Here is a 45,783-nt window from a genome sequence, read left to right as displayed (position 1 = left end):
GAAAGAATACTGATTTCCGTGATTTCTTCCCGCAAAATAGCATTAGCATTCGCCAGAAGTTCAACTTTAAAGGTGTTTTCAGGGATATCCTGTGCGTGGAGTGGGGTTGCGAGGCCAATAAAAATTAGCTGCAAGGCTACTGAAATCTTGCGCATTTTGAATAAAAGGATTACTTAGAAACAGCAAGATAATAAAAATTTAACTAATTTTAACTTTTGTTTTTAGAATCCATTAAGATTGTTACCGGGCCATCATTAATCAATTCTACTTTCATATCAGCACCAAATTCACCACTTCCCACCGGTTTTCCTAAGCTTTCTTCAAGAGTTTTTATGAATTTTTCGTAAAGTGGAATAGCCACTTCAGGTTTTGCAGCCTGAATATAACTAGGCCTGTTTCCCTTTTTGGTACTCGCATATAGGGTAAACTGGCTTACCACAATGGCATCTCCATCTACATCGAGAAGAGATTCATTCATAACTCCCTCTTTATCATTAAAAATACGCATCTTAACGATCTTATTGCAAAGCCATTTAATGTCTTTCTCCGTATCGGCATTCTCTATCCCTAACAGGATAACCAAGCCATCTTTAATCACCGCATTAATTTCGCGGTGTGTGCTTACTGAGGCTTTTGAAACCCGCTGAAGTACAACTCTCATTCTTTTTTATAAATATCAGTTCTGTAATTATCATCTTCGCCTTCTAAAATCTGCAAATAACTTTTATACCGGCTCCAGGCTATCTCCCCTTCTTCCAGAGCCTCCTTAACAGCACATTGCGGTTCCTCGAGATGCATACAGTTATTAAATTTACAGTTTTGCTTTAACCTGAAAAACTCAGGAAAATAATTCCCCAGTTCCTCCCGCTCAATATCTACCACTCCAAAACCTTTAATCCCGGGAGTATCTATAATTCTGGCATCAAAACTCAGGTCAAACATTTCAGCAAAAGTAGTGGTGTGTTGCCCTTGTTTATGTTGGTCAGAAATCTCTGAAGTTTTTAAATTAAGACCTGGTTCTAAAGCATTTATCAAGGTGGACTTTCCCGTTCCACTATGCCCCGAAAACATACTGGTTTTCCCAAGCATCATCTCCTTTACTTTTTCTACATTTTTTCCGGTTTTTGCCGAAATTCCCAGGCACTCATAACCCACTTCCCGATACAGCGCCGCCAGGTACTTTATTTCCACCAATTCATCTTCATTATAAGTATCTATCTTATTGAACAAGAGTACAGCTTTTATGCGGTAAGCTTCCGCAGTAACCAGAAAGCGGTCAACAAAAGTTGTGAAGGTAGGTGGATTGTTTAAAGTAATAAGCAGAAATACCTGATCAATATTCGAAGCAATAATATGGGTCTGTTTCGATAGGTTAACCGACTTTCGGATGATGTAATTCTCACGCTCTTCAATCTTCTTGATAACCCCGAGTTCTTCTTCGGCTTTCTCCTCTACATCAAACTCCACCTTGTCTCCTACCGCTACAGGATTAGTGCTTTTAATTCCTTTTATTCGAAACTTCCCTTTAATACGACAATCGTAATTTTTGCCATCTTCCCCTTTTACAAGGTACCAACTACCAGTAGATTTATAAACAGTTCCTTTCATTCACATAGTGCTTTTGTAACCGCCTGGACCATGAAGCCCGGTCTGGTTTGCTAAAATAGCAATTACTGCAAGGTTTTTAGTCAAAATTCATTGAAAACCAAAGCCACTAAGCTTTCATAATCTTCTCTTGGTGATTGATAGATTCCTGGTGAACTGCTTTGAACAACCTAAGAATAAATTCCTCACTTAAACCGTACTGTTCGCCTTCAAGTACCATATTCCCAAGAATTTCATTCCATCTTTTAGTTTGAAGCACCGATACATTCTGGGCCTTTTTCACTTTTCCGATTTCATCTGAAATTTTCATTCTTCGTGAGAGCAACTCGATCAATTGGTTATCGGCTACGTCGATCTGAGCTCTCAGGTTGTTGAGTTTATGCTGAAACTCTTCACTCTCTGAAACCTCTTTTCTGATTTTCAGATCTTTCATTATCTGCACCAAAGTTGCAGGTGTAATTTGCTGTGCCGCATCACTCCAGGCCTCATCTGGCGTATGATGAGTTTCCACCATAAGACCGTCATAATTGAGATCCAAAGCGGTCTGGCAAAGATCAAAGATAATATCCCTTCTTCCCGCAATATGCGATGGATCAAGAATTAATGGTAGATCCGGGAATTTATTTTGAAGTTCGATAGCGATTTGCCATTCCGGATTATTTCTGTATTTGGTCTTTTCATAGGCTGAAAATCCACGATGAATCACGCCCAGGTTTTTAATATCAGCAGTGTGCAGTCTTTCTACTGCCCCCAACCATAGAGAAAGATCGGGATTAACCGGATTTTTTACCAAAACTGTTTTATCGGTACCCTTTAAGGCATCGGCAATCTCCTGTACAATAAAAGGAGAAACGGTAGTACGGGCTCCAATCCAAAGAATGTCTACATCATACTCTAAAGCCAGGTCTACGTGAGCAGGATTAGCAACCTCTGTGGTAGTAAGCATCCCGGTTTCTTCCTTGGCTTTCTTCAACCATTTCAATCCCAGGGAACCAACGCCCTCAAAATTACCAGGTCTGGTTCTCGGTTTCCAGATTCCAGCGCGAAGCACAGTCGCATCGGTATCTTTTAATTGATGTGCGATCTTTAAAACCTGTTCTTCAGTTTCGGCGCTGCAAGGCCCGGCGATTACCAATGGATGATCTAAGCCGAAATTATCCAGCCAATTTCTCATTTCCTTCTTATTTTCCATAATTGTAAAATTAATCTTTACGTATTAGTTTATTCCGTTTAAAATAGATTTAATATGATTGGTGCGTTGCATTTCCCGGTGCACCCCCTGAAAATCATCATCCTCTATAAGCTCCTTGAAGTGGTTAAGGTTAGTGATATATTCTTTTAAGGTCTCCAGTACATTTTCTTTGTTTTGTTGAAAAATTGGGGTCCACATTTCTGGTGAACTCTTTGCCAGTCTCACCGTGGAAGCAAACCCACTTCCGGCAAGGTCAAAAATATCCCGTTCGTTTTTTTCTTTTTCCAGAACTGTCTTGCCAAGCATAAAAGAGCTTATGTGCGATAGATGCGAAACATAGGCAATATGTTTATCGTGCGATTTAGGATCCATATATCTTATGCGCATCCCCAATCTTTGAAAAATTTCCAGGGCACGTTCCTGCAGTTTAAAGGCAGTTCTTTCCACCTCGCAAATAATATTGGTTTTATTCCTGTATAAATTAGGAATTGCTGCCTCGGGACCAGAAAATTCGGTCCCCGCTATAGGATGGGCTGCCAGGTAATTTCTTCTTCCCGGATGATTTGTCACAATTTTACAAATTCCTTCTTTGGTAGAACCAGCATCAAAAACGAGGGTGTCTTCATTTACAAGGTCCAGCACCTGTTTCAATACTTCGGGTGCAACATTTACCGGCACTGCAAGAATGACTACATCTACCTGCCGCACATTTTCCAGGTCGGCCTGGTGATCAATAATCCCCAGAGCTTTAGCTTTGGTTAAATGAGCATTATTAGTATCACATCCATACACTTCAGCCTCAGCAAAAGCCGCTTTTATATCCAGTGCAAATGATCCGCCTATGAGCCCTACTCCAATAATCTGTACTTTCATTCCATTACCCGTTTAATAGCCCTACCAATATTTTCTTCGGAAGCACATAACGAAAACCTCACATAAGCCTCCCCCATAGTTCCAAAGATGAAGCCAGGTGCAATAAAAATATTATGCTTCTGAAGCAGGAATTCAACAAAAGCTTCTGAAGTGGTGCCCTTGGGAACTCTGGCCCAAACAAACATCCCGGTTTGGTCTTTTTCCGGTTTACATTGCAAGACTTTTGCAAGTTCCAGCACTTTTTCTTTCCGGTTTTGATAAATTTCATTTTGGTCAGTAAACCACCCTCCATTCAATCGTAAAGCAACTGCTGCTCCGGCCTGAAGCGGATAAAACATCCCACTATCCATATTGGTCTTTACTTTTAAAATGGTATTTAAATTTTTCTCGCTTCCACAAACCATTCCTATTCGCCAACCGGCCATATTAAAAGATTTACTCAGGGAATTAAGTTCCAGGACCACTTCTTTGGCGTCTTCAGTTTGAAAAATGCTTTTAGGCTCCTTATTCAGAATAAAACTATAGGGATTATCATTTACAATAAGGATATTATGGGTTTTTCCAAATTCCACAAGATCCCTGAATACTTTATTTGTTGCCGAAGCCCCGGTGGGCATATGCGGGTAATTCACCCACATTAATTTAACCTTGCTTAAATCTCTTTTAGCCAGCTCATCCAGGTTCGGCAACCAGTCTCCTTCAGCATTTAAATCGTAAAACATCGCTTTAGCCCCAACAAGTTCGGTAACCGCAGCATAGGTTGGGTACCCCGGATTCGGAATCAACACCTCGTCGCCCTCATTTAAAAAAGCCATAGTAATATGGGTGATACCCTCTTTGCTACCCATTAAGGGCAAGATTTCTGTTTCGGCATCCAGGACAACATCATAATGATTCTGATAAAATTCGGCAATTGCCTTTCTAAAATCGGCCGTCCCTTTATAGGGTTGATATTGGTGCGCTGCTGAATTCACCAAAGCCCCGTTTAATGCCGTAATAACCTGTGGCGGCGGGGGCAGATCAGGACTACCTATTCCCAGGTTTATAATATCTTTTCCCGACTCCTGCATAGCACGTACCTCCTTTAGCTTAGAAGAGAAGTAGTACTCTTTTACGTGGTTTAGCCTGTTGGCTTGTGCTATCATATCAAGCTGTTTTTATAGGTTCCTAATATTTTTAGTTGTTCCGTCATCACTTCAAGAATACCAACTGCTTTTAAAAATTCATCATAGTTTTCAAAAGTAACATCGATAAAAAATGAATATTTCCACGGGCTTTCGATAATCGGCATACTTTGTATCTTACTCATATCCAGGTTAAAATCCCTCAAAATATTTAATACCGAAACCAGGCTCCCACGTTTGCTTTCCAATTCAAATTTTAGTGAAGCCTTATCTATTTTATCACCATTGGGTTCTTTCTTTTTTGTACTGAGGATTAAAAACCGGGTGGCATTGCTTTTTTTGGTATGAATACTTTCTGCGAGAATTTCCAGTCCAAAAATCTGCGCAGCTGCTTTGCTGGCTACAGCTGCAATTTTGTGTGATTCCTTTTCTTTAATTCTTCTGGCAACCTCAGCAGTATCTGCATCTTCAATGAGTTTTATATGCGGGTATTGTTTAAAGAATTCTTTACATTGCAATAAAGCCATTGGGTGTGAATACACTTTTTTAATATCCTCAAGCTTTTGCCCGGGCAGCACCATTAAATTCATATCTATAGGAATATAATGCTCTCCCACCACCTGTAATTTATTTTCATCAATAAGTGCGTAATTTGGGAGTATAGAGCCTGCGATGCTATTCTCTATAGCCATCACTCCTTCTGAGGCATCACCATTCACCAGACTTTTAGACAGCTCTCCAAAAGACATACATTCCAGCACCGCCACATCTTCCCGGTAATATTGCTGTGCCACCAAATGGTGAAATGACCCCTGAATGCCCTGTATTGCTATTTTTCTTTCCATTCAAATTTTGCATAAAAAAAAGTCCCGATTTCTATCGGGACTTTTTTTTATAATTTTCTTCACTTAATTACATAACATTCCCGTTCCTATCTCTGAAATAGAAATAAAAATAAAAGAATGTGTTCCAGCGAATTAAGCTAATCATTGTCTCTTTGTTATGTGGCTAAAGTAGAATATAAATTCAGAATGAAAAACATTTTCAGAAAATTTTTTATGCTTTTTATGGGGTTGTATTAATTTTACCGGATTTATCTTCAAATCATAAAAATCCAGCTAATCTCACCTATAGAAGTTCCGAATTATGCAATCCAGGCTCATACTTTTATGGAGATAAAATTCGTTTATAATTACCTATTTTTGAAAAAAGAAGAGCTATGTCTATTTCGGCAGAAGGTATTTCAAAGTTTTATGGGGAACAAAAAGCCCTGGACAAAGTTTCCTTTTCGGTCACACGAGGAGAGATTGTAGGTTTTTTAGGCCCAAACGGAGCGGGAAAATCTACCCTGATGAAAATCCTTACCGGGTATCTACCCCCTTCTGAAGGTGAAGCCTCGGTAAATGGCATTTCCCTGGAAGATAACCTCCACCAAATTCAGAAAAACATTGGTTATTTACCCGAGCACAATCCGCTTTATACCGAAATGTACGTTCGGGAATATTTGGAATTTAATGCCAAGATCTATAAAACCGATAAATCCCGGATTGAAGAAGTAATATCACTTACCGGACTTAAACCCGAAGCTAATAAAAAGATAGAACAGCTCTCCAAGGGTTACCGCCAACGTGTGGGGTTGGCTACAGCCTTACTCCACGACCCAGAAGTTTTGATTCTTGACGAACCCACTACCGGGCTGGACCCAAACCAGCTGGTTGAAATTCGAAGCTTAATTCGGAATATCGGCAGAGACAAAACTGTTTTCTTATCCACCCATATTATGCAGGAAGTCGAAGCTGTTTGCGACAGAGTGATTATTATTCATAAGGGAAAGATTGTTGCCGACAAAAAACTAAATGACCTAAGAGCAGAGAAAGAACAGCTGATCCACGTTGAATTTGATTACCTGATCGAACCGGTAGCCATCCAAAAAATACCGCATTTGGTATCTGCAAAGAATATTGGCGGATTTGCCTGGGAACTCAGTTTTGATACAAAAAAAGACATGAGACCCTCAGTCTTTGATTTCGCCCATGATAATGGTTTAAAAACTCTTCAGTTAAACCAAAAAACCAAGAATCTGGAAAGTTTATTTGCTGAACTTACTCAAAAATAAGTCGGCCGGTGTAATGCTCCTTTACTCTTACTTCCGGTGGCCGGTTTTTTGCGATCACATCCCCAAAACCATAAATATCTCCTTTTATCGATTCCTGTGGATTCACTATTAACTTATTGGTTCCACGATGCATCAGGTCAATATTTCCGGTCTCCAGATCACCTGCCTCTAGCCTGCCGTCTCCCGCCGCGAAGAAAAGGTCTAAGCTGCCCGCCTTTCCGGAGAGAAAATAATTGGAAACATTATCATTGGTGATACGTAGTGAATTCACTTCCAATTTCAGAATAAAATCTCCGTTGGTATAAATCTCAGGATTTCTTTCCTGGTTTAGGGATCTCAGCCAAAGTTCAGGAAAATTTAAAACTCCAATACTTTCAATGGGTTGATGACTGCTATTTTGCAACCAGCTCAATTTAGGCGTAGTGACTGTTACTTTTGTAAGTCCGTAGTCCCGAAGGTAATTACAGGGCTTATCATTTCTAATATGAAGCCGGCTGTCCAGAACCTCCACCGAAACGCCACTCAAAATATTTTTGCCGGTTTGTACTACTACTTTATGTTCTGCACCCTGTTTAATAAAAAGTTTCACATCGTCAAAAACGTTAATTTCCTCAAATGCTGTAACCTCTATCTCTTCAGAAACGATCTGCCCGGCGGTTTGGATACAACCCGGAGCATTTTCAGAATCACAACTGAAAAAGGCGAAAACCAGCATTAATATTAAAAAATATCTTTTCATAACCTGTAACCAATTGAAAATTCCACAGCTTCGGCATTGGCCCAATGTGAGCGAACGCTAACAGAGGCCCATAATTTTTCAGTAAGTTTTCGCTGAAGACCAATCCTGTTATAAAGCTGCCCAACATAATGTTCGTAAGGGAAATATACATAATATCCCAACTGAGTAATAACCGATAATTTATCAAAAACCAATTGGTGCCCTACAAAAACCCCAAGCCTTTTGGAATCTTCATCTCCACTTGTGTCCCCGGAAGGAAATGCGATAGATTGATACCTGATTCGTTCTGCCATCGCCTTAGAAAGGAATAATTCGGTTCCGGCCTGTAATGTGCTCTTATGATTAATTACCTTATCAGCAAGAGCAGAAAAAGTAAGAAAAGGATATTTTTTGGAGCCAATCACGCCCATTGTATTCACACCACTGCGAAGCACAAGATTTAGATGAATAGTCTCAGTATATTTTTCTCCCGGTAGCTTTGGAATATAGGCCGGTAGGTTTGTATGATCCAGCACGTAATTCATCCCTAGATTCAATCCGATAGTATTTGTACTGGTGTTGGGAGATTTAAAATCGGCATTGGAGTAATGAATAACCGAGAGCCCGGCTTGAAGCCCAAAACCTTTAATAATATTTTCCTTTTTGAGGTTAGCCATCAGATAAGTGGTACTCAACAACCGTGAACCGTAAGCATTATTCCTGAAGTTATCATCGGGATGATAGGGGTTCCCAGCGTAAGCCAGGCCTTGCCCTATTCTCAACATTAAACTGCGCTTAAGCAGATAATAATTCATATGAACATAGAGTCCATAATTCTCACCCAAAGCGGGTTCTTTCATATCCTGATAGGTAAAGGACACCCCTACATCGGGATAATTATACCGTTTTTCCCAATCTTTAAATCCGAAACTCTTTTTATTAAACCCGAGAATGAAAGCCTGGGGGTGCCCCGTGATTAAGTGGGCTATATCAGCATTGTGCTCGGCAATAGTTCCGTAAAAATAACTCGCATCAAAAGAATAATAATTCCTCCTGGAATTCTGAGCAACCAGGCTCAAACCTGCGAAAAGAAAAATAAGGGCAGAAATTTTCTTCATTACCGGCAAATGTAGCCCAATATTTTAAAAAACTGCCTTAGCTATTTTCTGAATATTTGTGCTTTTACCCATCGAGTAATAATGCAGCACCGGCACCCCGGCTGCGATAAGTTCCTTACTCTGATAAATTCCCCACTCTACTCCCACTTCTCTCACTTCTTTATTGTCCTTACATTTTTCAACCTCACGGATTAATTCTTCGGGCATATCTACGTGAAAGCGATGAGGGATAACGCTAAGCTGGCGTTTAGTTGCTATAGGTTTTAAACCAGGAATAATGGGAACAGTAATCCCGTGCACCTTACATTTTTCAACAAATTCGAAATATTTCTGGTTGTCGAAGAACATTTGGGTGACCACATATGCTGCACCGGCATCAACTTTTTCTTTAAGACGTTTAATATCCTTATCCAGACTAGGGGCTTCCATGTGTTTTTCGGGATAACCTGCTACGCCAACACAAAAATCGGTATTATGTCCTTTTTCCATTACCTCATCGAGGTATTTTCCCCGGTTCATACCTCCAATCTGTTCCACCAGATCTTTAGCAAAATGGTTTCCATCTTTTTCGGGAGTGAAGTAAATCTCGCTTTTTACCGCATCTCCTCTTAGAGCCATCACATTCTGAATTCCAAGAAAGTCAAGATCAATTAAAAAATTCTCGGTATCTTCTTTGTTAAAACCACCGCAAAGAATATGTGGCACCGCATCAACCCCATATTTGCTCTGAATAGCAGCGCAGATTCCTACCGTACCGGGCCTTTTCCGCACTATCTTCTTCTGTAATAACCCGTTTCCCTGATCATTAAACACATATTCCTCACGGTGATAGGTCACATCTATAAATGCTGGCCTGAACTCCATCAGAGGATCTATTCCATCATAGATAGACTGAATATTCTGGCCCTTCAAGGGTGGTAATATTTCAAAGGAAAACAAAGATCTTTCTTTCGCTTTTTTAATGTGTTCGGTTATTTTCATTGTACCTCTATGTTCGTCTGCAATTCCAATTTTAAATGGGATTTTAGGTTAAAAATATTTTCTATTCTGTTTTCCTAACTTTTGGGGAAGCAACTTTAATCCGCTATGTTCGGGTTTAGCCATTTTTTGGCTTTTTCTACTGAAATCCCTTTCCGCTTTGCATAATCTTCCACCTGATCTTCCCCGATTTTTCCAAGACCAAAATATCTTGCTTCAGGATTAGCAAAATAATATCCACTAACGCTGGCTGCAGGCCACATAGCCAGACTTTCAGTAAGTTTAACCCCAATTTTTTCTTCTACTTTTAAAACCTCCCAGATACTCAATTTTTCCAAATGATCAGGACAGGCTGGATAACCCGGAGCCGGTCTAATTCCTTTATAGCTTTCTTTTATAAGTTCCTCATTACTCAGTTTTTCTAATGGCTCGTAACCCCAATGCTTTGTCCTTACCTGTTTATGAAGATATTCGGCAAAAGCTTCTGCTAATCTATCAGCAAGGGCTTTAATCATTATCGAATTATAATCGTCATGATCTTTTTCAAATTTGTTTGCCATTTTCTGAGTTCCAAAACCGGTAGTGACACAAAAACAACCCAGAAAATCCTCTATCCCGGATTCTATTGGCGCTATAAAATCGGCCAGAGCTAAATTAGGCTGCTCCCCGTGCTTTTTTAATTGCTGCCGGAGTGTTCTGAAGAGCATCGTTTTTTCTTCTGAATCCTCTCTGTACCGAATTTCTATATCATCCTCATTTACAGTATTGGCTGGAAACAGACCAAAGACTGCTTTAGCTTTCAGCAGCTTTTCATCGAAGATTTTTTCCAGTAAATTCAAGGCATCAGAAAACAAAGCCCTCGCCTGCTCCCCTACTTTTTCATCATCCAGAATCTTCGGATATTTCCCGTGTAGGTCCCAGCTCCTGAAAAATGGACTCCAGTCTATGTAAGGCTCCAATTTTTTAAGATCAAAATCTTCAATAACCTGTATGCCTGGTTTTTTGGGTGTAGAAATTTCAGAGGATTCCCAGTCTATCTTAAACTTATTCTGCCTGGCTTCCTCTAAACTCAGAAAAGATTTCACCTTACTGCGTTTCTTGAAATTTTTTCTGAATTTATCGTATTCCGCCTTAAGATCGCTCATATATCTTAAACGGGTGCTATCCTTAAGCAAATCGCCCACCACCGTTACCGCACGGGAAGCATCGTTAACGTGAGCCACGGCATTCCCATATTGCGGATCGATTTTTACAGCCGTATGTGCCTTCGATGTTGTTGCACCACCAATGAGTAATGGCACCTGAAAATTCTGCCGTTGCATTTCTTTGGCCAGAAAAACCATCTCATCCAGAGAGGGAGTTATAAGTCCGCTAAGGCCTATCACATCCACATTTTCAGCCTTTGCCGTTTCGATAATCTTCTCCGACGGGACCATCACCCCCAGATCTATAATTTCATAATTATTGCAACCCAGCACCACGCTGACAATATTTTTACCAATATCGTGCACGTCACCTTTGACGGTAGCCATAAGAATTTTTCCGGCCGATTGGCGTTTGTTCGATGTATCAGCTTCAATATAAGGCAGTAAATAGGCCACAGCCTTTTTCATCACTCTGGCCGATTTTACCACTTGTGGAAGAAACATTTTCCCGCTACCAAAGAGATCGCCGACCACGTTCATTCCAATCATCAAATGGCCTTCGATCACTTCAATGGGTTGATTAGCCTGTTTCCTCGCCTCCTCAATATCCTCCAGGATATAGGTATCTATTCCCTTTACCAGGGCATGAGTAATTCTATCCTGAAGTGAATTTTCCCTCCAGGAGAGATCGATCCTGTTCTCTTTTTTAGAACCTACTACGCTTTCAGCAAAATTGAGCAAACGTTCGGTAGCATCGTCCCGCCGATCCAGGATCACATCTTCCACGTGTTCCAGCAAGTCCTTGGGAATTTCATCGTAAACTTCCAGAAGGGAGGGATTCACAATTCCCATATTCATCCCGGCCTTGATGGCATGATAAAGAAAAACCGAATGCATCGCCTCACGCACCGGATTATTGCCACGGAAGGAGAATGAAACATTGCTCACACCCCCGCTCAAACTCACATGTGGCAGGTTCTGCTTTACCCACCGCGTGGCTTCAATATAATCTATCGCATTCCTTTTGTGCTCCTCCATCCCTGTTCCTACGGGAAAAATATTAAGATCAAAAATGATATCTTCCAGAGGGAAATTCACTTTATCGACCAGAATATCATAAGAACGCCTGGCAATTTCAATTCGTCGATCATAATTATCGGCCTGGCCAACTTCATCAAAAGCCATCACGATTACGGCAGCGCCGTAACGTTTAATTCTTTTCGCGTGATCAATAAATGTGGCTTCCCCTTCTTTTAAACTAATGGAATTTACCACGCATTTTCCCTGTACCACCCGCAAACCGGCCTCTATAATTTCCCATTTCGAGCTGTCAATCATTATAGGTACCCGGGCAATATCGGGTTCAGCCACTATTAGGTTGAGGAATTTCACCATAGCCACTTTACCATCAATAAGGCCATCGTCCATATTGATATCGATAATTTGAGCTCCATTTTCAACCTGTTCCCGTGCAATTACAAGGGCCTCTTCAAATTTCTCTTCTTTAATTAACCTTAAAAATTTCTTCGATCCTGCCACATTGGTACGCTCCCCTACATTTATAAAATTACTTTCGGTAGTGATGGTTAAGGCTTCCAACCCGGATAAGCGTAATGCTCTTTTTTCTAACATAATTTATATGATTTCCGGATTTTTCAGGTTTTCTATAGGTCTGGGCTTGTAACCTTTGGCGATTTCAGCAATTTTCTTAATATGATCTGGCGTGGTTCCACAGCAACCTCCTAAAATATTTACAAGACCTTTTTCTAAATATTCTCTTATTTGATTGGCCATTTCTTCAGCGTCCTGATCATATTCCCCTAAAGCATTCGGTAAGCCGGCATTGGGATAAGCCGAAACCCCCGAATTTGTATAGCGGTTTAAAACTTCAAGGTGCGGGGTGAGTTGTTTTGCCCCCAAAGCACAATTAAACCCTATACTTAATAGGGGAATATGTGAAACAGAGATCAAGAAAGCCTCTGCCGTTTGGCCGGAAAGGGTTCTCCCGGAAGCATCGGTTATCGTACCGCTCACCATCACCGGGGTGTCTACAGCAAGCTCCTCTTTTAATTCATCTATGGCAAAAAGTGCCGCCTTGGCATTTAACGTATCAAAAACCGTTTCGATTAGCAAAATATCAACCCCTCCTTCAATTAAAGCTTTCGCTTGTTGCTTATAAGCTACCCGAAGTTCTTCAAAAGAAATAGCTCTGAACCCAGGATCATTAACATCTGGCGACATACTGGCGGTTTTGTTCGTAGGCCCCATTGCTCCGGCTACAAAACGCGGTTGCCCCGGTTGTTCCGCAGTCATTTGTTCTGCAACCTTTTTTGCAATTCCGGCTGATTCATAATTCATCTCATAGACCAGATCTTCCATTTGGTAATCGGCCATAGCTATGCTAGTACCAGAAAAAGTATTGGTTTCCACAATATCGGCACCGGCTTCAAAATATTTTCTGTGAATGGTGGCGATCGCTCCTGGCTGTGTTAAAGATAAAAGGTCATTATTACCCTGAAGTGATACCGGCCACTGGGCAAAACGATTTCCGCGGAAATCTTCTTCCGTGAATTTATATTCCTGAAGCATAGTGCCCATAGCACCATCCAGGATTAATATTTTACGTTTGAGTTGTTCTTCTAATTTTGACATAGCATGGTAATAAATCACTATCAAAAAAAGAAGCAGGAAAGAGTCTTTTGTTATCTATCTTCGCTTAAGCGAAGTAGAAGGTAGCACCTTCTCCCATTACAGGAGGGTTGCTAAGGTTTCATCGGGTCTATTCCCTCAACCTTTCTTGATAACGATGTAAATTAATGAACTTGAACCATCAAATATCGGTCATACTTAGTCTAATTCCAAAGAATTAAAATCTTTTTGAGCTTATTTTATTTTTTCTCCATTTAGGCTAACAGAATAGGTGATTTCAGCCGCTTTTTCCAGCATTTTTGAAACTGAGCAATATTTATCCATTGAAAGTTTTACCGCCCTGAGGGCCTTGGATGCAGGTGCCTCCCCCTGAAGGATAAAGTTAAGGTGAATCCCTTTAAAAACATTTGGAATAGCACCATCTTCCCTGAAACCTTCTACCTGCACTTCTATATCGTCAAGCTCTATCTTTTGTTTTTTAAGTATCATCACCACATCGATACTGCTGCAGCCGGCAAGACCACGCAGTAAAAGATCCATCGGGCTTGCCCCCTGCGGGTTTTCTACAGATTTATTATCGAGATAAACTACATCCCCGCGCTCGTTGGTAGTTTCAAAGAGGTATTCTTTGTTTATGCGTTTCAGATGAATTTTCATAGCAGATAATTTTTTGGTAAATGTAGAAAAAGCTCCTGAAATCAGGAGCTTTTAATTTTTGAAAATACCGGAGAAGGTAAAGTATATTAAAACTTAACTGGTTTTAATTAATTTCAGGCATGTAAACCACACTCGCGATTAGACAGCACCTTAGTGGGATCAAAATATTTAAATTCATTGGGTAAATTATGCTCTGCCAAATAAATATCAAGTTTCTCATCACTCCAATGATAAAACGGACTCACTTTTAAAATCCCATCCTTGCTGTAGCTCAAAATACCAATGCTGTCGCGAAAAGAGGTCTGTCCTTTTCGTAAATTAGTAAACCACAGGTCTGGATTTTGCTCTTTAATGGCACGTTGGAAAGGCTCAAGCTTCACCTGCTTGGTGAATTCTTCATGTTGAGTTGAATTTACTTCAGGGATACCACCAAAAAAAGCATCTCTGTATGCTGCTGTTTGTTTTGGTATATAAAGTTTTATATTCAAATTCAACTGCTCTGCTACCTGGGTAGCATGTTTATAGGTTTGAGGAGTATTATAACCTGTGTCACACCAAATTACCTTAAGATTGGGTTCTACCCGGGTTACCGCGTGTAAGATAGCGGCTTCATAGGGTCGGAAATTTGTAGTAACCACAGGGTTTTCAGCTTTTGTAATTACCCACTCTATAATTTCGACAGGACTAAATGCCTGCAACTTTTCATTAAGTTCATCTAACTGAGTTTGAGTGAATTTTTTCATATTATCCCTTTAAATATTATAATATTCCGGGAATAGATAATGCCCTTTCGGCAAGGCCTTTTATCGAACCGGGAATCATTTTTAAAACCCTATCGGGCTAGTAGGTTATCAAAGCAAAAATAAACTTAAAGCTGCGGTTATGCCAATTAATTTATAATTAATTTAATGGGATTAAGATTTTTTCTTCACCCTGGCCAAATCGTAGAGTGTATTTCCGCCTAAAACATCCAGGGTGCTATCTCTAACCTGTATCATCAGCGCGTGCACCGAGCAGGTTGCTTCATCGGGACAGTCGGCGCATTTCTCGTAATAATTCAGGCTAACGCAAGGTACCATAGCAATGGGACCTTCAAGTACCCGAACTACTGCGGTCATCTTGATCTTCTCAGGCTCCTGTATTAGATAGTACCCACCACCCTTACCTTTCTTAGAACCCAAAAAACCGGATTTCCGAAGGCTTAATAAAATGCTTTCCAGAAACTTCAAAGAGATATTCTCGCTTTTAGCGATTTCTGAAGTTTGGACAGGTCTTTTATCTTCGCGTGAAGCGATAAAGGCCAATGCCTTGATTCCGTACTTGGTCTTTTTTGAAAGCATGCCACGAAGATACTTAAATAAAATTTTTGCTTCGGGTGCTATCTATTTTCCGGTGATTTTGCTCTACTCATCTTTCAGCCTGCTTAGAGCTTGTTCTAAACCTGCAACCACATCATCTCCATTTTCAAGGCAATCCTTATTCCTTCGGTTTCAAAATGCATTTTGTTCCAATTAATAAATTTTAATTGAGGCTTTGCGACAATTTCAGCACATCACACACTATACCCCGGGCAGTCACTGCTGCTCCGGCTCCTGCCCCCTGGATTACCAGAGGTTGTTCGCCGTAGGACTCGGTATAGATCTCAAAAATATTATCGGCTCCCTTGATTTGTCCTAAGGCAGTATCCCGTGGTTCAGATATCAACCTGGCTTGCAGGTTAGATTTCCCCACCTCGATCTCACCCACATATCGTAATACGTGATCGTTTTGCTGTTCTTTTTTATATTTTTCAAAAAGCTCATCCAGTTCTGAAATTCTATTCTGAAAATTTTCCGAAGAGGTCTTCCCGTTTAATTTTTCAGGAATTAGGGACTGAATTTTCACTTCTTCAAACTCTTTTCTCAGCTGGAGTTCTCTTGCCAGGATCAACAGTTTACGACCAACATCATTTCCAGAAAGATCCTCGCGGGTATCAGGTTCGGTATACCCCAATTCTCCGGCTTTTTTCAGTATTTCGGAAAACTCCGATTCAGAATCAGAAAAACTATTAAAAATAAAGCTTAAAGAACCTGAAAAAACCCCTCTTATCTTTGTTATCTTCTCTCCTGCCCCATATAGTTCTTGTACGGTTTGCACAATGGGTAGCCCGGCACCAACATTTGTTTCGTAATAGAATTGTTTTTTGTGTTTATCAAGTGCTCTTCTTAATTCATAATAGAAATCAATAGAAAGCGTATTGGCAATTTTATTCGCGGCCACCAGATGAAAACCCTTACAAACCAGTTTGGGATATTCCAGAACTACATCTTTACTTGCCGTAGCATCTATGAAAACGGGATTTTCAAGCTGATGTTTTTGGCTGAATTTCAGGATATCTTCCAGTTTATAAGTCTGCGCATTTTCATCAAAATCCACTTTCCAATTTTCACCTATCCCTTCAGGCTTAAAAAGCGCTTTCTCCGAATTGGAGATTACTGGGACATTAAGGCTCATTCCAAATTCAGAAGTCCACAGGGACCTGGTTTTTAAAAGTTGGGCTATAAGCGTACCACCTACATTACCTATTCCAAATAAGATGATGTTCACTTTTTTCATTTATTACTAATTTTTACCTCCAATTGTGCATTATGCAAAGGCCTATACTTATAATCCTGTTCGTAACCAATATTTGGTTCCGGCACTATACTGGTTTCATTTTTGTTGGGTTTAAAAACAGGTTTTAAAAATCGGGTTAGTTGATAGGCTTCGATTAAAAAAGCATCATGCCCGTGTATAGATTTGATTTCCTGTATACTAACGTTGGGTTTGGTGAGTGATAGCTCCACATAGGTTTCCCAGTTTTCATCAGCCAGGAAAAACCAGTCTGAATTCACCGTGATAATATGGATATTTCCTTTTATTTTTCTAGCGGCTTCCAGGTAGTTCCCGGTGCCGCTGCTGATATCAATGGTGGTAAGCAGGTGATTCATCAGTTTATAGGAGGCCAGCTGAAAACGTTCCTTCAGCTTATCGCCGTGATATTGCAACCAGCCTTCTACTTTATAGCAGGCCTGTACTTCTTCCCGCGAACGCTTAAATTTTTTTGTAAGTGATTGCGGAGTTCGGTAAAAGGTCATCGCATGCATCCGGGCGTCTTTTACCGGGCAGGCCGAATTATTTAAAATCTGAGCCTGAACCTGACAGTTTGCAATCACCCAGTCGGTTGCTTTATAATCGGTTGCAATGGGAATAATGTTTTCGGCAAGGTCGGGCTGTAAAACTGCCAACTCCCAGGCTAAAGCTCCGCCAATAGACCCGCCGATCATGGCAAAAAGTTTATTGATTCCCAGTTTTTCCAGGGCAAGGGCCTGTATGCGAGCGATATCTTTTAAACTGAAATCCTTATAGTTTTCTATCAGGTCCTCTTTTTTTCCACTAAAACCATTTCCGGGAATATTGAACGCCAGCACCGCATATTGGTCTATATCTATAGTCTTCCCAGGGCCTACGACCCCACTCCACCAGCCATTTTCACCGGTAATCTGAGAATTCCCGGTTAGGGCGTGATTTACAAGCACTATAGGGGCCAACTCAAAAGGCTGTCCGAATAGCTGGAAACTCAGGGATATATCCTGAATCCCACCTGCGGAATTTTCAAAGTTTTTTATATCAATTTTCTGAAGCATAATTTTCTTTTTTCGAAAGGCGGCAGGAAAAGTCTTAACCAGGGTGCTTTTCCCTTCCCCTTTCAACCAACAAATGATTATACCAATGCATTTTTTTCTATTTTAGAAAATGCCTCTTTAAGATCATTTTTAAGATCCTCTACATCTTCCAGTCCAACTGAAAGCCGTATAAGATCTTTAGTAACTCCTGTTGTCGCTTGTTGTTCTTCACTGAGCTGTTGATGTGTAGTGCTGGCAGGATGAATAATCAGGGATTTCGTATCACCAATATTGGCCACCAAAGAAAAGAGCTTGGTCTCATCAGCTACTATTTTTGCCGATTCGTAGCCACCATCAACCCCAAAGGTCACTACCCCGCTTTGCCCCTTGGGAAGATATTGCTGGGCCAGCTTATAATATTTGCTGCTCTCCAGGCCGGGATAATTCACCCATTTTACTTCCGGCTGCTCCTGAAGCCAATTAGCAAGCTTCAGCGCGTTTTCACTATGCTTTTTGATGCGTATTTCCAAAGTTTCCAACCCTTGAATAATCTGAAACGCATTAAACGGACTTAGTGCAGCCCCATGATCTCTCAAACCTTCAATACGCACTTTCGCAATAAAGGCAGCTTCCTTTAGGGCTTCGTGATAAACCAGGCCGTGATAGCCCAGAGATGGCTCGGTAAACTCAGGGAACTTTCCGTTAGCCCAGTCGAATCTTCCGGCATCGATTATCGCGCCGCCAAGGGCCGTACCGTTTCCGTTGATGTATTTTGTTAGGGATTCGATCACAATATCGGCGCCGTGCTCTATGGGTTTCAAAAGTGATGGGGTTGCTACCGTATTATCAACGATAAAAGGAACTTTAAATTTTTTAGCCTCCGCAGAGATCGCCTTAAGATCAAGCACGTCCAGCTTTGGATTTCCCAGGGATTCCACAAAGAACACCCTGGTATTCTCTTTGGCCGCTTTACTAAAGTTTTCCGGATTCCCTGGCTTCACAAAAGTGGTGGTTATTCCAAGACGGGGCAGGGTTACATTCAGTAAATTATAGGTTCCACCATACAAACTATTGGAGGCCACGATATGATCTCCGGCTTTCAACAAAGTTAGCAAAGTGGTATTTATTGCAGCAGTTCCCGAAGCGGTAACCACCGCTGCGATTCCACCTTCCAGCGCGGCCAGACGCTGTTCCAGGATATCGTTTGTGGGGTTATTGATTCGGGTATAAATGAATCCTGGCTCGGCCAGAGAAAAAAGATCAGCGGCGTGTTGGGAGTTCTTAAATACGTAGGAAGTAGATTGATAAAGCGGTACTGCTCTGGTTCCCGAATTAGTGGTTACATCGTGTCCTGCGTGAAGGGCGTTGGTTGAAAATTTATGAGTACTCATGATATTAGTTTTTTAATGTATGAATTTGGTTTTTGATATTTCCACCTGCGCGGAAATGACTAATGTTTAAATGAAAAGTCCCCCTGGTTTCGCTATTACCAGGGGGACTTGAATCGAACTTTAAAACTAAGTTACATTCGCTTCTGGCAATAGCATTTCATGTGCATAGACATACACATCATCATAATTCGCATCATCATATTTTTTGCTATTGACAGATTATTACTCATCATTAATTCTTTTTGTCTTTCCCTGAAGGCGGGAAACTAATTTTATATTTTATTCCTTTAATAGATTTCCGCCTTCGCCGAAATGACACTTTTTAAACAAAAAAAAGCCGCTGCGGTGGCAGCGGCTTTTGCAAAATATCTTTTCAGTTTTATGCAATAGTGCGCGCTGCGGAGGCTTTCCACATCATCATACGCATCATATTGCAAATAAACTTGTGCATTTCGTTGTTTTGTTGGCTACAAATATAAGGGCGCTTTTTTTTAATATCCAAGCTAAAGACTCACTTTTACGAAATATTTATTTTAAATGCTATTAATCCTGTCTTTCAGAAAACAAACCTGAGTTTCCTGAAGTTCTTTCAGGATTGACCAGGGAACTCCTACAGAAAGTATTTTTGAATTAAACTTTGAAAAAAAATATTGAATCCACTTATTTTTATACATTTGTCACCTAATAAATAAAAGGGAAGGATTTGACTGATTGCAACCCTAAATACACCAAGGTGTATTAAAAATGCTAAAGCAGTAATACTACTCCTGCTAGCTTCACAAGTCAAATTCAGCCTATAATTTTATAATACCTAAAAGAAATATGGCATATTTATTTACTTCTGAAAGCGTTTCTGAAGGACACCCCGATAAGATCGCCGACCAGATAAGTGATACCCTACTCGATAATTTTCTTGCTTTTGACGAAAACTCCAAAGTTGCCTGTGAGACACTGGTAACAACCGGGCAGGTTGTGCTAGCCGGGGAAGTTCGCAGCGATACTTATCTGGATGTGCAAACCATAGCACGGGATGTAATTAATGATATAGGGTATACTAAAGGTGAATATAAATTCAGCGGGGATTCCTGTGGGGTCATTTCGCTTATTCACGAACAATCCCAGGAGATAAATCAGGGGGTAGATCGAGGAAACAAAGAGGAACAAGGCGCCGGAGACCAGGGAATGATGTTTGGTTATGCTACCAATGAAACCGAAAACTATATGCCCCTGGCCTTAGATATTTCCCACAAGATCCTTATCGAACTGGCGAAAATAAGACGGGAGGAAAAAGAGATAACCTACCTTCGACCAGATTCCAAAAGCCAGGTAACCATTGAATATAACGATGAAAATATTCCGCAGAAAATAGTGTCTATTGTGGTATCTACCCAGCACGATGAATTCGGTGAAGATGAGGCGATGCAAAAACAGATTGAAAAAGACATTAAGCAAATTCTTATACCGCGGGTGAAAAAACAATTGCCTGAATACGTACAGAAACTCTTTAATGAAGATATCACCTATCATATTAACCCCACCGGAAAATTCGTGATCGGCGGTCCACATGGGGATGCCGGCTTAACAGGGAGAAAGATTATCGTAGATACTTATGGTGGGAAAGGCGCTCACGGTGGAGGTGCTTTTTCAGGAAAAGACCCGAGCAAGGTAGACAGATCGGCCGCATATGCTGCCAGGCATATTGCGAAAAACCTGATCGCTGCGGGAGTGGCCGATGAAGTTTTGGTACAGGTTTCTTATGCGATTGGGGTAGTGGAACCTACTTCTATTTTCGTAGATACCTACGGAACTTCCAAAGTGGATCTAAAAAATGGAGAGATCGCCAAAAAAGTAAGAGAAATTTTCGACATGCGCCCAGCAGCCATTGAAGAACGACTGAAGTTACGTAATCCTATCTACCGTGAAACCGCTGCCTACGGGCATATGGGTAAGAAACCAAGAACTCTTACCAAGGTATTCGAAAGCCCTTATAATGGCCGAATCACCAAGGAAGTGGAATTGTTCACCTGGGAAAAACTGGATTATGTAGATAAGGTAAAAGAAGCCTTTGGACTTTAATTTTTAACTCACAATTAGCACTAAATAGGCCGCGACAATAGCGGCCTATTTTTTTTGACGTTTTCTTCGGAAAGCTTTAACAGCGGGCCGGATTAATTATTCCTAATTTTAAGTCCCAACCAATCCCGCAATAAATGTCCGTTTTTAAAAAAGTTCGAAACACCTTCAGGCTACTGAGATCGGTTGACATGAATCAACTGGCAAAAATAAACCAGCAAATAGACCTTTCAGAAGCAATGAAAACATTGGGTGCCCTGGATGAACGCCAACTCAATGGCCTGATGAAAATGTTAAAAACAAAACGGAAAAAAGGGCAAAGTGATCTGCCTCCTATAGATGGGGATTTCTATAATCTGGATCTCAAACTAAGCGAAGAACAGCGCAAATTACAAATGGAAGTCCGGAATTTTATGGAAGACGAGGTCCGGCCTTTGATTAATGATCATTGGAACCGTGCTAAATTTCCTTTCGAGATCATAGAAAAATTCAGGAAACTCAATATAACAGGTGTTCCGTATGAAGGCTATGGCTGCCCCAAGCTTCCGTTTTTGATGGAAGGTATCATCGCCCAGGAAATCGCCCGGGTAGATGTTTCAATTTCCACATTTTTTGGAGTTCACAGCGGTTTGGCGATGGGTTCTATCTATCTTTGCGGTAGCGAGGAACAAAAGCAGGAATGGCTTCCGAAGATGCAAAAACTGGAAAAAATTGGTGCTTTTGGTTTAACTGAGCCAAATGTTGGTTCGGGAGTAGCCGGAGGACTGGAAAGTACCTGTAAATTTGATGGTGAAAACTGGATCTTAAACGGGCAGAAAAAATGGATTGGTAACGCTACCTTTGCTGATGTGATCGTAATCTGGGCCAGAGATGAGGACTCTAATCAGGTAAAAGGTTTCCTGGTTAAAAAAGAAAATCCCGGCTTTAAAGCCGAAAAGATGAAAGATAAGATGGCGCTGCGAATTGTGCAGAATGCACTTATTACTCTCGAAAATTGTAAAATTCCCGAAAGTGACCGGCTGCAAAATGCCAACAGCTTTAAGGATACGGCCAAAGTACTGAGGATGACCCGTGCCGGAGTTGCATGGCAGGCAGTAGGTTGTGCCCGAGGTGCCTATGAAAGCGCCCTGAAGTATACTCGGAAAAGGGAGCAATTTGGAAGACCAATTGCTTCCTATCAGCTTATTCAAAATCACCTGGTAGAAATGCTTTCCAATCTTACGGCTATGCAAACCCTGGTCTTTAGACTTTCAGAGATGCAGGATGCAGAAATGCTTTCAGATGAACACGCCTCTTTAGCAAAAGTCTTCTGTAGTATGCGCACCCGGGATGTGGTGAGCCGGGCCCGGGAAGTTATGGGAGGAAACGGAATTTTACTCGAATATGATGTGGCCCGTTTTGTGGCCGATGCCGAAGCTATCTACAGCTATGAAGGCACCAAAGAAATAAATTCATTAATTGTAGGCCGAGCCATCACTGGTTACAGTGCCTTTGTTAGTTAAAATATAAACCATTTTAAAAGAGAACGAATGTCATTTTTAATTGTTAGTCCGGGAAAAGACCCGAAGCCTTGGGTAAAAGCTTTACAAAACCAACACCCGGGATTAAATATTTATGTATACCCCGAAGAACACGATAAGGAAGATGTGGATTTTGTGCTGGCCTGGAAGCATCCGCGCGGGCTGTTCAAAAATTACCCGAACTTAAAAGTTATTGCGTCCATGGGAGCAGGAGTAGATCATATCACCTCCGACCCGGACCTGCCGGAAAATATCCAGATAACTAAGGTTGTGGATAATATGCTTGAGGAAGATATGGGTAATTTCGTTTTAAGCCTTATTCTAAATTATCAGCGCGATCTTTTAATTTATCAGAAACAACAGGCTGAAAAAAAATGGAATCCCGTAACTTACAAAAGAAATAAAGACGTTAAGGTTGGAATCTTAGGTCTTGGTCATCTTGGTCAAAAAACGGCTAAAACCTTAGCAAATAACGGATTTAAGGTACACGGCTTTTCAAAAACTCCTAAGGAGATTGACCAGGTTGAAAGTTTTTCAGGAGAAGATCAAATGGAGGCTTTCCTGGCAGAGTCTGAAATCCTGGTAAATTTACTTCCGCTCACCCCTGAAACCGAGAAGATTCTTAATAAAACACTGTTTGAAAAACTTCCAGAAGGTGCATACGTAATCAATGTAGCAAGGGGAGAACACCTGGTGGAACTCGATTTGATAGAAATGTTAGACCAGGGCCACCTTTCAGGAGCGGCTATGGATGTATTCTGGCAGGAACCTTTGCCCGACGATCATCCGTTTTGGGAACATCCCAAAGTATTTATAACTCCCCACATCGCAAGTGTTACCCACCCAAATTATGTGGTTCCCCAAATCGTTGAAAATTATGAAAGAATGATGGAAGAAGAACCACTTAAAAATGTAATAGAACAGGAAAAAGGTTATTAAACATTCATATCATGGAAGCATTTAAAAACATTTTGGTTGCAGTAGATTTCAATGACACCATTGGAGAACTTATGGGTTATGCAGAAAGCATCGCTCAAAAATTCGGGTCAAAGATTTGGGTTGTTCACGTGGCTGAACCAAGCCCCGATTTTACAGGATACGAAGTTGGACCTCAGTATATTAGAGATGTAAAGGCTGAAGAATTTCGGGAAGAACATAGGCAGCTTCAAGCCATAAGCAAGCTCTTTGTAGATCAAAACATCGAAGCTGAAGCTCTGCTTATTCAAGGATCCACGGTTAAGACTATTATCGAAGAAGTTAAAAAACTCAATGCCGATCTTTTGATTGTTGGCACTCACAAACATGGACTTCTCTTTAATATTCTTTCTGAAAATGTTTCTCTGGAATTGCTCAAAAAAGCAGATGTGCCCTTTTTGGCCATTCCAATTGAGGAAGAGAAGTAGTAATCCGTATTTGGAAGTTTTTGATTTTGGTTAGAAACCTTAACTTTAAGGATTAATAATTTTATCCATAATCGGGATATGCCTTATTTCACAAGATGATTAGTAAAAAAGAATTCCAAAGGCTCCACAGAAGTATAAAACCATACATTCACCGCACCCCTGTATTTAGTTCTCATCTGCTTAACGAATTGGCCGGAACATCCATCTTCTTTAAATGCGAAAACTTTCAGCGGGCTGGAGCCTTTAAAATGCGGGGTGCTACGGCAGCTATATTAAACCTAAGCGAGCAAGTGCGAAAAAAGGGAGTGGTTACCCATTCTTCCGGAAATTTTGCTCAGGCAGTTTCTCTTGCAGCAAAAAACCTGGGGATTCCGGCTTATATTGTAATGCCTTCTTCAGCTCCTGAAGTAAAGAAAGCCGCGGTTAAAAATTATGAAGGAAAAATCACAATTTGCCAACCTACCTTAAAAGACCGGGAAGAAGCCGCCGAAAAAATCGTAAAAGAGACCGGCGCTACTTTTTTACATCCTTCCAATCAACTGGATGTAATTTACGGGCAAGGAACGGCAGCCATCGAATTATTAGAAGAACAACCTGACCTCGATCTTGTTATCACTCCCGTGGGGGGTGGCGGACTCCTGGCCGGTAGTGCGCTTGCAGTAAATTACTTCGGAAAAAGTTGTGAATGTTTTGGCGCTGAACCTTTTGAAGTAGATGATGCCTACCAATCCCTTAAAAGCGGAAAAATTGAAACTAACAAATCAACAAACACTATTGCCGATGGACTTAAAACCCAACTTGGAGACAAAAATTTCCCCTTGATTCAAAAATATGTTTCAGAAATAATTAGGGTTGAAGAAGATGAAATTGTTTCAGCAATGCGCTTAATCTGGGAACGGATGAAGATTATCGTGGAACCTTCGAGCGCAGTAGCCTTCGCCGCTTTGCTACGGGAGAAGAAAAAATTCAGGGGAAAGAAAACCGGGATAATCATTTCGGGTGGAAACGTAGATCTAAGTAATTTGCCTTTTTAAAAACCTATTAGATCATTGCACGAACATAACTAAAAGCAATGTTTTTAGCTATGGGGCTTCTAAAGCCTTGAAGCTATTAGCGTAAATTCCCTGAAGGTAATTAAATACAAGGATATTCAAAAATTCCATCTGATGAGTTTATTTGACAGTTTCATATTAAGCACAGGAAACACCTACGAAATAAAACTGAAAAAATTGAACATACCATACACCAAGAGCTCGTATTTTGTTTAAGCTCCAAAAGCACAAACTTCCTGATCCTAAGCTCCTTTTCCTAAGTATTATTATCTTTAGCTCCAATTAATAATCCAGCTATGCTTAAAAATTTCATTCCGGTCCTGATTTTACTTCTGGCCGCCCCCCAACTGATTGCACAGGAAGAAAAAGATAAATGGGATGTTAACGATCCCTATACCGATGATTGGAATATCAAAGAGGTAAGGCTTGAAACCGATGAAGGCACCTGGATGAACCTTGACATTAGCCCCGACGGAAAGACCATAGTTTTTGACCTTTTGGGCGATATTTATTCTATGCCTGTTTCCGGTGGAAAGGCCAAAGTTCTTCGCAGTGGAATGGCCTATGAAGTACAACCCCGGTTTAACCCCGATGGCTCCAAAATATCTTTCACCAGCGATGCCGCCGGAGGCGATAACATCTGGATAATGGATAGCAACGGCAAAAACGCCAGGCCACTCACAAAAGAAGATTTTAGACTACTAAATAACGGGGAATGGGCCGCCGATGGAAATTCCATCATTGCGAGAAAACATTTCACCTCGGGACGTTCGCTGGGAGCCGGCGAAATGTGGCAATATCATATCGGTGGAGAGGCAGGATTGCAACTCACCGAGCGGAAAAACGATCAGCAGGACGTGAACGAACCCAGCATTTCTCCCGATGGTAAATACCTGTATTACAGCGAAGATATGTATCCCGGAGGTGCTTTCCAGTATAACAAAGACCCGAATAAACAGATCTACGTGATAAAACGCTACGATTTCGATACCGGTGAGAACACCATTATAACAGGTGGTCCCGGCGGGGCAGCAAGACCTCAGGTTTCACCCGACGGGAAGAAACTGGCTTTTGTAAAGCGTATCAGGACAAAATCTGTTTTATATATTCATGATTTGGAAACCGGTGAGGAATGGCCGGTGTACGATAAGCTTAGCAAAGACCAGCAGGAAGCCTGGGCCATTTTTGGTGTTTATCCAGGCTTCTCCTGGATGCCCAACAATAAGGAAATCGTATTCTGGGCCGAAGGCAAGATCAACAAAGTAAATCACGAAACCCTGGAAAGTGAAGTGATTCCTTTTGAGGTAGATAACACTATTGAGATTGCCGAAAGCCATCGCAGCAAGCACCAGGTTTTTTCCGAAGTATTTGATGCAAAGGTGATTCGTCACGCAGTCACTTCCCCTAACGGAAAGACCTTAGTATTTAGCGCCGTGGGTTATCTCTGGAAAAAAGATCTGCCCAAGGGCAAACCTCAGCGTCTCACCACAAGTGAGGAATTTGAATTCGAACCGGCCTTCTCCCCTGACGGAAAAGAGATCGCCTATGTAACCTGGACCGATGAGGGGATGGGTGCCTTGATGAAAGTTGGCCTTAGTGGCAGAAATCCTCAGAAGCTAACTTCAGAGAAAGGGATCTTCAGAAACCCTTCATTTTCAAATGATGGAAAAAGCCTAGTATTCGTAAAGGAGAAGGGAAACTCAGACCAGGGACAGACATTCAGCAAAGAACCGGGAATCTACAGCATTGATACTTCCGGAGAAAATATGAAAAAGATCCATGATTCGGGCGATTTCCCACAATACAGCGCCGATGGTAAACGCATTTTTTTCCAAACCGGAGGAAGCCTTATGGGCAGTATCGAGAAAAATTTAAAGAGTATTAACCTGAAGGGGTATGATGAACGCACGCATATTAAGTCTAAATATGCGAACCGATTGGTTCCCAGTCCAGATAACAAATGGGTGGTTTTTTCACATTTGCATAAGGCCTATGTTGCCCCGCTTCCAATGAACGGTCGCCCGGTGGACCTGGATAATAACACTAAAACGGTGCCGGTAAGTCAAATCGCCAAAGATGCCGGTCTTAACCTGCATTGGTCCAATGACAGTAAAAATCTACACTGGACCCTTGGAGATGAATATTTCACCAACAGTGTTTCAGAAAGGTTTAGCTTTTTGCAGAATTCGCCGGATTCTATCCCTCCAATTACTGAAAAAGGCACTAAAATAGGATTAAAGCTGGAAACCGATTTTCCCTCCGGGCAGATCGCCTTTACCAATGCGCGCATCATCACTATGAACGGCGACAAAGTCATTGAGAATGGAAGTATCTTAATTGAAAGCAATAAAATTATTTCGGTGGGGAAAGTTTCCGAAGTGAATATCCCGGAACGCGCAAAGGTTTATAACCTGGAAGGCAAGACGATTATGCCTGGAATTGTAGACGCCCACGCCCATATTGGTGCTTTTCGGTATGGACTTACTCCGGAAAAACACTGGCCTCTATATGCAAATCTTGCCTTTGGGGTAACTACAGTTCACGATCCTTCAGCACTGAGTGAAACCATCTTCAGTATGGCTGAAATGGTGAAAGCCGGGGAAATGATTGGTCCCAGAATTTATTCGACAGGAGTTATTCTTTATGGTGCCGATGGGGATTTCAAGGCGGTGATTAACAGCCTGGAAGATGCCCGCTCAGCTCTGAGAAGAACAAAGGCCTTTGGTGCGACTTCGGTAAAGAGTTACAATCAGCCTCGCCGGGAGCAGCGCCAGCAAATTATGCAGGCTGCAAAGGAACTGGAAATGAATGTGGTGCCGGAAGGCGGAAGTACTTTTCTACACAACATGAATATGATCGTAGACGGACATACAGGGATAGAACATAATATTCCAGTAGCGCCGGTTTACAAAGACATAGAAACTCTATGGGGTAACAGCAGTGCCGGTTACACCCCTACCCTTATCGTGAATTATGGCGGCATTAACGGGGAGTATTATTTCTATGAAAAAGATAATGTATGGGAAAATGAGCGCTTGCTTAATTTCACCCCGAGATACATAGTAGATTCCAGATCACGTCACCGTACTAAACTTCCCGACGAAGAATATGAGAATGGGCCGGTACTTGTATCAGAAACAGCTAAAGCCCTTACCGATATCGGAGTAAAAGTAAATCTTGGGGCTCACGGGCAATTACAGGGACTCGGTGCACACTGGGAACTTTGGTTACTTCAAATGGGTGGAATGACTAATATGGAAGCCCTGCAGGCAGCTACCATAAACGGAGCTGAATATATTGGTATGGGAAGTGAAATTGGTTCCCTTGAAGAAGGGAAGTTGGCCGATTTGATAGTTCTGGAGAAAAATCCACTGGAGGACATTCGCAACTCTGAAACTGTTATTTATACAATGGTGAACGGAAGATTATATGATTCTGAAACGATGAATGAAATTGGCAACGAGCCTAAGAAACGTGGTAGCTTTTACTGGGAAAACAATAAATATAATGCTGCTTTTCCCTGGCACGAAGGCACCCAGAGCTTTACCGCTCCGGGCTGTATTTGCCAATAGTTTGAAAACAGAGAAGTTTTGGCTCGCAAGGTTAGAGGAGACAATTCCTGCCTTTAATTTTCGGAAATTGGCATTTAAGTCTGGCTGGGTTAGAGATACTTTGACAAATATTTAAAGTCCCGGTTCTATTTTTTTTAGTTTTTGGCATCCAAAAAGTTATCTTTAAAACTGTTAAGGAAGTAATTTTTATGAGAAAAGTTAAATTCGGAAGGCTTTTTACCGGCAGAAAAATTGATGAGAGTATCATCCGCGAACACCTTGCACTAGAGCGAACTAAACTCGCCAATGAACGTACTTTACTCTCCTATACCCAGGCAGCACTTTATTTCCTTTTAGGTGGTCTTGCCCTTATTCAGCTTAAGGAATATGAGGAGATGCATTATATTGGGTATCTTGCCTTGGTATTCTCTGTGCTTTTTGTCACCGTTGGCATTTGGCGATTTATTGTTCTTAAGAATAAGATGAAGGATTTGCTTAAAGGAAAAGTAGAATCGGAAGCCGTAGAGGAAGACCAGCAGGAATAAATTCTTTATCTATAATAAAATCAGATTTATTGAAAAATCAATCCTAAAACAGGAAACAGTACACGCAACAACTCCGTAATATCAACTCTAATTGCAAACTTTCACGCATTATTTTCTTCATTTTATAGCTATTGGTGCTATCGCCTGGTTTTATGATAAAGAGAACTGGAAAAAAAATTGGCTAATTCTCCTGGCTACCATGGCCGTAGATCTCGACCACATAATTGCAACTCCTCTTTTTGACCCTATGCGCTGCGGAATTGGCTATCACCCTCTGCATTCAGCAATACCGATTTTGGGATACTTAACAGGAACTATTTTTATTAAACATAAGACCATCAGGCTAATTTTTATTGGACTTTTATTCCATATGATCACCGATTTTATTGATTGCCTATGGATATTTTCTAAATGTGAAACCTGCTTTACCGATTCTGAAATATATAAATGGAAAGATTTTTTCTGAAGTTATTCGAAAGTATACCCAGCTGCCTTCTGAGCCAAACCTCTCTTAGCCTTATTTAAAACATCAAGGGCTTTCAGGTCCTCATCTATTCCGAAGCGTCTGGCCAAGAATTGAGAAGAATTATAGGAAATTCTTACTGCTCCGTTCTCATCCTGCCATACAAGCATTTTTACAGGTAATTCCAGGGCAGAATGCCTGGCCTCCTGTATTAGGATTGTCCCCACTTTGGGGTTACCAAAAACCAGAAGTGTGGTAGGTCTTAACCTCATTCCCAGTTCTTCGGCGTTCTTAGTGTGATCGATTTCAGCAAAAAGACTTACCTCATTCATTGCAGTGATTTCCTTTTTAAGTCGGGACAAGGTTTCTTTAAAATTAAGTTTGCTCTTAATGCTTTCAATCCCCTCATTATATCGAATCTTATATTTATCCATCCTTTTTGGATTTCGGCCGGTAACATCGTCAACTATTTTCTTCAGGCTCTTTTTTATATTATTTAAGACCTTATCTGAGTTTAGCGCATGCCGCATTTTTAGGTAATCCACGGCGCTATAAACCAGTAATACCTTTCCTTTTTCATCTTCCCCAACCAGGATTTTTAGCGGAAGATCGAGACCAACTAGCTGTCTATCCTGCATTAATGGAGTTCCAGCTTTGGCATTGCCAAAGATAATAACCCTGGCAGGCTCTAATTCCAGCCCCACTTCCCTGGCATTTTTTGAGTGATCAATTTCAGCAAAAATTTTGATTTCTGAATTTTCTACGAGTCGGTTTTTAAGATGGGTATAGGTTTCCTCTAAATCAAAACGACTTCCGGCACGCAACATAGTAGTCCATTCCTCTTCCTGTGCTTTTATCTGCCCCATGAAGAGAAAGCTCAAAATTGGAAAAAATAACAGGTTTCTCATCTTTTAAACTTTAGAAAAAAATTTACTCTTTAATTTAATGAATTCCAGGGAAATAAATAAGTCTCCTACCCCTAATTTTAAATTTTATAAATAAATTGACAAACCCAAAAATTGGGTGTTGATCAAATCTTTTATCTTTACACCATTAATTACCAAATCTAACCAGCGAGTAAAATTTTAACTTATGCATGTAGCTATTGCAGGAAATATTGGGGCAGGAAAAACCACCCTCACAAAACTTTTAGCAAAACATTATAATTGGGAAGCTCATTTTGAGGACGTTCTGGAAAATCCTTATCTAGAGGATTTCTATAATACTATGGAACGCTGGTCTTTTAACCTGCAGATATATTTCTTAAACAGCAGGTTTAGACAAATTCTTCAGATTCGGGAAAGTGGGGAAAAAATCATTCAGGATCGTACCATTTATGAAGATGCCCATATTTTTGCTCCAAATTTGCACGCTATGGGTCTTATGACCAACCGTGACTTTGAGAATTACAGGTCTTTATTTGATTTGATGGAAAGTGTAGTACAAGGGCCAGATCTCTTGATTTATTTGCGAAGCAGTATACCTAACCTTGTAAACCAAATACACAAACGCGGACGTGATTATGAAAATTCAATTTCGATTGACTACTTAAGCAGACTAAATGAACGTTACGAGGCCTGGGTACACAATTACAACAAAGGGAATCTGCTTATTATTGATGTTGACAATATTAACTTTGTAGATAATCCTGAAGATCTTGGAAATATAATAAACCGGATTGACGGAGAATTGCATGGTTTATTTTAAAAATCAAAATGATGGAATCTACTAAACTTAAAAGACCAAAGCATAAGGGTTCTCCTAAATTATTCAACAATCCAATCCTGGAGAAATTAACCCATACCCACATTTCGCTCCCACTGATTATTTTTGGAGTGATCGCTGCGGTTTTGGTTTACTACGGAATTGTAGAAAAAGGTTTTCAAGCTCCATTAATAATCCTTTTGTTTGCATCGGGTATGTTTTTCTTTACCCTGGTAGAGTATTTAATGCATAGATATCTTTATCATATTCCTGCAACTACCCCAAGGAAGCAAAAAATCTCGTATACCATGCACGGAGTACATCACGACTATCCTAAAGATAAATCCCGCCTTGCTATGCCGCCGGTACTTAGTTTGATTATTGCTACAGTACTTTTTATTATATACCGGGCGGTCCTTGGTGATTATGTTTTCGGTTTTCTTGCAGGGTTTTTAATTGGTTATGCGGGATATCTTGCCGTGCATTATTCTGTTCACGCCTTTAAGGTCCCTAATAACTTTTTAAAAACCTTATGGCACCATCATAGCATTCATCATTACCGCGAACCCGACAGAGCTTTTGGGGTGTCCTCTCCTTTATGGGATCATATCTTTGGGACAATGCCCAGAAAAACCGGGAAATCACAACGAACAGCTGTTGGCGCAGGTATAGACGATTAAAATAAAGTTTTTCTGGGGTTCTATTTAATAAAGCCCTTTTCCCGGGCGTGTTTTACTGCCTGTTCTGAAGATTCTACCATTAAAACGGGAGTAGTTTCAAAATTATCTATAATGCTCTTTACCCGCTGCATCTGTTTCCGGTGTTTCACGCTTCTCAGGTAAATCGCCAGTATTCGATTGGGGTATTGAGCAGCAATTTCGGTATAAATAGAAGCATCATGCTCCCCACTATCGCCGATAAGAATAAAATTAAGACCAGGATAGGTTTTCAGGATATTTGCGATCTCTTTTTGTTTATGGGGTTTTTCTGGTTTCAGGCTGCGATCAAAGGGAGTTCTGAAATTCCGAAGCAGGATTGGCCCCTTCGGAAATTGGTTATAATCTAAAAAGAGTTTCAGATATTCATATAGATTCCAGGGACTGTTACTTAAATAAAACATAGGATTATTATTTTTCCCTGAAACCCCCAGGTGCAGCTTCTTGTAAAGATCCGGAGCTCCTTTTAACGGGATTCTTTGGTAAGCATTGGTCAATAAACTATTTTTTAACAAGCGCCATTTTAAGAAGGAGGTAACACCCGTATGGAGAATGGTATCATCTATATCGCTAATCACACCAAATTCGGCTTCCGGATCAGGAATAAGAAAGCTTCCGGTAAAAGGTTCTTCCTGTACTTCTGTTTTTTTCCCTAACGGGCCGCGGTAAAAAAGCTTAAAACCCACCCAGCCTTCTTCATCTGCATGTTCAGCGAGGTTCTGGTCAAGAACATCGTCAAAAAGAAAGTAACCTTCAGGATCGGATTTCGTGGTTGCAACAATTTTGCCGGGCAACACTAACTCTACCTCTGCATCGGGAATCTCAAAAGTATCAAACTGTTTCCAGGTGTTTTTTATGGTCTTAAAAAAAGATGGATCTTTAGCGATTTTTAATGCATCATTATCCAACACCCTTCCAAGGATATAAAGGTGAGAATGCGTACCATAACTTCGGTATATTGTAATAAGGATCTGGTCTAAAATTTTATATCTTCCGGCAAGTTTCCTTATTCGTTTCTTCATTAATGCATGGGTTTATTCCAAGATATAACTTCTAACTTTGCCTGTAACAGGCTTTAATTAAATTTTAGGAATTCTCCAGGCGCCGGATTGCATTTTCTATAGAAATTCCTTTTTTCAGGACTTTTATAAAACTGTCTTTTTTTTCTTTGAGGCGAGCGGGCATAGTTTCAATAGTAAAATCCTGAATCTCCAGGCCTGGTTTCACTTCTTCCCAATCCAACGGTGCCGAGACCGGTGCCCCGGCTTTAGGTCTCACACAATATGGTGCTGCAAGGGTTTGCCCTCTCCTATTCTGAAGATAATCCAGGTATATCTTTCCTTTTCGGCTTTTTACCGCCCGCTCCAAGCTAGTGAGTTCAGGTAATTTCTCCTGAATGAAATAGCAGAGCAACTTCGTGAAATCCCGGGCCTCATCATAAGTATACTTTGCTTCCAGCGGAATATAAATATGCAAACCACTGGAACCCGAAGTTTTACAATATCCATCGATCTTAGCGAGTTCCAAAACCTCCTTTGCAGCCTGTGCCACTTCGATAACTTCTTCAAAAGTATTTTTATCTGATGGGTCCAGATCTATAACCGTATAATCGGGATGGTCAAGATCATCTTTCCGCGAGTTCCAGGGGTTTATTTCAATACATCCCAGATTGGCCATATAAAGCAAGGTCGCTTCATTCTGGCAAAGCATATATTCTATGTTTTTTTCAGCAGATTCTGAATATATATCAACACGCTCTATCCATTCGGGCATCTGGCCTTCGGTGTCTTTTTGATAGAAGCCCTGTTTTGTGATGCCATTAGGATGCCGGTGTAGATTTTGAGGACGATCCTTTAAATATGGCAACATATTATCAGCTACCTTGATATAATAATCTATAAGATCATATTTTCGAATACCGGAATTGGGCCAATAAACTTTGTCAAGATTGGTGAAATCTACCGAAAAACCACCCACATCCAGGGAAGCTTTTGATTTTCCGGATTTCCCTTTCTTTTTTGGAGTTTCAGTTTGCCTTTCCCGGGTGATTTCCTCAGGTTCCTTGTCCTCCCTTAGGCCTTTAAAGACGGAATGCCTCAAAAATCCGTTTTTGGTCATTTCAGAATATTTCACCTCACAAATAAGTTCGGGTTGCATCCATATAGGTTTTCTACCTTTCAGGTTTATTTTCTTAGGAAAAGGACTTTCCTTTGTTTTGTATCTTTTAAACTTTTTCAACAGGTCTTTCTGTTCTTCATTGCTGAAGCCCGTGCCGCAATTCCCAATATAACTCAATTCTCCATTCTTAAAAGTTCCCAGAATAAGAGAACCAAAAACAGATTCCTCTGAGTCTGTATAGCCACAAATAAGAGCTTCCCGGGTTTTAACCGCCTTTATCTTTAACCAACTTTCACTGCGATAGCCTGGAGAATAAGTAGAATCAGCCTTTTTAGCAATTACCCCTTCCATTCCTGCGTCGATTGCTTTTTTATAAAATGCATTACCCATCCCCTGGATATGATCACAGTAGACTATCGCCTCAAGATCTTCCAACACATCAGGAAGCAGACTCTTTCGCTCCAGCAGGGGTAAATCCAGCATAGAATGATCGTTGAGATAAAGCATATCAAAAACATAATATCTCAATTCTCCCTTACTCTTACTATTGTAGTTTTGTAAAGCCTGAAAATCGGGAACACCATCCTCATCCAGAATCACAACTTCCCCGTCCAGGATAAGGTCGTGAGGAATATGCTCCAGTTCTTTTCTAAGTTTAGGAAATTTCTTATTGAAGGAAATTCCATTACGGGAATATAGGTTAACCTCGCCATTCAAAATATTGGCTACTACTCTATAACCATCCCATTTTAACTCATAGATCCAATCTGGGCTATTGAAAATCTTTTTAGTTGCGGTGGCCAGCATAGGTTTTAAAAAATCCTCCGGGTCTATTTTTTTAATTTGTGCAGGCTCTTTTTTGGAAACAGGTTTTTCTTTCTTCGCGAAGATTTCAGCATCATAATCCAGATCGGTTGCAAAGTCGTCTTTCTTCTTTATTAGTAACCAATGATTCTGTTTTTCTCCCCTGCTGGTGTGTACCAGCGCAAATTCACCTCTTATTTTCTGGCCCTTAAAATTGATTTTTAAATTTCCATCTTCCAATTGTTCCAGTAGATTATCAGCAGTTCCTTCTGCAGCTCGAAAAGTTCCTTTATCCCAGATCTTCATCACCCCAGCCCCGTAATTCCCTTTAGGAATTGTGCCTTCAAAATCCAGATATTTTACGGGATGGTCTTCAGTTTGAATGGCAAGGCGTTTATCCTTAGGGTTCATAGATGGGCCTTTGGGAACCGCCCAGCTCTTTAGGACACCTTCCATCTCCAGTCTAAGGTCATAATGTAACCTGGAAGCCTGATGTCTTTGAATAACGAACCTTCCACGGTTCTCATCGCTGTAATCGGCCCCGGGTTCCGGAGTATCCTTAAAATTTCTTTTTTTCTTATAATCTTCAAGGCCCATTTTCTAAGAGGCTTTTTTCTTCTTCTCAAGGCTTGCTTTTAACTGCGCCATTAGATCTTTGGCAGGAGTGGGCTTTGTGTCAAGGTCTTCAGTCTTGATCTTTTTACCGGCACTTTTAGATTTAATTATCTTCATTAACTGGTCGTTATAAACGTCTTTATATTTATCGAGTTTAAATTTGGTGGTGTGCTGCTTAATAAGGGAAATAGCCATATCCACTTCTTTTTTTGTCACCTTGGTTTTCGGCAATTTAAGATCTTCGGTATCCCTAATCTCATCAGAAAATCTTATTACATGTAAAACCAACGCCTTCTTATAAACTCCAACAAGGGCCAAATGTTCTTTCTGCCTCATTACAAAAGTAGCAACGCCCAGTTTTTCGGTTTTTTTTAGGGCATCTCTAAGTAAATTATAGGATTTACCTCCTTCTTTTTGTGGCTCAAGAAAATAAGGCTTTTTGTAAAGAACTTCGGCCACCTCATCCTCCCCGATAAATTCCTCAATATCTATGGTTTTACTCTTTTTTAAATTAGCATTGTCAAAATCTTCTTTCTCCAGGACCACGTAGGCATCGTCCTTTTTAAAACCTTTTACAATATCCTTCCATTCAACTTCCTTTCCGGTTTCTTCGTTAACCCTTTTATACCTGATTCGGGCATTATCATGCCTGTCGAGCATATCAAGATCGATGCGCCGGTCTTCTGAACCTGAATAAAGTTTTACCGGGATAGACACCAGCCCGAAACTTATTGAACCATTCCAAATTGACCTCATTTTTTTAATGCTTAGACATTAAAATTAAGGCTTAGAATAGAGCAATATAGTTGTAAAAGTGTTAAAAGAACCCTCCAAAGGCCCGGTTTTAAGTTATCCAACGCCAAATAGTTTATAAGCTATTTAACTAATTTACAGCTCAGTAATGTTTAACTTTAAAAGGAACTAATTAAATACCAGAACTCTATGAGAAATTTTTACAAAACTTGTTTTAAGTCTAAAAACCAGACCATGTACAAGTTTGAATTAGCCAATAAAAAGCCCGTTTAAAGAGAGACTTCAAACGGGCTTTTTTATTTAAGTTTTAAAAACTAAAAAGTTCTTCTACACCTATTTTATAATAACTTCAAAAACATCTGTGTGAGAAACCTCCCCTACCTGCGGAGTTTCTTCAGGGTTATTAGGAACTTCCTCTTCGGTATGACCTCCCAAAATTGGTGCCATTACCAATCCAATCAAACAGGTAAGTTTAATAAGGATATTCATAGAGGGTCCTGAGGTATCTTTAAACGGATCTCCAACGGTATCACCGGTAACTGCGGCTTTATGAGCTTCAGAGCCTTTATAAGTCATCTCCCCGTTGATCATCACCCCGGCTTCAAAAGATTTCTTAGCATTATCCCACGCACCACCGGCATTGTTTTGGAAAATCGCCCAAAGCACACCACTAACTGTTACTCCGGCCATATATCCTCCCAACATTTCAGCAATAAGAAGGTTATCATAACCAAAAATCATAGGAACAAGTACAATCACAATTGGGAACCCGATCGTTATTACTCCCGGCAACAACATTTCTTTTAAGGCCGCCTGGGTTGAAATAGCAACACATTTATCATATTCAGGTTTTCCTGTACCTTCCATAATCCCGGGAATATCCTTAAACTGCCTACGTACTTCCTGCACCATTTTCATTGCAGCCTTACCTACCGATTTCATTGCGAGGGCTGAAAAAACAACCGGCACCATTCCACCAATGAACAACATAGCCAGAACCGGAGCCTTAAAGATATTAATCCCATCAATTCCTGTAAAGGTTACGTATGCGGCAAAAAGTGCCAGGGAAGTTAGCGCTGCAGAAGCAATCGCAAAACCTTTTCCGGTGGCCGCGGTTGTGTTCCCTACTGAATCAAGAATATCTGTTCGCTCCCGTACTTCAGGAGGAAGTTCACTCATCTCTGCAATTCCTCCTGCGTTATCGGCAATAGGCCCAAAGGCGTCAATAGCAAGCTGCATGGCCGTAGTCGCCATCATCGCTGATGCCGCCAAAGCAACTCCGTAGAATCCTGCAAAAGCATAAGAGGCCCAGATGGCGATAGCAAATAACAAAACAGATAGAAAAGTTGAGATCATCCCGGTGGCCAGTCCGGCGATGATGTTGGTTCCGGCTCCAGTGCTTGAATTCTGTACAATAGAAAGCACAGGTTTCTTACCAAGACCGGTATAATATTCGGTTACTGCCGAAATCACTCCTCCAACAACAATACCTACAAGAGAAGCATAAAATACCCTGATGGCATCTATACTTTTATATTCAAATCCTTCAGCACCTCCCACAAAGAAGCCCATCGTAAGCGTATCTGAAGGCAACATCCAGGTTACCAGGAAGAAAGTAGCAATAGCCACCAGAATAATAGATACCCAGTTCCCAATATTTAGGGCTTTCTGCACTTCAGCTTCTTTAGCACTGTTACTGGTGACCTTAACAAGCATAGTTCCTATTATAGACATAATAATCCCAACCCCGGCTATGGCCATTGGCAATAGGATAGGACCGATTCCGCCAAAGCCTGAATCTACGATGTTTCCGCCCATATCTTCAATAATATAGTTTCCGAGTACCATAGCAGCAAGAACCGTAGCTACATAACTTCCGAAGAGGTCGGCACCCATTCCTGCTACATCTCCTACATTATCTCCTACGTTATCGGCTATGGTTGCCGGGTTACGAGGATCATCTTCAGGGATTCCGGCTTCCACCTTTCCAACCAAATCTGCACCAACATCGGCTGCTTTGGTATAGATTCCTCCACCAACACGGGCAAAGAGAGCAATAGATTCAGCTCCTAAGGAGAATCCGGCAAGGGTTTCCAGTACAATGGTCATTTGTGAGGTATCAGTCCATTGCCCACCCATAAAATAATGGAAGAAAATAATAAAGAAAGTCGTTAGACCAAGTACTGCCAGTCCTGCCACGCCCAGTCCCATAACTGTACCGCCGCCAAAAGATATTTTCAATGCTTTAGGCAAACTTGTTCTCGCTGCCTGGGTGGTACGAACATTGGTTTTGGTGGCAATCTTCATTCCCATATTTCCGGCAAGGGCCGAAAAAAAGGCCCCAAAGATAAAGGCCACTACGATTAGGTAATGTGTGGTTGGCACCACATACGCAATCCCTGCCAGAGCAATACTGGCACCCACTACGAATATGCTGAGTAATTTATATTCTGCATTTAAAAAGGCGAGGGCTCCCTCATAAATATGTGAGGAAATTTCTTTCATTTTGCCGTCCCCAGAATCCTGCTTTAAAACCCAGGATCTTTTTATGCCCATATAAATAAGCCCTATTATTGCCAATATAGCAGGCATCCAAATCATCATTGATTCCATATTAATCTGTTAAGTTTAAGTTAATGCGGCTAAAGTAGTAAATTGAGGATAATTAAAAAAGCAATAACTTTTTAAGGTTATTGCTTTTTAATATTCAATGATGACGGTCAGTTTTTGCTATATCCCGAAGCGGTTTTTATCCCCATCGTATTCTTCAAACCTCTTAACACATTGTTTAATAATTTCACGGGCCTCACTGGCATCTCCCCATCCATCAACGTCAACTTTTTTCTTTTCAAGATCTTTATAAACTTTAAAGAAATGCTCAATCTCCATAATAAGATGCCCATTTAAATCTTTTAGATCGTTCATTCTGTTCCAGATAGGATCTGAAACCGGTACACAAATAATCTTTTCATCCGGTCCCTTTTCATCGGCCATATGGAAAACCCCAATTGGTTTCACTTCCATCACAATTCCGGGAAAGGTAGGTTCTGCCACCAGCACCAAAACATCCAGCGGATCATCATCAAGGGCAAGAGTATTGGGAATGAATCCATAATCGGCCGGATACATCATAGAAGAAAAAATCATCCTGTCGTATCGAACACGCTTCAGTTTAAAATCGTATTCATATTTATTTCGGCTCCCTTTCGGGATCTCTATCATTACATCAAAAGTCTCAGACATTTCTCTATTATTTTCTTATTTAAGGGCGGCAAATATAGGTAAATTTCAGCTTAATTGCTCCCAATAAAAACTGAAAACCATAGTATATCCCTCCGATAGTCAACCTAAAATAGGCAAAAATTTCATAATACTTCCTGGAGACTTAATCCCGGTGTGATTTTAAAAATAATTCTGAAGGAATTATATCAAAGCAAAAATAGATAGCTCAATTCCATCTATAAAAAAAGCTTCACCTTTTTAAGATGAAGCTTAATTCCAGAGATTTTCTCCCTGTTAGTCTATATACATTACCTTTTTAACGGCCTTTACCACATCGCCACTATTGGGCAACCATTCTTTTAAAAGAACAGGGGAATAAGGGGCCGGGGTATCGGCAGTATTGATCTTTACAATTGGTGCATCAAGGAAATCGAATGCTTTTTCCTGGACCTGATAGGTGATTTCGGTAGCCACACTACCAAAAGGCCATGACTCTTCAAGAATCACCAAACGGTTGGTTTTCTTAACCGATTCTATAATAGTATCGTGATCCATGGGACGAACCGTTCTGAGATCGATGATTTCACAGGAGATATCATCCTTTTCAAGTTCATCGGCAGCCTTGTAAGCTTCCTTTATGATTTTCCCGAAAGAAACGATAGTTACGTCCTTTCCTTCACGTTTAATATCTGCTTTCCCTATCTCTATAGTATACTCTTCTTCAGGAACCTCACCTTTATCCCCATACATTTGCTCACTTTCCATAAAGATAACAGGATCGTCATCTCTAATGGCTGCTTTTAAAAGTCCTTTAGCATCATATGGATTAGAAGGCACAATCACTTTTAAACCAGGGGTATTGGCATACCAGCTTTCAAAGGCCTGAGAGTGTGTAGCCCCCAATTGTCCTGCAGAACCAGTTGGTCCCCGAAATACAATAGGAATATTAAACTGCCCACCACTCATCTGCCGCATTTTAGCAGCATTATTTATTATCTGGTCGATCCCTACCAAAGAGAAGTTGAAGGTCATATATTCAACAATAGGTCTGTTCCCGTTCATTGCAGACCCTACGGCTATTCCTGAAAAACCAAGTTCAGCTATTGGAGTATCTATTACGCGTTCCGGGCCAAACTCATCCAGCATACCCTTGGAAGCCTTGTAAGCTCCGTTATATTCGGCAACTTCCTCGCCCATCAGGTAAACGCTCTCATCTCTGCGCATTTCTTCGCTCATCGCTTCGGCAACTGCTTCCCTAAATTGAATTGTCTTCATTATATTATATAATATTAATTGTAAAACTTGAGGAAACAAAAATAGTAATTAGCGAATGTTTATACCATATTAAGGGCACAAATTTTTAAAAGCTGGAAAAATCCAAAATTACTGCCGATTTTTCTAAAAGGAATCCCCAACAAAAACAATTATTTCAGGAAAAATAACCAGCGATCAATCTAATTTATTAACAATTCTTTACTTTTCTTAGAAAAACGCTTACTTAAATTTGTTATGCATGCATAGCTTTTTTTGATTTAAATTATGTAACTTCGTAAACGAAAACGATTTAATTAAAACATCTTTTTATATGAAAATATTAGTATGTATCAGCCACGTACCTGATACTACCTCAAAAATCAATTTTACCGACGGGGATTCAAAATTCGATACCGCGGGAGTTCAATATGTAATAAACCCTAACGATGAGTTCGGTTTAACCCGTGCAATGTGGTTTAAAGAAAAGCAAGGCGCTACGGTAGATGTCGTGAATGTAGGTGGAGCTGAAACCGAACCGACCCTGAGAAAAGCCCTTGCCATAGGCGCCGACTCAGCTATAAGGGTGGACGCCACTCCCACCGACGGTTTTTTTGTAGCCAATCAACTGGCTAAAGTTGCCAGGGAAGGAGATTACGATCTTATTATAGCCGGGCGTGAATCTATAGATTATAATGGAGGAATGGTACCTGGAATGATGGCAGCCCTAATGGATGCGAATTTTGTAAACACCTGTATCAGCCTTGAAGTTGAAGGCGATACTGCTACAGCAATACGTGAAATAGACGGCGGGAAAGAAACCCTTACCGCAAAACTTCCACTTGTTATTGGGGGTCAAAAAGGAATCGTAGAAGAAAAAGACCTTAAGATACCTAATATGCGCGGCATTATGCAGGCCCGTAAAAAACCACTTAAGGTTGTAGAAGCCCAAGATGCTTCAGCACAAACAGAAACGAAGAAGTTTGAAAAACCTGAACCAAAAGGAGAAGTTAAACTTGTAGACCCTGATAATCTGGATGAGCTTATCGATTTACTTCATAACGAAGCCAAAGCGATTTAAAGGAATTAAAAAAAACCTTCCGCGTTATTAAAAACCGGTGAGATTTGATAAGCAATAAAAATAAGATTTTCGCCCTGGCGGAAATAACTAAAAAATATAATCTATGTCAGTATTAGTATATACAGAATCTGAAGAAGGAAAATTCAAAAAGGCTGCTTTAGAGGTAGCCTCATATGCCCGGGAAGTGGCCTCAAAAGATGGTGGTAGTGTAACCGCCGTAACCTTTAATGCCGAAGATACTTCTGAATTAGGCAAATATGGTGTTGATAAAGTATTGAACATCAAAAGTGAGAAACTAAGCAAGTTTAATGCTGAAGCTTATGCAGATGCAATTAAACAAGCCGCAGAAAAAGAAGGAAGCAAACTGGTTGTGCTTAGCCAAAGCGCAAACAGCAAATATCTCGCTCCCTTATTGGCAGTCCAGCTTAACGCAGGCTACGCTCCAAACGTGGTCGCGCTTCCTGAAAGCAGCGATCCCTTTATGGTAAAAAGAAGTGTTTTTACCAACAAAGCTTTCAACTTGCTTCAAATTAATACCGATGTTAAGATCGTAGGTGTATCTCAGAATGCTTTTGGTTTAAAAGAAAACCAGGCTGATGCCACTGTAGAAGAATTCAGCCCGAACCTTTCTGAAGAAGATTTCAGCGTAAATGTAGAATCGGTAGATAAAGCAACTGATAAGGTTACTATCGCAGATGCCGAAATTATCGTTTCCGGAGGACGTGGTTTAAAAGGCCCGGAAAACTGGGGAATGATAGAAGAAATGGCCGAAATTCTTGGTGCAGCAACAGCTTGCTCCAAGCCGGTTAGTGATATGGGATGGAGACCTCACAGCGAGCACGTAGGTCAAACCGGTAAGCCGGTTGCCTCCAACCTATATATCGCCGTTGGAATTTCAGGAGCTATACAACACCTTGCCGGTGTTAATGCCGCAAAAACTAAAGTAGTGATCAATAATGACCCTGAGGCCCCGTTCTTTAAGGCCGCTGATTACGGTGTGGTAGGCGATGCATTTGAGGTAGTGCCTAAGCTGAATGAAAAATTGAAGGAATTTAAAGCGAAAAACGCATAATTTTCATAACTTGTGCCCCTTAAAAGGGCTGTCTAAATCTGGTGCAAAGTCCTTATTTAGACAGCCTTTTTTAACTTTTGGAATATGAGTTTAGTGCGCCTTAATATAAAAGGAATCTCTTATAGTCAAACCCAAAACGGGGCATATGCCTTAATCCTGAGCGAAGTAGATGGGGAGCGAAAACTCCCAATCGTCATCGGCGCTTTCGAGGCACAGTCTATCGCCATCGCTTTGGAGAAAGAAATAAAACCTCCACGTCCCCTCACCCATGATCTATTTAAGAATTTCGCCGATAGGTTTGATATAATTGTTAAACAGGTAATCATCCATAAATTGGTAGATGGGGTCTTCTATTCTAGCCTGATCTGTGAACGTGATAAAATAGAAGAGATCATAGATGCACGTACCAGCGATGCCATAGCTCTGGCCTTAAGGTTTGACGCACCTATTTTTACTTATAAGAATATTCTTGATAAAGCCGGTATCTATCTTAAAGGAGATGAGTCTTCTGGTCCCCCGGAAAAAGAACAGGAGGAGATAATTTCTGAAGAGGTCCTTCCGGACGATATTAGCATGAAGTCAGATTCTACCGACTATAAAAAATTATCCCTGGACGAATTAAAAACCCTTCTTTCGCAAGCCGTAAATAACGAAGATTACGAAAAAGCAGCGCGAATAAGAGACGAAATCTCCAAACGAAAATAATCCCCCCTTTTTTATGAACAAGACCTGGTTCTGCCTGTTTTTAATGATCTTCGGAATAAGTACAGCCTTTTCCCAAAGCATTTCAAAAACCTGGCAACTGCAATCTGAGATAGATTCTACCCAAACTTCGCTATTTTTCCCGAAAGCTGTTTTGGATATCGATGAAGGTCGGTTTGAGATAAATGATGAGGCTTCAGAAGAGAGCATAGTCGAGGGAGACTACATCTATCAGAATAATTTACTGATATTTTTCTCCAATACACCTAATGACAGCATCATAAATTTTCGTATTTCCTCACTTACAGAAACCTCTATGGTGCTCTCAAACAGCCAAAGAGACTTTGTCTTTGCTGAAGCCCTTAAAAGTACTGCCGAAATAATACCTCCCGATGTTGCCAAGGAAATGATTCCCAGCCAGGGAATAAGCCTGGACAGCGTAATTCGGGGAGCTATCGGGATGCTGGCCTTGTTGTTTATAGCTTTCATATTTAGCGCCAGGAGAAAAGCCATTAACTGGAAAACAGTAGGGATGGGACTTGCTGCCCAGCTACTTCTTGCTTTTGGAGTTCTTCAAGTCCCCTTTATTCAAAGCATATTTGAATTTGTTGGAAATATTTTTGTACTTATACTTGATTTCACCGCTGCGGGAAGTGAATTTCTGCTTGGCGGAATGATGGACGTTGATAGCTTCGGATTTATCTTTCTGTTTCAGGTTTTGCCAACGATTATTTTCTTTTCAGCATTAACTTCGGTTCTTTTTTATCTTGGGGTAATCCAAATCGTGGTAAAAGGTCTGGCCTGGGTACTTACTAAACTTATGGGCATTTCGGGCGCTGAAAGTTTAAGCGTTGCAGGTAATATTTTTCTTGGGCAAACCGAGGCTCCCTTAATGATTAAAGCATACCTGGAGCGTATGACCCGATCTGAGATCCTATTGGTGATGGTTGGAGGAATGGCCACTGTAGCCGGAGGTGTACTCGCAGCCTACATAGGTTTCCTTGGAGGCGATGATCCACTCTTAAGACTTCAATTTGCCAAACACCTGCTCGCCGCATCGGTAATGGCAGCACCGGGAGCCATCGTGGTTTCCAAGATCCTTTATCCGCAGCTGGAACCCATCAACGAAAACGTAGAGGTTTCTTCAGATAAAATTGGTTCAAATATTCTGGATGCTATTGCCAATGGAACAACTGAAGGTCTTAAGCTAGCCGCTAATGTTGGTGCTATGCTGCTGGTTTTTATCGCCTTTATCGCCATGATAAATTATGTACTTAACTATACAGGAAATCTCACCGGAATAAACTCCATTTTGGCCGAAAACACCCCCTACAAAGGCTTTTCTCTCGAATCAATCCTGGGAATAATATTCGCTCCCCTAATGTGGTTAATTGGAGTGGCTAAAGAAGATATGATGCTGATGGGGCAACTCCTGGGAATAAAACTTGCCGCAAGTGAATTTGTGGGTTATGTACAACTTGCAGAACTCAAAAATCCTGCGAATGCGCTTAGTCTTACTTATGAGAAATCGGTAATTATGGCCACCTATATGCTCTGCGGATTTGCGAATTTTGCATCAATAGGCATCCAAATTGGAGGTATAGGCTCCCTTGCACCGGGACAGCGAAAAACTCTTTCAGAATTTGGGATGAAAGCCCTAATTGGTGGTACCCTTGCTTCTTTACTTTCAGCTACAATTGCCGGAATGATCTTAGGTTAACAACCTGGGGATAAAATAGTGCCGAACTAAAGCTGAAAATAAATGTGGTTTGCTATTTTAGCGAAAGTTTTCTTTTCACTTCAGAAAATAGCAACATGAAACAATATCACGATCTCCTAACTCACATCCTCAAAAACGGAACCGATAAAGGTGACCGCACAGGTACCGGCACCCGAAGCGTCTTTGGTTATCAAATGCGCTTTGACCT

Annotated in this window: 40 protein-coding genes and 1 riboswitch; of the genes, 16 read left to right on the top strand and 24 right to left on the bottom strand. The window is 40.8% G+C overall.

Going from position 1 to position 45,783, the window contains the following annotated elements; genetic code table 11:
- Window positions 1-208 precede the first annotated feature (208 nt).
- From dtd to VIM94_RS07370, 6 genes are all read right to left on the bottom strand, one after another.
- Entirely contained in the window at window positions 209-661 is a 453-nt protein-coding gene (gene dtd, locus VIM94_RS07395) for a D-aminoacyl-tRNA deacylase (protein ID WP_332038652.1), read from the bottom strand.
- On the bottom strand, window positions 658-1,608 hold the full coding sequence (gene rsgA, locus VIM94_RS07390) for a ribosome small subunit-dependent GTPase A (RefSeq protein WP_332038651.1): 951 nt from the start codon (window positions 1,606-1,608) through the stop codon (window positions 658-660). The genes dtd and rsgA overlap by 4 nt, the downstream gene beginning before the upstream one ends.
- A 106-nt stretch (window positions 1,609-1,714) precedes the next feature.
- Complete coding sequence (locus VIM94_RS07385; protein ID WP_332038650.1) at window positions 1,715-2,797, bottom strand: bifunctional 3-deoxy-7-phosphoheptulonate synthase/chorismate mutase type II; 1,083 nt, start codon at window positions 2,795-2,797, stop codon at window positions 1,715-1,717.
- A 24-nt stretch (window positions 2,798-2,821) separates the two neighbouring features.
- The gene (locus tag VIM94_RS07380; RefSeq protein WP_332038649.1) at window positions 2,822-3,670 is read right to left on the bottom strand and encodes a prephenate dehydrogenase; all 849 of its coding nucleotides are present in this window, start codon (window positions 3,668-3,670) and stop codon (window positions 2,822-2,824) included.
- Complete coding sequence (locus VIM94_RS07375; RefSeq protein WP_332038648.1) at window positions 3,667-4,815, bottom strand: pyridoxal phosphate-dependent aminotransferase; 1,149 nt, start codon at window positions 4,813-4,815, stop codon at window positions 3,667-3,669. The genes VIM94_RS07380 and VIM94_RS07375 overlap by 4 nt, the downstream gene beginning before the upstream one ends.
- Entirely contained in the window at window positions 4,812-5,639 is an 828-nt protein-coding gene (locus VIM94_RS07370; RefSeq protein ID WP_332038647.1) for a prephenate dehydratase, read from the bottom strand. Before VIM94_RS07370 ends, VIM94_RS07375 begins: the two co-directional genes overlap by 4 nt.
- A gap of 374 nt (window positions 5,640-6,013) precedes the next feature.
- Here VIM94_RS07370 and gldA point away from each other — a divergent pair, with 374 nt between their 5' ends.
- Complete coding sequence (gldA, locus tag VIM94_RS07365) at window positions 6,014-6,910, top strand: gliding motility-associated ABC transporter ATP-binding subunit GldA (protein WP_332038646.1); 897 nt, start codon at window positions 6,014-6,016, stop codon at window positions 6,908-6,910.
- Here gldA and VIM94_RS07360 read toward each other — a convergent pair.
- From VIM94_RS07360 to VIM94_RS07310, 11 genes are all read right to left on the bottom strand, one after another.
- On the bottom strand, window positions 6,897-7,649 hold the full coding sequence (locus tag VIM94_RS07360; protein ID WP_332038645.1) for a head GIN domain-containing protein: 753 nt from the start codon (window positions 7,647-7,649) through the stop codon (window positions 6,897-6,899). The genes gldA and VIM94_RS07360 overlap by 14 nt on opposite strands.
- Complete coding sequence (locus VIM94_RS07355; RefSeq protein WP_332038644.1) at window positions 7,646-8,746, bottom strand: acyloxyacyl hydrolase; 1,101 nt, start codon at window positions 8,744-8,746, stop codon at window positions 7,646-7,648. Before VIM94_RS07355 ends, VIM94_RS07360 begins: the two co-directional genes overlap by 4 nt.
- Before the next feature lie 24 nt (window positions 8,747-8,770).
- The gene (gene metF, locus VIM94_RS07350; RefSeq protein ID WP_332038643.1) at window positions 8,771-9,727 is read right to left on the bottom strand and encodes a methylenetetrahydrofolate reductase [NAD(P)H]; all 957 of its coding nucleotides are present in this window, start codon (window positions 9,725-9,727) and stop codon (window positions 8,771-8,773) included.
- A gap of 95 nt (window positions 9,728-9,822) precedes the next feature.
- Window positions 9,823-12,501: a methionine synthase gene (gene metH / locus VIM94_RS07345; protein WP_332038642.1), complete on the bottom strand. Its 2,679-nt coding sequence runs from the start codon at window positions 12,499-12,501 to the stop codon at window positions 9,823-9,825.
- Window positions 12,502-12,504: 3 nt separating this feature from the next.
- Entirely contained in the window at window positions 12,505-13,521 is a 1,017-nt protein-coding gene (locus VIM94_RS07340) for a homocysteine S-methyltransferase family protein (RefSeq protein WP_332038641.1), read from the bottom strand.
- 47 nt (window positions 13,522-13,568) lie between these two features.
- Window positions 13,569-13,676: riboswitch (SAM riboswitch) on the bottom strand.
- Between the two features lie 76 nt (window positions 13,677-13,752).
- Complete coding sequence (locus VIM94_RS07335) at window positions 13,753-14,175, bottom strand: OsmC family protein (protein WP_332038639.1); 423 nt, start codon at window positions 14,173-14,175, stop codon at window positions 13,753-13,755.
- Window positions 14,176-14,288: 113 nt separating this feature from the next.
- The gene (locus VIM94_RS07330; RefSeq protein WP_332038638.1) at window positions 14,289-14,918 is read right to left on the bottom strand and encodes a phosphoadenosine phosphosulfate reductase family protein; all 630 of its coding nucleotides are present in this window, start codon (window positions 14,916-14,918) and stop codon (window positions 14,289-14,291) included.
- A 171-nt stretch (window positions 14,919-15,089) separates the two neighbouring features.
- Window positions 15,090-15,515 carry an Rrf2 family transcriptional regulator gene (locus VIM94_RS07325; RefSeq protein WP_332038637.1) on the bottom strand — a complete coding sequence of 142 codons (426 nt, stop codon included), beginning with the start codon at window positions 15,513-15,515 and terminating at the stop codon, window positions 15,090-15,092.
- 181 nt (window positions 15,516-15,696) lie between these two features.
- Window positions 15,697-16,770, bottom strand: coding sequence for an aspartate kinase (locus VIM94_RS07320; RefSeq protein WP_332038636.1), 1,074 nt, complete (start codon window positions 16,768-16,770; stop codon window positions 15,697-15,699).
- The gene (locus VIM94_RS07315) at window positions 16,767-17,840 is read right to left on the bottom strand and encodes an alpha/beta fold hydrolase (protein WP_332038635.1); all 1,074 of its coding nucleotides are present in this window, start codon (window positions 17,838-17,840) and stop codon (window positions 16,767-16,769) included. The genes VIM94_RS07320 and VIM94_RS07315 overlap by 4 nt, the downstream gene beginning before the upstream one ends.
- A gap of 77 nt (window positions 17,841-17,917) precedes the next feature.
- Window positions 17,918-19,210: an O-acetylhomoserine aminocarboxypropyltransferase/cysteine synthase family protein gene (locus tag VIM94_RS07310; protein WP_332038634.1), complete on the bottom strand. Its 1,293-nt coding sequence runs from the start codon at window positions 19,208-19,210 to the stop codon at window positions 17,918-17,920.
- A gap of 822 nt (window positions 19,211-20,032) precedes the next feature.
- Between VIM94_RS07310 and metK the strand changes: the two genes are divergently transcribed.
- From metK to VIM94_RS07270, 8 genes are all read left to right on the top strand, one after another.
- Window positions 20,033-21,286: a methionine adenosyltransferase gene (metK, locus tag VIM94_RS07305; RefSeq protein ID WP_332038633.1), complete on the top strand. Its 1,254-nt coding sequence runs from the start codon at window positions 20,033-20,035 to the stop codon at window positions 21,284-21,286.
- Window positions 21,287-21,420: 134 nt separating this feature from the next.
- Window positions 21,421-22,785 carry an acyl-CoA dehydrogenase family protein gene (locus VIM94_RS07300; RefSeq protein WP_332038632.1) on the top strand — a complete coding sequence of 455 codons (1,365 nt, stop codon included), beginning with the start codon at window positions 21,421-21,423 and terminating at the stop codon, window positions 22,783-22,785.
- Window positions 22,786-22,812: 27 nt separating this feature from the next.
- On the top strand, window positions 22,813-23,742 hold the full coding sequence (locus tag VIM94_RS07295; RefSeq protein ID WP_332038631.1) for a glyoxylate/hydroxypyruvate reductase A: 930 nt from the start codon (window positions 22,813-22,815) through the stop codon (window positions 23,740-23,742).
- A gap of 11 nt (window positions 23,743-23,753) precedes the next feature.
- Window positions 23,754-24,206 carry a universal stress protein gene (locus tag VIM94_RS07290; RefSeq protein ID WP_332038630.1) on the top strand — a complete coding sequence of 151 codons (453 nt, stop codon included), beginning with the start codon at window positions 23,754-23,756 and terminating at the stop codon, window positions 24,204-24,206.
- 95 nt (window positions 24,207-24,301) lie between these two features.
- A complete protein-coding gene (locus VIM94_RS07285; protein WP_332038629.1) occupies window positions 24,302-25,240 on the top strand; it encodes a pyridoxal-phosphate dependent enzyme in 939 nt (312 codons plus the stop codon).
- 314 nt (window positions 25,241-25,554) lie between these two features.
- Entirely contained in the window at window positions 25,555-28,830 is a 3,276-nt protein-coding gene (locus tag VIM94_RS07280) for an amidohydrolase family protein (RefSeq protein ID WP_332038628.1), read from the top strand.
- A 188-nt stretch (window positions 28,831-29,018) separates the two neighbouring features.
- Window positions 29,019-29,354 (top strand): DUF202 domain-containing protein, encoded by a 336-nt coding sequence (locus VIM94_RS07275; RefSeq protein WP_332038627.1) that lies wholly within the window; start codon window positions 29,019-29,021, stop codon window positions 29,352-29,354.
- A gap of 91 nt (window positions 29,355-29,445) precedes the next feature.
- Complete coding sequence (locus VIM94_RS07270; protein WP_332038626.1) at window positions 29,446-29,820, top strand: DUF6122 family protein; 375 nt, start codon at window positions 29,446-29,448, stop codon at window positions 29,818-29,820.
- A gap of 2 nt (window positions 29,821-29,822) precedes the next feature.
- On the opposite strand, the gene VIM94_RS07265 is transcribed toward VIM94_RS07270, so the two are convergent.
- Complete coding sequence (locus VIM94_RS07265; protein ID WP_332038625.1) at window positions 29,823-30,725, bottom strand: DUF302 domain-containing protein; 903 nt, start codon at window positions 30,723-30,725, stop codon at window positions 29,823-29,825.
- Window positions 30,726-30,909: 184 nt separating this feature from the next.
- On the opposite strand from VIM94_RS07265, the gene VIM94_RS07260 reads away from it, so the two are divergent.
- The gene (locus VIM94_RS07260) at window positions 30,910-31,524 is read left to right on the top strand and encodes a deoxynucleoside kinase (RefSeq protein WP_093406704.1); all 615 of its coding nucleotides are present in this window, start codon (window positions 30,910-30,912) and stop codon (window positions 31,522-31,524) included.
- An 11-nt stretch (window positions 31,525-31,535) separates the two neighbouring features.
- Window positions 31,536-32,201: a sterol desaturase family protein gene (locus VIM94_RS07255; RefSeq protein ID WP_332038624.1), complete on the top strand. Its 666-nt coding sequence runs from the start codon at window positions 31,536-31,538 to the stop codon at window positions 32,199-32,201.
- A 20-nt stretch (window positions 32,202-32,221) separates the two neighbouring features.
- Here VIM94_RS07255 and VIM94_RS07250 read toward each other — a convergent pair whose 3' ends face one another.
- The 6 genes from VIM94_RS07250 to VIM94_RS07225 form a co-directional block, all read right to left on the bottom strand.
- Entirely contained in the window at window positions 32,222-33,259 is a 1,038-nt protein-coding gene (locus VIM94_RS07250) for an App1 family protein (protein ID WP_332038623.1), read from the bottom strand.
- 64 nt (window positions 33,260-33,323) lie between these two features.
- A complete protein-coding gene (ligD, locus tag VIM94_RS07245; RefSeq protein WP_332038622.1) occupies window positions 33,324-35,756 on the bottom strand; it encodes a DNA ligase D in 2,433 nt (810 codons plus the stop codon).
- Between the two features lie 3 nt (window positions 35,757-35,759).
- Complete coding sequence (locus tag VIM94_RS07240) at window positions 35,760-36,530, bottom strand: Ku protein (RefSeq protein WP_332038621.1); 771 nt, start codon at window positions 36,528-36,530, stop codon at window positions 35,760-35,762.
- Between the two features lie 330 nt (window positions 36,531-36,860).
- A complete protein-coding gene (locus tag VIM94_RS07235; protein WP_332038620.1) occupies window positions 36,861-39,140 on the bottom strand; it encodes a sodium-translocating pyrophosphatase in 2,280 nt (759 codons plus the stop codon).
- A 117-nt stretch (window positions 39,141-39,257) separates the two neighbouring features.
- On the bottom strand, window positions 39,258-39,770 hold the full coding sequence (locus tag VIM94_RS07230) for an inorganic diphosphatase (RefSeq protein WP_332038619.1): 513 nt from the start codon (window positions 39,768-39,770) through the stop codon (window positions 39,258-39,260).
- Window positions 39,771-40,043: 273 nt separating this feature from the next.
- A complete protein-coding gene (locus VIM94_RS07225; protein WP_332038618.1) occupies window positions 40,044-41,024 on the bottom strand; it encodes a pyruvate dehydrogenase complex E1 component subunit beta in 981 nt (326 codons plus the stop codon).
- A gap of 310 nt (window positions 41,025-41,334) precedes the next feature.
- On the opposite strand from VIM94_RS07225, the gene VIM94_RS07220 reads away from it, so the two are divergent.
- The 5 genes from VIM94_RS07220 to VIM94_RS07200 all read left to right on the top strand — a co-directional run.
- Window positions 41,335-42,081 (top strand): electron transfer flavoprotein subunit beta/FixA family protein, encoded by a 747-nt coding sequence (locus VIM94_RS07220; protein ID WP_332038617.1) that lies wholly within the window; start codon window positions 41,335-41,337, stop codon window positions 42,079-42,081.
- Window positions 42,082-42,184: 103 nt separating this feature from the next.
- Window positions 42,185-43,153: an electron transfer flavoprotein subunit alpha/FixB family protein gene (locus VIM94_RS07215; RefSeq protein ID WP_332038616.1), complete on the top strand. Its 969-nt coding sequence runs from the start codon at window positions 42,185-42,187 to the stop codon at window positions 43,151-43,153.
- Window positions 43,154-43,237: 84 nt separating this feature from the next.
- The gene (locus VIM94_RS07210; RefSeq protein WP_332038615.1) at window positions 43,238-43,858 is read left to right on the top strand and encodes a bifunctional nuclease family protein; all 621 of its coding nucleotides are present in this window, start codon (window positions 43,238-43,240) and stop codon (window positions 43,856-43,858) included.
- Window positions 43,859-43,871: 13 nt separating this feature from the next.
- Complete coding sequence (locus VIM94_RS07205; protein ID WP_332038614.1) at window positions 43,872-45,575, top strand: NupC/NupG family nucleoside CNT transporter; 1,704 nt, start codon at window positions 43,872-43,874, stop codon at window positions 45,573-45,575.
- 95 nt (window positions 45,576-45,670) lie between these two features.
- The coding region (locus VIM94_RS07200) for a thymidylate synthase (protein WP_332038653.1) at window positions 45,671-45,783 on the top strand (113 nt) is incomplete at its 3' end.

Origin of the sequence: Salegentibacter sp., from assembly GCF_036568425.1 — a bacterium.
Taxonomy (GTDB): domain Bacteria; phylum Bacteroidota; class Bacteroidia; order Flavobacteriales; family Flavobacteriaceae; genus Salegentibacter.
This window is presented reverse-complemented; position numbering and strand designations above follow the sequence as displayed.

Coding starts and splice junctions, on each gene's coding strand:
- VIM94_RS07325 (WP_332038637.1), bottom strand. CDS start 15,515: ATGCTTTCAAAAAAGACCAAGTACGGAATCAAGGCATTGGCCTTTATC.
- VIM94_RS07220 (WP_332038617.1), top strand. CDS start 41,335: ATGAAAATATTAGTATGTATCAGCCACGTACCTGATACTACCTCAAAA.
- VIM94_RS07295 (WP_332038631.1), top strand. CDS start 22,813: ATGTCATTTTTAATTGTTAGTCCGGGAAAAGACCCGAAGCCTTGGGTA.
- VIM94_RS07380 (WP_332038649.1), bottom strand. CDS start 3,670: ATGAAAGTACAGATTATTGGAGTAGGGCTCATAGGCGGATCATTTGCA.
- VIM94_RS07205 (WP_332038614.1), top strand. CDS start 43,872: ATGAACAAGACCTGGTTCTGCCTGTTTTTAATGATCTTCGGAATAAGT.
- rsgA (WP_332038651.1), bottom strand. CDS start 1,608: ATGAAAGGAACTGTTTATAAATCTACTGGTAGTTGGTACCTTGTAAAA.
- VIM94_RS07240 (WP_332038621.1), bottom strand. CDS start 36,530: ATGAGGTCAATTTGGAATGGTTCAATAAGTTTCGGGCTGGTGTCTATC.
- VIM94_RS07370 (WP_332038647.1), bottom strand. CDS start 5,639: ATGGAAAGAAAAATAGCAATACAGGGCATTCAGGGGTCATTTCACCAT.
- VIM94_RS07300 (WP_332038632.1), top strand. CDS start 21,421: ATGTCCGTTTTTAAAAAAGTTCGAAACACCTTCAGGCTACTGAGATCG.
- ligD (WP_332038622.1), bottom strand. CDS start 35,756: ATGGGCCTTGAAGATTATAAGAAAAAAAGAAATTTTAAGGATACTCCG.
- VIM94_RS07210 (WP_332038615.1), top strand. CDS start 43,238: ATGAGTTTAGTGCGCCTTAATATAAAAGGAATCTCTTATAGTCAAACC.
- VIM94_RS07290 (WP_332038630.1), top strand. CDS start 23,754: ATGGAAGCATTTAAAAACATTTTGGTTGCAGTAGATTTCAATGACACC.
- VIM94_RS07285 (WP_332038629.1), top strand. CDS start 24,302: ATGATTAGTAAAAAAGAATTCCAAAGGCTCCACAGAAGTATAAAACCA.
- VIM94_RS07385 (WP_332038650.1), bottom strand. CDS start 2,797: ATGGAAAATAAGAAGGAAATGAGAAATTGGCTGGATAATTTCGGCTTA.
- VIM94_RS07275 (WP_332038627.1), top strand. CDS start 29,019: ATGAGAAAAGTTAAATTCGGAAGGCTTTTTACCGGCAGAAAAATTGAT.
- VIM94_RS07250 (WP_332038623.1), bottom strand. CDS start 33,259: ATGAAGAAACGAATAAGGAAACTTGCCGGAAGATATAAAATTTTAGAC.
- metK (WP_332038633.1), top strand. CDS start 20,033: ATGGCATATTTATTTACTTCTGAAAGCGTTTCTGAAGGACACCCCGAT.
- VIM94_RS07230 (WP_332038619.1), bottom strand. CDS start 39,770: ATGTCTGAGACTTTTGATGTAATGATAGAGATCCCGAAAGGGAGCCGA.
- VIM94_RS07260 (WP_093406704.1), top strand. CDS start 30,910: ATGCATGTAGCTATTGCAGGAAATATTGGGGCAGGAAAAACCACCCTC.
- metF (WP_332038643.1), bottom strand. CDS start 9,727: ATGAAAATAACCGAACACATTAAAAAAGCGAAAGAAAGATCTTTGTTT.
- VIM94_RS07360 (WP_332038645.1), bottom strand. CDS start 7,649: ATGAAAAGATATTTTTTAATATTAATGCTGGTTTTCGCCTTTTTCAGT.
- VIM94_RS07235 (WP_332038620.1), bottom strand. CDS start 39,140: ATGGAATCAATGATGATTTGGATGCCTGCTATATTGGCAATAATAGGG.
- VIM94_RS07255 (WP_332038624.1), top strand. CDS start 31,536: ATGGAATCTACTAAACTTAAAAGACCAAAGCATAAGGGTTCTCCTAAA.
- VIM94_RS07225 (WP_332038618.1), bottom strand. CDS start 41,024: ATGAAGACAATTCAATTTAGGGAAGCAGTTGCCGAAGCGATGAGCGAA.
- VIM94_RS07215 (WP_332038616.1), top strand. CDS start 42,185: ATGTCAGTATTAGTATATACAGAATCTGAAGAAGGAAAATTCAAAAAG.
- dtd (WP_332038652.1), bottom strand. CDS start 661: ATGAGAGTTGTACTTCAGCGGGTTTCAAAAGCCTCAGTAAGCACACAC.
- VIM94_RS07355 (WP_332038644.1), bottom strand. CDS start 8,746: ATGAAGAAAATTTCTGCCCTTATTTTTCTTTTCGCAGGTTTGAGCCTG.
- metH (WP_332038642.1), bottom strand. CDS start 12,501: ATGTTAGAAAAAAGAGCATTACGCTTATCCGGGTTGGAAGCCTTAACC.
- VIM94_RS07340 (WP_332038641.1), bottom strand. CDS start 13,521: ATGTCAAAATTAGAAGAACAACTCAAACGTAAAATATTAATCCTGGAT.
- gldA (WP_332038646.1), top strand. CDS start 6,014: ATGTCTATTTCGGCAGAAGGTATTTCAAAGTTTTATGGGGAACAAAAA.
- VIM94_RS07315 (WP_332038635.1), bottom strand. CDS start 17,840: ATGCTTCAGAAAATTGATATAAAAAACTTTGAAAATTCCGCAGGTGGG.
- VIM94_RS07280 (WP_332038628.1), top strand. CDS start 25,555: ATGCTTAAAAATTTCATTCCGGTCCTGATTTTACTTCTGGCCGCCCCC.
- VIM94_RS07375 (WP_332038648.1), bottom strand. CDS start 4,815: ATGATAGCACAAGCCAACAGGCTAAACCACGTAAAAGAGTACTACTTC.
- VIM94_RS07310 (WP_332038634.1), bottom strand. CDS start 19,210: ATGAGTACTCATAAATTTTCAACCAACGCCCTTCACGCAGGACACGAT.
- VIM94_RS07320 (WP_332038636.1), bottom strand. CDS start 16,770: ATGAAAAAAGTGAACATCATCTTATTTGGAATAGGTAATGTAGGTGGT.
- VIM94_RS07330 (WP_332038638.1), bottom strand. CDS start 14,918: ATGAAAAAATTCACTCAAACTCAGTTAGATGAACTTAATGAAAAGTTG.
- VIM94_RS07335 (WP_332038639.1), bottom strand. CDS start 14,175: ATGAAAATTCATCTGAAACGCATAAACAAAGAATACCTCTTTGAAACT.
- VIM94_RS07265 (WP_332038625.1), bottom strand. CDS start 30,725: ATGAGAAACCTGTTATTTTTTCCAATTTTGAGCTTTCTCTTCATGGGG.